Consider the following 55,897-nt stretch of genomic DNA (forward strand, 5'->3'; position numbering starts at 1 on the left):
AGGAGAAGCTGGACGGGCGGCCGGTGATGGCCGACGGCGGCTACCGCGGCAACCCCGAGGTGATCATGCCGTACCGCAAGCCCGCCGACGGCACCGATCTGCCGGACTGGAAGGAAGCCCTCAACGCCGAACACCGCACCGTCCGAGCGGGGGTCGAACACGCCCTGGCCAGGATGAAGTGCTTCAAGATCCTGCGCGACTACCGCCGAGCCGCCCACACATTGGCCGACGCCGCTTCCGGCATCGCCAACCTCCACAACATCATCCTCGCCGGCTGACCGCCGACCCCGTCCCAGGCAACGCCTTCACCCGGTTACGAGACGTCCCTTAGTAGCTCCCGTTCAGCCCCCGCGCGGTTGGCTATCAAATCGGCTTTGGCAGCATCAGCCTGCACATGCGTCCATCGGCGCGGCAGTGCATCGACCAGATGCGCCTCAGCTAATCTTGACGCCTCGCTTACTAGTTCGCCCACGGGAGCATACTAGGCAGATTCGCCTCTCCTGCGCCAGCGGCCGCGCGAGAAGAAGAGATTGCGACTCCATTTGATGCGAGAACGTCGCTGGTTCCTGCCCTTTTTCTCCAAGGTGCGGAGGAGGATTCTCCGTAGCCCCTCTGTCATGCGTGACAAAGCCCAGCCGGGATCTTGAATCCATGAAGGGAGGCCAAGGAGTTCGGCGATCAGGTGGGGAATCGACTCTTGTCGGACCCATATTGGGCTGCGCAATGGCTGACGCTCTTTAACCCTAATCCATCTCAGGCCCGATGCATCAGTGAAGCGTACCGAGATGCCAAAGTTTGAAAGCTGTGATTTGATATTCATGAAGAAGCGTGGGTTGACGGTTTGTGTGAATATCCATTTCCCCTTGATAGAGCCGCCGGGTAGAAGTGTCTGCGAGTTTGCAGGCATCTCTACTTCGCCAACAAACGCTGTAGAGTTGAACCCTCTGGGTGGCTCGATATCAACAGTAGGGTCGAAGATTGGACCCTGGCTCCGGTTCAGAACCGTCCATTCAAAGGAGACCTCCTTGGTTTCTGGATCCCGGGCTACTTTTTCCAAGCGGGTAATGATCAGGCGCGCCTGCGCAGCTTGGGCGTCTTCTTGCTCCTCCCGACGTACACGCCTCTCATGACGTAGCAGCAATGCAGTGAACAACACCGCCAGGGTTGACATCACCAGGCTGGCGATGCTTCCCCACGCCTGCATCCAGTCTGTGACTTTTGGGGACTCCGCGAGCAGCACGACATCAGGCTAGAGATGTCGTGCCACTGTGAGAACTTTCTGTACGAGATTAAGGCGGCCCGCCTCGCGGGCCGCACGCGCCGCCGACCAGGGGCCGAACCGGAGGGTCGCCGCTCGGGGACCCCGCCGCCCAGGCGCAAGCGCCGACGGCACCCCGGCGGTTCCAGCCCCGCCGGCGGCGCGACATACGAGGAAGCCCCGGGCCGCCTTCAAGGCAGCACGGGGCATAAAGACAGAGGCAGTCAAACCAAGATCTCGGCCGGGACAAGCCCAAATAGGCGGGCTAACCGTGCGGACGCGGTTACTTGAGTACGATCACTCTCGGGCCAGGGGTATGCCAATCCATGTCGCGTAATGCGTGTGGCGGAATCTGTCCTGTGGACGAAAAAGCGATGATGAGAGGAAGGTTGAGACCCTCCAAGCCTGCGGCTGCTAGTTCCTGCGACGCGATATCGGCCGCACGGCTAATAGAACGCCCAGCGTCAGGCGTGTCGAATAGAGATTCCTGGCTCCCAGACGGATATCCATGGATCATGATGACAACCGGAACGATTTTCGTCTGGAACTCCTTCGGGCTTAGGTTCTTAACCTGCATCGCCCAGACTATGGCATCCCGAACCCGATTCCGCGTGTTCCTGTTGCCGGTGCCTAGAAACTTGATATCTACTGCTAGGTCGGGAAGGCTTCGCCTTCTCGATGTGACAACGAAGTCCGCAAAGTAGTTGCCGAAGCGAACGTTTGGGACAATATCCACCATTCGGCCGTACGCGGATTCGAAAGCTTCTACAGCTAGTTTTACCCCGGTTTCCGCTAGCTGATGAAGGTACTCCCCGGACCTGTAGCCTTGGGTCGGCGGTGGGAGAGCGACGTTAGATCCTTCTGTCTGGTCTGCTGGCGCTGCATGGGAATCTTGAGTCGTAGCCTCAGTGCCCTTCAGCTGTATGCCCTCCTCGGAACTGACGACTTCGGCGGCCTCCTCTTCGCGTTGCTCCTGGACTTCCTCAGGACTTCCTTGGTGCTCCCGTAACAAGAGCAAGGTCTCTTGATATGTCTTCTCTCGGTCGGCTTCTAGTTTGGCGAGTTCGGCAATCTCCCGGTTGTCGGTGCGGTTCTGCTGCTTTTTCCATGCCACTGCGCCCCAGCCAACCAGACCCAGGCCGGCGAAGATGAGGAAGCCGGAGATGTAGGGCCAAGATTGCAATAGAAAAGTCATCTGTTCTTGCTGAAGCCGCACGGCGGAGCGGGACTCAGGCGGAAGTGCCTGGAGTTGGGCCTGAGTGGTCCCTAAGACGGCCTGATTACGTAAAAGCAATACAGGAAATCCGAAGCCGACCCCAACCGTAAGACCTCCGGCGCTCACAAGAAACTTGTGGAAGTCGGTGAACTGGAGAGTCGGGAGCACCAGGCTACTTTAAGTGACGTTCGCCGTCGGCGCGAGGGTGCTGGGGTGCTGGGGTGGCGTCGGCGTCCATACGGCTTAGGAAGCAAAGCCTGGGCCTCCGGCGGGGCGCTCGGGCACTCCGGGATGGTTGGCGCCAACCCGGCAGCCTCCGTCCGGGCAAAGCCGAGTGGGTGGGCCTGCCCGGTCAAGGTCGTTCAGACGGTGGTGTGCTCCACCTTGACCGGGCAGGCCCACCCACTCCACGGTGTGCGGACGAAGGCCGACGGGATGGCTAGAGGGGCGCAGCTGGGGAGGAAGACCAAGATCATCAGGCACATATCCGGCACAACTGCGACCGGCAAGCCGTGTCAAACGTCGGAAGGGCTTGGCGGCGACTGTGCAGGTCGTGCCGCAGAAGTGCCCGACTCGTGTTGATCTCCGCGCGCGGAAGGTGTATGGGGTTCAAATCCCCTCAGCTCCACCCAGTTCAAAGGCCGTTTCCCGTCGTGGGAGACGGCCTTTTTGGATCTTGTACAGCAGCGAAGTGCAGCAGTCGTCGCCCCGCAGGGTCGATCTGGCTGGCCGCGAGCTAATCCGGCAGCGGCGTGGGATGCATCGTCAGGTAGATCAGCCCCTGCTGCTCGTGAAGGGTGCAGCTCAGTTCGTAGGGCTCCGCAGCGCCGATGCGGAAGATGAGGGTGACCCGATCCCGCACGAAACTCTGTGTGCCGGTGGGCTCCCCAAACACGCCGGTGATCTCCTGTCGGTGCTGCCCTGCCCGCAGGGGGAGCCTCAGCGCGTCGATCATGTTCTGGACCGTTGCCTCCGGCAGGGCGACGAGGTCGATCGCCACCGAACGCGTTACCTCGGGAGCCGACTCAAGACGAAGCCACTCCGTGAAGCCCGACGCCTCCCCGACCCAGCAACGGTCCAAGTACTCCCAGCCGCGAAGCTGCTCTAGGTGCTCTGCCGCTATGAAGTCGGCGAAGCGAAGTCGACCGAAGGCGTCATGCGAGATCCCCAACGGCTCCACTCTGACACTCCTTCAGTTGATCGAGATCGGGCGACAGTACCGCAGCTCACAGGAACTGGTCGCCGAGCCGGGTGAGGGCCGTCTCGGTCGCCTCGGAGGGCGACCTGGGCGTAGATGTTCATGGTCACGGCGATCTGGCTGTGCCGGAGGATCCGCATCATGACCCGGGGGTGGACGTCGAGAGCCACCAGCAGGGTGGCGCAGGTGCGCCGGGTGGTGTGAAGCCGGTGTCTTGGAAGATCCTCAACGGGCACCAGGCACCGCGATTCCGCCGCCGAGCAGGCACTTCAGACAGAACAGGTCAGCCGAGAACGATCTTCCAAACTGGCGGTCTGGCGCTGCCATGGTGCGCCCGTGGCGGATCCCGTGACCGTTGCCGTTCTACTTCGCCCGCTCCTGGGTCGACGCCTGCTTGCGGCAACCGAGGCGCGGCACTGGTTCGACGACAGGCCAGTGATGGGAATTGTCGGCCTGCTGCATTTCTGGCTGCACTTCGAGGGAGCGCCCGCCATCATGGCCCACGGCTGCGGTGAGCTGCTGAAGCTCACAGAGGAAAAGCCCTGCTCGTCGTACGGCATGCAGGGCTGGAACGCTGTACGGTCCGACCGTGTCAAGCCCAGCGCTGAGTGCCCCTACCGCGCCTTCACTGGCAGCCGCTTTCCCCGCCTACCTCCAGCGAGACGTACAGGCCGTCTTGAAGCTTCTGCCCCCGTCCAGCCTAGAACCGGCGTTGCCGTTCCGCGTCACCGTCGACGGGCAGCCGGTCATCATCCCGTACCGCATGTACCACGCCGAACCTCAAGCCCGTGTGGAGGGTGTCCTGTCACCGACCCAGTCGGCGATCCTCAACTGCCTCTATACGCGTCACCACGACGGTCGGGTGCGGCAGCGACGGCTTGCGCACGTTCTGAGGTTGAACGAGCCGTGGGTGGTCCCTTTTGTGGTCCGGCTGGTCGGAGAGTATGTCCTGGAGATCGTGCTCGACATCCGCCGTGAACTTGTCGAGATCCATGATCCCCGGACCCCACAGCACGCCGTCTACGGACAGGTCCTCGCCGCGAACCCGTCGTTCGTCGCCATCACAGCTCAGCGCGTGGCAAGCTACTGGGCCTGCTACCGGCATCTGTACTCCGACCGCCGCTACTACCCCGGATCCACACTCATTGAGTCCATGCGAGCCGCGGCCAGGTACTACAGCGCCCCCACGAGGACGCGGCATCCTCATGTCTAGACAACCCGCCCACGTAGTCCACCTCCCACCCAACGTCCGCCAGGCCGTGACGATCGCGTGGGTGGTCACCCGCCGCCGTGGGCTTGGGCGATCGCTGCCGCACCGCTGTGCGGCTTGCCACCGGAGTACGTCGTCCAGGCGCGCGGTGAGCCGACGCTACGCGGATCCGCCCCCGGCCCGAGCGGGCGGTGGCGGTGAGGCGTACGACGCCGGACCGCCGCAGGCGGATCGAGCTGGTGACGTCGGGGGCCTGAGATCTGCTGCTCAGGCTCCTGACGTCTCGGCCGAGGCCAGTCTCCTGCTGGCGGTAGCGCTCATCTGCATCACCGGGCTCGGTCGGTCGGGCCGCCAGCCTTGCCGGAGCGCTGCCCGGATGGTTTCCGCAACCTCGGTCGGACGAACCGCCCTCCCGGAGGAAACGATCCAGTTGTCCGGTCGCGGGAAGTCGGTCGTGACGACAAGTACCGAGCCCGGATCCTGCTCCAGCTCAACGGCATAGGTCAACGCCGTCTCGGCCAGTCCCTGGCTGTACGTGGGCTTCGGGCGGATCCGCCAGCGATAGGTGATGTCGTCGACCGAGATGAGGCGGCTGCCCTTCTTCGGAATGGCCATTGAATTTCTCCGCTCAGGTAATTTCCGGACGTTGCCGAAAGGGCGTAGAGGTCGACCAGGAAGGCTGCGTGCCCGTAGTGGGACTCGAACAGGTCATGCCGGGCGAGGTCGTCAACGGAGGAAATCGGCCGGACTCCCTGGCAATGGGCTAGCTCATCCGCCGTACGCGCTTCCAGCCAGTACCTGGGGAGTACGCTCGGCGCGACACCGTGGGTCACCTCCTTCGACAGCGGCTCTCATCCTCACTCAAGCGATCGCCCGAACGCCACGGACTATTCACGGACTGATCTTGTATGCGAGTGACTGAGCGTGAACCGTCGCGGCAGTTCAGAGGGCTGCACGCGGACTGAGTCGTACTCGGCACCGAAGTCCGAGGTGCGGGCGTCGGTGAGGACGTCGAGAGCGAGGTCGGGTAGCTGGTCACCGAGTCGGTATGCCAGTCCCACCGCAGCCGTAACCCGGACGGCCGCAGCGTTTGCGGACAGCATCTCCCGGAGGCAGGCGTCGATCCGCTCGGAGCCGGCCGGACAGTGGGCGAGGGACAGGTTGGCGCTGGCCCGGGTGGCGGCGCGGGCCTCGTCATCCGGGACTGCGATGAGTCCGGCCAACGCGGCCTCGTCGGGTGGGAACCAGGCGAGTAGTTCGGCGGCGTACCCGGCCAGCTGCGGGTCCGGATCGGTGAGCCAGCGGACGTACCGGTCGGTGTGCCTGGCTCCAGCATGGAAGGCGTCGGCCTCCCAGCGGACCGCTACGTTGTCAGCCAGTTCCGCGGCTTCCTCGTGCTCGAACAGGTCTTCGGCCTCCAGATGCTGCGCCACCAGCGCCGTCTGTTCGTCGGTGATCCCCTCGGCGGCGGCGAAGGTCTGCTGCGGATCGAATGGCAGCTTGTCGTCGCGCCGGTCGCCGAGCCCACCGACCGGTACGTCGACGGCCGGGCCGTGGGCGTGGTGCAGCGATTCCCACGGGACCTCGTCGAGCCCGGCCAGCGGGTCGGTCAGTGACATTATGGGTGGAGTCGAGGGGACTTGAACCCCTGACCCCCTCAACGCGAACTGGCTGCATCGTGGTCTGACTCGGCGGGCGCGGCCTTTGGTAGCTGGAGTACCGGATGCGACGTAAGACCGAGCTAGCGAGCCGGGTTGCTCAGCCTTGTGGCTCGATGCTGGCGAGCAGGTCGGTGACTCGGGTCTTGATGTCGTCGCGGATCTGGCGGACGACGTCGAGGGGTTGGCCGGCGGGGTCGGTGAGCTTCCAGTCCTCGTAGCGCTTGCCGGGGAAGACGGGGCAGGCGTCGCCGCAGCCCATGGTGATGATGACGTCGCTGGCTTCGGCCGTGTCCCAGGTGAGTTGGGCCGGGGTCTGGTCGATGATGTCGATGCCGACCTCCCGCATGGCGTCGACGGCGACGGGGTTGATCTGGTCGGCGGGTGCGCTGCCAGCGGAGCGGACCTCGATGGTGTCTCCGGCGAGGTGGCGCAGCCAGGCGGCGGCCATCTGGGAGCGGCCGGCGTTGTGGACGCAGACGAACAGGACGCTGGGCTTGTCGCTCATCGGTGATGTTCTTCCTGTCAGATGAAGATCGGGCTGCGGCGTTCGATGAGGGTGACGTCGCGCCAGGTTCCGTGGTGGCGGCCGACGCGTTCGCGGGTGCCGACGGTGCGGAAGCCGCAGGCGGTATGTAGGGCGAGGCTGGCGGTGTTCTCGGGGAAGACGCCGGATTGGATGGTCCAGATGCCGGCCTGCTCGGTGGAGGCAATCAGGGCGTCGAGCAGGAGACGGCCGATTCCATGGCTGCGGGCGTCGGGGTGGACGTAGACGGAGTGCTCGACCACCCCGGCGTAGACGCACCGGTCGGACACGGCGGAGCAGGCGACCCAGCCGAGGACCCGGCCGGTGGGGTCGACGGCCACCCAGCGGTGACCGGGTAGCCGGCTGGCGGTGAACTGTTCCCAGGTGGGCGGTTCGGTTTCGAAGGTGGCATTGCCGGTGGCGATGCCGAGCCGGTAGATATCCAGCACGGCGTCGGCGTGCTGGTTGCCCATGGCGGCGATGGTGATGCCGGTGGTGCTGGCGGGGGAGGTCATCGGTTCTCCTGGACGAGGTGCGGCACGACGACGGCGTCGGCGGAGTCGGCGGCGTGGGGGTACCAGGCGGCGAGGGCGGCGACGGCGACCAGGCCGCCAACGAGCTGGGCGGCGACGAAGCCGGGCACCGAGGCCGGGGCGATTCCGGCGAAGGTGTCGGTGAAGGCCCGGCCGATGGTGACAGCGGGGTTGGCGAACGAAGTCGACGAGGTGAACCAGTAGGCCGCGCCGATGTAGGCGCCCACGGCGGCAGGGGCGGCGGAGGTGCGGGCCGAGCGGGCGAGGGCGAAGACCAGGACGACCAGGCCGGCGGTGGCGACCACCTCGGCCAGCCACAAGTTCCCCCCGGTCCGCTCGGTGCGGGACCAGGCCACGGCCGGCAGGTCGAACATCAGGCCGGCCAGCACCGCCCCGGTGATGGCTCCGCCGGTCTGGGCGGTGGTGTAGGCGGCGAGGTCGCGGGCGGCCAGGCCGGTGCCGGCGCGGCGGCCGAGCCACCAGTCGACGGCAGAGACAACCGGGTTGAAGTGCGCCCCGGACACCGGCCCGAACATGAGGATCAGCGCGCCCAGGGCGAGGGCGGTGGCAATCGCGTTTTCCAGGAGCTGGAGCCCGATGTCGGTGGGAGAGAGCCGGGCGGCGGCGATCCCGGAGCCGACGACCGCGGTGACCAGCAGTGCCGTACCGGTGAACTCAGCCGATGCCCGACGAGCCAGGGTGAGGGTCACGCGGTGGCCTGCGCGGATGTGGTGGAGATGTCCAACAGCGCGCCGAGTTGCCGAAACGCTTCCGGGCGGACCCGGTACCAGACCCAGGTGCCGCGTCGGTCGGAGTCGACCAGGCCGGCCTCGCGCAGCACCTTGAGGTGGTGGGAGATGGTCGGCCCGGACAGGTCGAACGCCGGGGTCAGGTCGCAGACGCAGATCTCCGGCACCGAGGCGATCATCGACATCAGCCGCAGCCGGATCGGGTCGCCCAGGGCCTTGAACATCGGCGCGACCACCGCCGCTTGGTCGGCATCCAGGGGGCGGACGGCGATCGGGGAGCAGCAGGCCACGGCTTGGAGGTCCACCACCGGCAGCGCTTGTTTCGACATGCCTCTAGGTTGACAGATCTCGAAACAGGGTGCAACGTAGGTCCTGCTTCGAAAATCATCTAGGCAAGGACGAAGCGATGCTCAAGCTGTTCTCCCGTCGCCGCACCACCCACGTCCAGGGCGTGACGCTCTGCGAGTCGTGCGGGCAGGTCTGCACTGCGGACTGCCATGCCGACGCCCGCTACGAGCGCACCCGCACCACCGCTCTCACCAGCCACCACATCCGCTAACCCGTCAGGAGGAGGAAACCATGTCCCGTATCCAGCTCGCCCTGCGCGTGTCCGACCTCGAAGGCTCCGTCGCCTTCTACTCGAAGCTGTTCGACAGCGAGCCGGCCAAGCGTCGCCCCGGCTACGCCAACTTCGCCATCGAGAACCCTCCCTTGAAGCTCGTGCTGCTCGAAGGCGAGCCCGACCAGCCGACCGTGATGGACCACCTGGGCGTCGAGGTGTTCAGCACCGACGAGGTCAACGCCGCCACCAACCGCCTCACCGACGCGGGCCTGATCACCCTCGAAGAGAACAGCACGGAATGCTGCTACGCCCTCCAGGACAAGGTCTGGGTACGCGGCCCCGGCAACGAGCCCTGGGAGGTCTACACCGTCAAAGCCGACTCCGACCAACTGGAGAAGGCCACCGAGAGCGCCTGTTGCACCCCGAATGCCGAGAAGGAGCCGGCTGTCGCTGGGGCCGCGCCGAGTTGCTGCTGACCGATGGCATGTGCGCGCCTGGCGGCGACTGGCTGTCAGGCGCGCACATCCGCCGTTCGTGATCGAGCGGGGCAGGACTCACTCCGGTCCTTGTCGGCCGGGCCGGTGGCCTGCTCCAGGCCGTCAGCCGCCGGACGGCGACGACCAATAACGACCGGAGACAACCACGTTTGCCCAGCTCACCGGCCGTGATGCAGATACCGACCAGTCGATGCGGCTAGGGCTTACCTGTAGTTGGTGAACTGGTGGCAGCCGATCAGGGCGCGTAGCTGGGGTCGGCGACGGTCGCGGCGATGCGGGTGAGCCAGTGCAGGTCGTTGGCTCGAGATTCTGGACTGGCCTCGGGGTTGAGGATGCTACGTAGAAATACGGCGACGTCGTCGAGGTGCCGCTCGCTGCGGTAGTAGCTCAGCATCGTCTGGTCCGGTTCTAGCGGCCCATAGCCTCGGCGGAAGAGTTCGGCGCGGCGCGCGTTGATCGGGTGGTCGCCGAAGTCTTGGCTGTGGATGAACATCAGGTCCCGCTCGCGCGGCGCGAGGATCGGCGCATCCCAGTCCACGACGTGCAGTGGACCGTCGCCGTCAGCGATCAGGTTGCCGGGGTGGATGTCGGCGTGGCAGATCACGTGTTGGGCTTGCGTCACGCGGGAGGCCAGGTCGTCGACCGCCTCCGACAACCGATGCAGCGCGCCACCGTACCGGTCCCAGAAAGCGCCGAGGGCCTCGCTCGCCGCAGCCTGCTCGCCAAGGATTTGCAGCCGCTCGCCGGCGCTTGATCGGTAGGTCTCGACCGGCAGGACGGCTGCGATGTCGGCGCTCGGCGTAACCGCATGCAGGCGACCCAGGAACTCGCCGTACTCGAGCCACTGGCGGTCGGTGAGGCCGCGGCCCCACAGGCTGCCGCCCTCGTGGAACGGGTAGAGCAGCAGCTGGTATTCCCCGAACCCGTGACTGGCTCCGCCGTCTGGAAGGTCGATCGGTGCTACGACCTGCCTGACGCCTTGGGCTCTGAGGAACCCGGGCAGCAGGACGGCGGCTCGGGTGAACTCGCCGCGGCGCAGCTTCAGGAAATAGCGCCCACCGTCGGACGTGTCAACCCGGTACGCCCATGCATCCCCGTCGAGCCCGACCGGCATGAACACGAGATCGGCGACGTCCACGGCCCAGGCGGCGGCCACCTCGGCCGCCAGAAGCCGGTCGTCAACGCCAGGCTTGTCGATCACCGACGGAGCGTTGCAGTTCGCAGGCCGGCCGGCAAGGGATTTGCCACCTGTAGGCGGAGTCAGCAGCGAGCCAGCAAACAGGCCCCCATACGACGGCGAGGGACGGGAAGGAGCGACTGGGGCCCGTGCCTGAACACGATGCCAGGCGGGGACGGCCTTTTAGATCCTGTAGAGCGGCTTGCCGAACTGATCGCGAGCTGGTCAGGCAGTCCGTGTTCCGCTTCGACGTCTGGGCCGGACTGCGACTGGCACGTAGGGATCATCCTGCTCTAGCCGTGCTGTCGACGAGCCGCAGCGTGAACGCCGAGTCATGGCGGGCGGGTATGCGGGCGGCGACTTTACCCAGCTCAGCGCCGTTCTCACTACGCGGGAAGCGGCCTCTGGGTTCGGTACGGTAGCGGCGGGCCAGGCACGCTCCGTTGCCGCTGACGCCCGAAGGGTGGAGGAAGTAGGTATGTCGGTCTACGACGTCATCGTCGTGGGGCTCGGTGGGATGGGCAGCAGCGCCGCCTACCATCTGGCCGCGCGGGGGCAGCGCGTGCTCGGTCTGGAGAGGTTCGGGCGGGCGCACGACCGCGGGTCGAGCCACGGCGGCTCGCGCATCATCCGGCAGTCGTACTTCGAGGACCCGGCCTACGTACCGCTCCTGCTCCGGGCGTACGAACTGTGGGAGAAGCTGGAACACGACGCCGGGCGGGAGATCATCTCGCTCACCGGCGGGGTGTTCGTCGGCCGACCGGAGAGCCTCGCGTTCGCCGGCAGCCTGCGTGCGTCGCGCGAGTGGAACCTGCCGCACGAGATCCTCGACGCGGGTGAGCTGCGCCGCCGCTTCCCGACGTTCAGCCCCCGGGACGACGAGCTGGCGCTCTTCGAGGCCAAGGCGGGCTTCGTGCGCCCCGAGGCGACCGTCACCGCTCACCTCGACCTCGCTGCCCGGCACGGCGCCGACCTGCGCTACGGCGAGCCGGTGGCGCGCTGGCAGGCGCTGCCCGAGGGCGGCGTACGCGTGACGACCGAGAAGGGTTCCTACACCGCCGGCCGGCTCGTCGTCTGCCCGGGTGCCTGGGCGCCCGAACTCCTCGCCGACCTCGGTGTGCCGTTGACGGTCGAGCGGCAGATCATGTACTGGTTCCAGCCGGAGACCGGGGTCGGCCCCTTCGAGCCCGGGCGGCATCCCATCTACATCCACGAGAACGCCGCAGGCACGCAGGTGTACGGCTTCCCGGCCATCGACGGGCCCGACGGCGGCGCCAAGGTGGCCTTCTTTCGTGGCGGTGCGGTCTGCACGCCGGACACCATCGACCGGCAGGTGCACCCGGAGGAGGTGCAGGACATGCGGCAACATCTCGCCGGAGTCCTGCCGACCCTTCCCGGCCGGTTCCTGCGGGCCGCGACCTGCATGTACACCAACACGCCGGACCAGCACTTCGTGATCGCGACGCACCCGCGGCACCCGCAGGTCACCGTCGCGTGCGGGTTCTCCGGGCACGGCTTCAAGTTCGTCCCGGTCGTCGGGGAGATCCTCGCCGATCTGGCGACGAGCGGCGCGACCGCACACCCCATCGGGCTCTTCGATCCGCGACGCGACTTCTCCGGATAGCCCCCGACACGGAGCACCGCCCCCGGCGCGCGGCCGGGGGCGTGGCGACGTGCCGGGTCAGGTGGTGAAGTTGTCCCGCGCGTCCCGAGCGTCCTCCTGAACGTGCTCGCCGGGCTGGTTGCCCCGTATCTCGTCCCGCTTCGCCACCTGCTCCGCCTGTGCCCGCTCGCCCTGTGCCATGTCGCCCATCCGCGCCCTGGCGGCGCCGGCGACCCGCTCGACCTTGTCCTTCGCCCTCTCCAAGCTCATGTCGCCTCCCTGTCGCTTCGGCGGACCAGGGTGCTGTCCGCGCCTCCCGACCCTGCGTCCCCGCCCGTCCCCCGGTGAAAACCCTGATCAGCGGCTCGGGCCGGTCACCGAGGCGGTTGAGTGCCGGCTGAGTGTCTTCGGCTGGAACGGGCCTTCTCCGACGCCGGCGCCGCTGCGCGCGGGTCCGCGTTCGTGCAGGCCGGCGCGCGAATCCTTGCCCGGCCGGAACCAGGGGCCGGTCAGGGACCGACCGGGGTTGGTCCCGATGTCCCCGCGCCGCCCGCGTCGGAATGCTGGATACAGACGGCTGGCAGGTCGTCTGCGTCCATTTCGTCACAGAGGGGCTACCGTGACCGCCCGAAGACCCACAAGCAGTCGCAACACCACCGAGCGGAGGGCGGCCGGCCTGACCTTCCGGTCGCTGCGTACCTTCTTCCTCGCCACGTTCGGCCTGTCCTGGGGTGCGGGCATGCTGTACGTGCTGTTTCAGGCGAAGGTCGAGGCCATTTTCGGGCCCATGGGCTACACCAACCCGGTCTTCGTTTTCATGGTCTACGCACCCGGCATCGTGGGCGTGTTCATGGTGTGGCGCCATTACGGCGTGTCGGGCCTGGGCGCCTTCTTCCGTCGCTTCGCGTCGTGGCGGATGTCGCGGTCGTGGTGGCTGGTGCTGATCGTCGGCATGCCTGCGGTGTTCTATGCCGGAGCCGCGATCGAGGGCAACCTCGCCGACCCGTTCCCCCTCTCGCCGTGGCACGCCGTGCTGCCGGCCCTGCTGGCGATGTTCTTCATCGGCCCCATCGAGGAGCTCGGCTGGCGGGGCGTGGCGCTGCCGCTGCTCCAGCGGCGCTTCTCGCCGCTGTGGGCCGGGCTCCTGCTCGGCCTGGTGGTGGCGGTCTGGCACACGCCGTCGTTCCTGGTGAGCGGGACGAAACAGTCGGCGTGGGCGTTCTGGCCGTTCTTCTTCGGGGTCGTGGCGATCAGCGTCATCCTCACGCCGATGTTCAACGCCGCACGAGGGAGCCTGCTTGTGCCGTTCCTGTTCCACGCGCAGATGAACAACCCGGTCTGGCCCGACGCCCAGCCGTGGGACATGTGGCTGTTCGTCGTGGCGGCCGTTCTGGTGGCCGCGGTGAGCCGCAAGGCCATGCTGAACCGCGGTGCGGCGGTGACCACGATCCTCGCCGGGGGCGACGACCCGGGCGACGCCGGGAACGACGCCGCGCCGGTGGACCGGTCACCCGGGACGGCGGCCGGCCGGCGCGCCGGGTGATGGTCCATGTCGTCCGGTGAACCCACCGAATCCCACGTGTCCCGCTCGCTGTCATCGGGCGAGCAGGACACGTGGGAGGGGGTCGTCGGTCAGGCGTAGTAGTTGACGCTGACCGGCCAGGTGCCGGTCCACGGCGTCCAGCCCTGGAGCGTGGCGGGGATGCCCACGCGGGTGCTGCAGTTGATGACCTGGAAGTGCAGGTGCGGCGCGGTGGACGCGCCGGTGCTGCCCGACCAGCCGATGACCCGGCCCTGCGGGACCCAGGTGCCGGCGTTGTAGATCGCCCGGTTCAGGTGCGCGTAGTGGGTGCACTGGCCGTTCGAGTGCCGGATGATCACCTCGATGCCGTTCTGCCAGTACGGCGACCAGTTCGACATGATGATGGTGCCCGCCTGGGAGGCGGAGACCTCGTAGTTCGCCGGCAGCCCGAAGTCCCAGGCGTACTCGTTGTACGCGCCGACGTGCGAGTACGTGCCCTCCGGCCCCTGCGTGACCAGGTAGGACTCGCCGGCCGGGTACGGCAGCTCGTAGTAGTAGTTCGCGGCCGAGGCCGGGGTGGCCCCGACGACCACGGCCCCGGCGACCAGCAGCATCGCGCTCACGGTCGCGCCGATCCGGCGCAGGACCGTCTTCCCTCTGTTCACTGTGGATCCCTCTTCGGTGTGCCAGCAGAGATTCAGCACCGTCATCGTCGACCGCACCGGTGGGAACTGAACAGCACGCCGGGGGGCGGTTCAACGAACCGGGTGGACGACAGGGGTGGGATCAGGGGTCGCCGCGACTGCGGGTGACGAAGACGAGGCATCGCGTCGAGATGAACCCCGCCCGGCGTCCCGACGGCCGGCGCTCGTGCGGGCGGTCACTACGCTGCCGCCCGTGGATCGATTGATGAGCGTTTTCCTGTTCGCCGGCTGCGGGGCGTTCGCCGTCCTCCTCGGGGTCGGGCTCACCGCGCTGGTCGTGACGACCCACCGTCAGGAGCGGGAACGGCGGGACCGGTGGCGGCAGTGGGCCGCCCGGTACGGCTGGACGTACGCCGAGAGACCGCAGGTCGCCTGGACCGACCGGGTGCCGGGCCGCAGCCGCCGGGGCGTGCGGTTCGCGCTGGCCGGGATGCTGCACGGTCGCCCGGTGGGGGTGGCCGAGTACGCGTACACGGAGACGCAGACCTCGACCGGCGCGGACGGTAACCAGACGACCACCTCGCAGACCCACACGTACGTCGTCTGTTCGGTGTGGCTGCGGCGGCAGTTCCCGCCGCTGGCGGTCGCGCCGCGCCACGTCTTCTCGAAGCTGGGCCGCGCGCTGTTCGGCAGCGACAGCTATGCCACCGGGCACGAGGAGTTCGACCGGCAGTGGCGGGTGGGCGCGGCAGCCCCGGGTCAGCAGGCCCTGGTCGGGCCGACCCTGATCGGCGCGCACCTGGCGGGGGCGGTGCCGGCCTGGAGCGTGCGCGGCGCGGAGCTGATCACCTACCGGCGCGGCCGGCTGGCCGACCCGGCCCTGGTGCCGTCCCTGGTGACTCCGCTGATCACGGTCGCCGACCTGCTGGAGCAGGGCCGCTGACCGCGCACCGGCATGCCGGCGGGGAACGGTCCGGGACAGCGCGGGAGGCCGGCCCCCGAGGGGACCGGCCTCCCGTCAGCAGGTGCGGACTACGGCTTCCAGGAGCCGGCGCTCTCGAACCTGTGCTTGTACTCCAGCGCGCCGTTCTTGTCGCGGACGTCGAACACCACGGTGCCCGTGCGCTTGCTGCCCTCGCGCAGGTTGTTGCCGGAGCTCAGCGTGTCGCCGCAGCCGGAGAGCGCGCTGGCCAGGCCGTTGGTCGTGGTGCCGTCCGAGGCCACCCACTCGAAGTAGAACGGGTTGATCGAGCCCTTGCCCTTGGTCACCGTGGCGGTGACGTGGGCGATCAGGTACATGCCCTTGTCCGGGTCCGGAGCGTACTCCCGGCAGCCCTTGGTGGCGGTGGTGAACCGGGTGACCGTGACCTCCAGGGTCCCCTCGTCGTCGGAGAGGACCAGCGTGTCGCCGGGCTTCATGTTGTAGGTCTCGTCGTCCTTGCCCGGGGCGGCGCTGGTGGCGGGCGCCCCGCCCGGCGCGGCGTTGGTGGTCGCCGGGGTGGGCAGGGCCTTCTCCAGGTCGTCCTTCGCCTTGTCGGCGCCGGCGACGACCGCCGCGATGCCGCCGACGCAGCAGAGCAGGGTCAGCACGACCGCCACGATCGCGATGATCAGGACGGTCTTCTTCTTGTTGTTCGGCGGCGCGACCGGCTGCGGCGGGCCGAGCGGGTAGCCGGGCGCGCCGGACGTCACCTGCGGGTACGGCGTGCCGGAGATCGGCGGCTGCGGCATCCCGGACGTCTGCTGGTGCGGTGGGGCCCACGGCTCGCCCGGCGTCCCGGACACCGGCGGCTGCGGCGCGCCGGAGACCGGCGGCTGCGCCCACGGCTCGCCGGGCACGCCCGACACCGGGGGCTGCGGGGCGCCGGAGACCGGCGGCTGGGGCGCGGCCCACGGGTCGTTGGCCGGCTGCTGCGGCACGGGCGGGAGCGGGGACCACGGGTCGCCCGCGGGCTGGGGGCCGCCAGAGACCGGCGGCTGGGGCGGGTAACCGCCCTGGTTGGCGGGGAACTGCGGTGCCGGCGGGTACGGCTGCTGCTCCGGGCTCGGCTGGTAGGGATCCTGCGGCCCGTATGGGGGCTGGGGGTGACTCACCGTACTCCTAGGCACCTGACGACGACGGCAAACGCGGCTGACGCTACCGTGCGCGGACAACGGAACATCTTCGCGTCTCCGGCGGCCCGGCGTCGTCCCCTGAACGGGTCACGTGCCGGATCGAAGGGGCCAGGAGGCCGGTGGCGGGTCAGCGGGGCAGCAGCACGGCGGCGGTGCGCACCAGGGCGTCGTCGACGCTGAACCGGCCGGTGACCAGGGCCGGCGGGTCGGCCACCGGGGCGGCGTCGATCCGGGCCGGCGTGATGCGGGCGGTGAACGTGCCGGCGTCGGGGTCGAGCTCCACCAGGGCGTCGTGGAAGTCCAGCCAGGTGCCGACGACCGGATGCCACACCTTGTAGATCGTCTCCTTGGCGCTGAACACCACCGCCGGCCAGGAGGTCCCCGCCGGCAGGCGGGCGAACCGGTCCTCCTCCTCGGGCAGGCAGATCAGCCGGCGTACGCCAGAGTTGAGCTCCTTGTGCCGCTCGGCGTCGATGCCGACCGACCGGACCTCGGCGCCGCGGGCCGCGACGGCCGCGCAGTAGTCCCGGGTGTGGGTGATGGCGCCGACCACGCCCGCCGGCCAGACCGGCGACCGGTCGGCCGCCGCCGGCACCGGGACCGGGGGCACGCCGAGTGCCGCCATCGCGCGGCGGGCGCACACCCGCCCGGCGGTGAAGTCGCGGCGACGGCTCTCCACCGCCCGGTCGCTGAGGCACGCCCGCTCGGCCGGCAGCAGCTCGCCCGTCCAGTCCGCCGGCCCGGCCACCGCCACGGCCACCGACGGCGGCAGCAGGTCACGCATCGCCGCCCCCCGAGAGGTACGCCCGCACGCGCGCCCGCTCGGCGTCGAGCCCGCCGGCCGGCACCGGTGGCGACTCCGGCCACAGGTCCACCACCGGCTCGCCGTCGCGGGCCTCCCAGGTGCCCACCACCCGCCCCCGGTGCACCACCACCGGCGAGATCCAGCCGGCGGCCCGACTGACGGAGGCGCGTCGGTCGGCCGGGACGATCGTGGTGTCCTTCGTGCCCGGCCCGAGCACCCACTGGTCGAAGGCGGGCAGCAGGCGTACGGCGTCGTCGGGGCGGGCGGCGGCGATCTCGTCCACGTCGACTGCCCGGGCGTACGCGGGCCGCTCGTCAACGGTCACCGGCACCAGCTCGCCCGCGTCGACGAGCCGGGCGAACCAGCCGCGCAGCGCGGCCCGCTTCGAGCCGCCCCGGCTCAGCCACTGGTCGAAGGTCTCCGCGCTCGCCGGCCCGTACGCGCCCAGCCAGGCCGGCAACACCCGGGACGCGGCCTCCTCGGGGTCGGGCAGGCCGGGCCAGTCGGGCAGCAGTGTCTCCGGCCGGGTGAAGGTGACCCGGTTGCCCTCGGTCGGCCCCTGCACCAGCAGGCCCTGCCAGGCCAGCGGCTTGAGCACGGCCCCCCACCCGGATTCGAGGTGCGCGGCGACCGTCCGGTCGCCGGTGCGTTCCACGATCTCGGCGGTGAGCTGCTCCCGGGTCAGCGTCCGGCCGTCGAGCGCGGCGGCGGCCGACTCGGCGATCGCCGCGAGCTGGTCCACGGTCACGAAGGTGCGCTGCCACGAGCCCTTCTCCCAGAACCGGCCGGCGGCCAGCAGGGACAGGCAGGCGGGCGCGTCCTCGACGCGCAGCACGTGCAGGGTGCCGCGCATCGCCCAGGTGCGCAGCAGCCGACGCCCCGCGAGCGCGGCCGCGACCGCCCCGGGCCGGGGATCGGCCTGCCGGGCGGCGACGGCCTGCTCGGCGGCGGAGGCGACCTGCGCCTGCACGCCGACGAGGCGGCCGACCACGTCGACCGGGTCCACGCCCGCCGGCCGGTGCAGCAGGTGCCGGCCGGCCCGCCAGGCCAGCACCTGGTCCACGGTCAGCGTCGCGATGGCCATGGTTGGTGAACGTACCGCAACCGCGTAACGCCGTAGCGTTCGGTGGCGCTGATGGGGCGTCGCAGGGGGGACGGCTCTCATCCATTGTCGACTCTGGTCCGCCGGGGGCGGGCCGCCACGTGAACCGGAGAGGGAGTGCGATGACCGGTGGTGTGGAAGGCTCAACGTCCCCCGTGGACGATCACGCGCCGGTGCCGCCGGGCTGGACCTGCGGCACCTGCGGCGCCGACTGGCCGTGCACCGTCAAGCGCGCCCGGTTGCTGGAGGAGTACCGGGTCGACCGCGCCATGCTCAGCGTCTACCTGGGTTCCTGCCTCGCGGCCGCCACCCAGGACCTGACGCCGGCGTTCGGGACCACCCTCCAGGACCGGTTCATGGGCTGGCTGCCCCGGCAGCACCGGCGCGAGTGACGGCGCGGCCGATCAGCTCCCACCGGACGCCGGGGCCCACCCGTCCACCGTGCTCCGCACCAGGTCATGGCCCAGGTCGAGGCGGATGCCGTCCGGGTTGGTCAGCTCGGCGTCGGCGTACCACGACCGGTCGGCTTCGGGATGCGGTCCCACGAGTCCGACCCGCCCGGCGCCGAAGGCGGTGACGACGGCGGCGGGCGCGCCGGTGTCGTAGGTGGCGAGCACGATGCCCGGCGCCCCGGGTCGCAGCTCGAGCGTCGGCCCGTCCTGGAAGAACATGTGCCGGGACCTGCCGCGCCACCGGACGGGGACCACCGCGTCGTCGGCGCTGTCGACGCTCGCCCCGGCCGTCCTGATGTACTGGTCGACCTTCCCGTCGAGCAGCCCGAAGCCGGGGCGGGTGGCGGCGAGGTACGCCCCCAGGCAGAAACCGAGGTAGTGGCCGCCGTCGCGGACGAAGCCACGGATGTCCTCGGCGTGGTCCCGCAGCCTGCGCCAGGCCGGGCCGACGTTGCCGCCGCCGGGTTGGGCGTAGACCGTCGCTTCGCCCAGCGTGCTCCGCGAGATCTGCCGCTGCTCGCCGGGGCCGCAGTATTCGGTGCGGAACCCGCCGGGTGCGCTGCGCAGGAGGGCGGCCACGGCCTCGGCGCAGCCGGAACAGGCGGCCGGCCCCCGGTAGACCAGTGCCAGCGGCCGGTTGCCTTCCCCGGTGACCGCCGACACGCCGGCCCACCCGAGGGCGGCCAGGGTGCCGGCGGCGCCGGCACCGACGACGAGGCGTCGCCGGCTGATCCGCCGCGTCTCTCCCCGCAGCAGGCCCGAGCTGGTCCGTCCCATGTCGCACCCCTGCCGTTCAGCCGCGCCGCCAGGCGGTCGCGTGCCGGTCGGCGGAGGGCGGCGCCGGTCGTGCGTACATCGACATGCCGGCCCGACCTCGTGATGCTCGGCCTGGCCGGGTGACCAGTCGACCGGCGCCGCGCGAGAGCAGCGTCACGAGCCCTTCCAGCGGGCCACGGCCCGCAGTGGCCCACCAGGCGGTCGCGACCAGCACGACGACCAGGACCTGCGCGAGGTATCCGGCCGTGGGCTCGAGAGTGTCGAGTTCGGAATTGATGAACACGATGTGCGCGGTGTAGAGCGTCAGCGTCATGCTGCCGGCCGCCGCGAGGGGCACCAGCAGCACGGAGGTCGCCCGCCGTGCGAGCTGGCCGAGGAGCAGCAGGGCGGCGAGCACGGCGATCGCGCTTCCGATCGTGCCGAGCAGGTCGAGCGGGGTGCTGGTGTGCGGCGCGTCGACCGCGAGCCACCACCACGTCGAGGTGGGCGTGCTGCCGTCCCCGCCGAGCGCGAGGAGTCCGCTCGTCTCGGCCACGGTCAACCCGCTCTTCGGCTGCGTGAACCAGATCTGCTGCAGACCCTCGTATCGGTTCAGCAGGACCCACGACGCCACCGGCGCCGCCGCGGCCAGCGCGACCCCGGTGTAGAGCAGGCCGAGGAGCACCGACATCCGGGTGAGGGTCAGCCGCCCGACCACCAGCCCGGCGCAGAGGTACGCCAGCCACGTCACCGCGGGGAACTCCCCCGTCATCGACAGCTCGGTGAGCAGCGCGCCGGGAGCGTCGACGAGCTGCGCGAACGCCGGGTTGTCGTAGGTCGGTCCCGGCAGCTGCGGCAGCAGGAGCTGGCGGAGCACGGGACTGCCGGCGGCCACGGCCAGGCAGGTGACCGCCACCAACCAGGTCGGCAGGAACACCAGCGGGATGGCCAGCACGAACATCACCGCGTAGTACGGCAGGATCACCGACGCCAGGGACGCGTCGGCGTAGCCCAGTGCCAACCCGATCGCGCCGATGGCCAGGGCCCGGACGACGAGCGCCGCCACCGGGCCCGCGCCGTCGGCCAGGCGGACCCGCCGTCGACCGGTCATGAACGCGATGCCGACCCCGGCCAGCACCGCGAACAGGGCGGCCGCCCGGCCGCCGAAGATGGTGAACGACCAGGTCGGTCGGCCCAGGGCGTCGGACTGGTACAACGAGTGCACGGCGATCATCCCGAACAGCGCGACGCCACGCGCGGCGTCCACGCCGAGCAGTCGGGAGCGCCCGGCCGTCGCGGGCGGAGCGTCGCCGGCCCGGTCCAGGGCGGCGCGGCTGAGGTAAACGGTCTGTGTCATGGCCTCATCACGGTGTCGATCAGGTCGCAGCCGAGATCCGTGCCGAGCCGGTCGGCGATCGGCAACCCGGCGTCGACGTACCAGTCGTCGGTGGCTTCGGGGTGGGGGCCGACGACCCCGACCCGGCCCGCGCCGAAGGGGGCGACCATCGCGGCGACGGTGCCGTTCGGGTAGGTCGCGAGGACGTCGGCCTCGGCCTTCGGGCGCAGCCAGAAGTACGGGCCGTCCTGGAAGAAGAGCGTCCGCCGCCGGCCGCGCCAGGAGACCTGGACGACGGTGTTCCGCTCCGAGTCGACCGTGGCGGCGGACGAGGCGATGTACTGGTCGGTGTCCCCGGGCAGGAGGCCGAAGCCGGGGGTGGCCCCCGCGAGGTAGCCGCCGAGGCAGATGCCGAGGTACCTGCCGCCGGAGTGGACGAACTGCCTGATCTCGTCGCGGTGGCGCTTCAGGTGGCGGTAGCCGCGGTTGAGGGTGCCGCCCCCGGGTTGGGCGTAGAGCGTCGCCCCGGCCAGGGCCCGCCGGGTCAGCGGCAGGTCGTCCGCGTCCGGGCCGACGTAGCGGACGTCGAAGCCCCAGCGGCTGGACTTGAGCAGCGCTGCCACCGCCTCCGGGCAGCCGGGCAGCGTCGCCGGCCCCCGGTAGACCAGCGCCACCGGCGGCTCCGGCGACCCGGGCAGTGGCGAGCGGACCGTCAGGCCACGGCCGGCGAGTGCCCGCCCGCCGGCGGCGAGCAGCCGACCGACGTTTCCCATCGCCATCACGGCCTCGTCGGCAGCGGGGCGTCGAGGGTCAGCGCGGTGCAGCGGACCCCGCCTCCGCCCTTGGCGAGCTCGGTCGTGTCGAGTTCGACGACCCGCAGGCCGCGCTCGCGCAGCGCGGTTGCCAGCCGCGGCGCCCCCCTGGTCATGGTCACGGTGGTGCCGTCACTGATCAGGTTGAGCGCGAAGCGCGCCGCCTCCTCGACGCAGACCTCGATCAGGTCCATGCCGAGGTCGCGCAGCCGCTGGCGGCTCGGCTCGTCGAGGGCCTCCGGGCAGTAGGCGAGCGTTCGCCCCGGCTCGACGACTCCGACCGCCAGGTCGAGGTCGTACCACTGGTGGCTCACCGTCCGCAGCGGCACGATCTCGTAGCCCAGCTCCCCCGCGAGCACGGCATGCATCCGCCGGTCGGTCCGCTGGCCGTAGCCGGCGAGCAACAGGTCGCCGCAGGCCAGGGCGTCGCCCTGCCCGCTGAACGGGTACGGCGCCTCCAGGACCTCGAAGTCGTGGTCGATCAGCCACCCCTGGAAGTACGGCAGCTCCGCCTTGCGCTCGGGTGGTGGTGCTCCCAGCACGGCCCGACGGCCCCGCACCAGGGCGGCGTTCGCGGTGAAGACCATGTCCGGGCACTCCGGCGCCGACGTCACGTACTCGATGCGGCGCCCTGCCGCCCGGTGCGCGGCGACGATGCGCTCGTGTTCGAGGATCGCCACCGCGTGATCGGGCTGGATCTCGGTGTGCATGTACGGGTTGATCTCGTAGTCGACGCGGAAGTGGGCCGCGTCGGAAACCAGCAGTGCCTTGTTCATCGAGCGTTCTTCCCTTTCGGTGAGCGGATGGTGGACGGGCTGCGGCGCGGTGCGAGCCGCAGCCGTACGGCGCGGCATCAGGCCGCCCGTTGGCTGGTGGTGTCGTGGGTGAGCACGCCCTGGGCGGGGATCCCGCGCCATCGGGTCCCGGCGACCAGGTGTTCGCCCTTCATCAGCAGCGAGAGCGAGCCCAACATGACGTCGTCGCCGACGACCGCGTCGTAGAGCACGATGGCGCGGGTGCCGATCGTGGCGCCGGCGCCGACCGTGACGACGGACATCTTCATCACCCGGTCCTCGAACAGGTGGGTCTGCAGCGACACCTCGGTGCCCACGGTCGCGTCGTCGCCGATCTCGACGAGGTCGAACTCGGTGAGGTACGTCGTGCCGATCCAGGTGCGTCTGCCGACGCGGACCCCGAACCAGCGCAGCAGCGGCGGCAGGAACGGCGTGCCGACCAGGAGCCCGATGCCGGCGGGAACCGCCGCGGCCTCGTAGAGGCCGGTGACGAACTCGGTGCGCCGGACGAAGCCGCTCCACAGCGGTTCCACCCGGGGCCGGTAGGTGCCGACGACGTTGCGCTTGGTCGCCGCGCAGAAGGCGATCACCGCGACGCTCGACGTCATCGCGACGAACGGCGACACCAGCGCCGGCACGAGCAGGTCCCGACCGTTGGCGAGTTGGGACAGCGCCAGGAGGTAGAGGTAGAAGCTGGCGCCGAGCACCGATGCGGGCAGGGTCGCGCGGAAGAACTCGACGAACAGCCGGCGGGCCACCACGGGGCGCGGCGGGCGGTACGTCACCTCCTCGGAGAAGGAGCCGCTGCTCTGGCGCGCCGGCAGGTGCATCGCCGGTGAACCCAACCAGGACGTGCCCTCCGGGACGCCGTCGTCGGGCGGCAGCGTGCCGACGCCGATCAGGGACCCCTCGCCCAGCACCGTGCCGGCCGGTACGAACGCGGCGTTTCCGACGAAGGCTCGGCTGCCGACCGTGGTGGGCAGGAACGCCATGCGGCCGTTGGCGAACGTCGCGGCGCCGAGGCTGGCCATGTCGGCGACGAAGCTCTCCGATCCCAGGGTGAGCAGGTCCGGGTCCAGGTGCGCGGCGGTGGAGACCTCGGCGCCGCGGCCGACCCGGGCACCGAGCAGTCGCAGCCAGGGCCCGGTGTAGAGGGTCGCGTAGAGCGAGTTGGTGAACATGAGGCTCGACTCGAGCAGCTTGTCGGCGATCCACTTGCGCACGCCGAGCATCGAGTGGATGCGGTGGTGAATGCCGACCGGCACCCGCGGCAGCACGAGACGCTTGCCGACGGCGACCAACACGCAGACGGTGAGCACGTAGACGATCCCGGCCGGTAGGGTCGCGACCAGGCCGGCGAGCAGACCACGGGTCAGCAGCACCCACCACACCAGCGCCACGCTGGGCAGGACCATCGCGATCGCCCCGAGTTCCAGCCCGACCAGGCCGACCAGCGCGGCGGCGATGTGGTGCACGCGCCAGCCACGCCGCAGGCGGCGGTAGCTGAGCAGCGATTCCACGGTGGGAGCGAGCCGGGGGGTCGGTGCCGGCGGCGAGCCCGCCCAACGCTCCCCGGGTGGCACCGTCTCGCCGTGGACGAGGACGGACTGTTCGCCGAGGCCGGCGTCCACCCCGACCGAGGCGCCGGGCTCGAGGACCGCGTTCGCGCCGACGAAGGCGTCCGCCCCGATCGTGACCGGCCCGACGACGACCCAGCCGTCCTCCGCCCGCCACGGCCGCAGCGAGACGCCGTACCCGACCGAGGCGTCCCGCCCGACGGAGATCAGGGTCGGCAGGCTGATCGCGCTGGTCGCGATCATGGTCCGGCGGCCGATCCGGGCACCGAGCAGCCGCAGGTAGGTCGCCATCAGCGGAGAACCGCTGAGCACGGGCAGCGGCCCGACCGCCAGCAGCGTGTTCAGCGCCCAGAGCCGGACGTAGGTGGGGCCCCACAGGCGGTACCGGCCGGGCCGGATGCCCGCGGCCAACGGCCGGGCCAGCAGCACCGGCAGCACCCACCGCACGCCGAGGTAGCTGAGCAGGATCGCGACCATCAGCTCCACGAGGACGCGGACCGACACGAAACCGTCGTTGCGGGTGTAGACGTAGGAGACGGGGAGCGTGACCGCCAGCAGCAGCAGGTAGATCACCGCCGCCTGACCCGACCCGGCCAGCGCGATCCGCCGGCTGCTGTGCCGCACCGGGGCGGGGCGGGGCGGAGCGCTGGGCGCGACGGTCCGATCGGCGGCGCCGAGATGAGCCGCCATGCCTCGTACGGTCGGGTGGGCGTACAGGTCGCGGACCGCCGGGCTCACGCCGACCTTGCGGGCGCGCAGCAGCGACACCACCCGCGCCGCCAGCAGCGAATGCCCTCCGAGGTCGGCGAAGAAGTCCGCCTCGACCGACAGCGCCTCGGACTCGATGCCGAACGCCTCCGCCCACGCCGCGCGTACCTGCTCCTCCAGTTCGCCCTCGGCGGCCACGACGGGGCCGGTGGCGAGGGCGAGCCGGCGGTTCGGCGGGGGCAGCCGCTTCCGGTCGACCTTTCCGCTGGGCATGGTCGGCAGCGCGGTGACGACGTCCAGGAAGGACGGCACCATGTAATTGGGCAGCCGGGTCTGCAGGGTCCGGCACAGCCGGGCGATCAGCTCCGCGTGCCCGCCCTCGTCACCCTCGTGTGCGACGAGGTAGGCGGCCAGCTCGTGGGGGGCGTCCGGGGCGTCGGCGACCGGGACCAGCGCCGCCACGGCCTCGGCCACCCCCGGGTCCTCCAGCAGCACGCTCTCGATCTCACCGAGGTCCACCCGATGGCCACGGATCTTGACCTCGGAGTCCGCCCGGCCCAGGTATTCGATCTCGCCGTCCTCGGTGATCCGCCCGAGGTCCCCGGTGCGGTACAGCCGACCGCCGGGCGGCGCCAGGGCGTGCGCGATGAACCGGTCGGCGGTCAGGTCCGGCCGCCCCACGTACCCGCGCGCCACCCCCGGGCCGCCGATGCAGATCTCACCCACCTCGCCGTCGGCGACCGGCTGCCGCTGCTCGTCCAGCAGCACCACGGAGTAGGTCGGCAGGGGCCGCCCGATGGTGACCGGTCGCCCGGGGAGCAGCTCGCCCCAGGTCGCGGTGACCGTGGCCTCGGTCGGCCCGTAGGTGTTGAGGATTCGCCGGCCGGGCCGGCTCCACCGCTCGACCAGCTGCCCCGGGCAGGCCTCCCCGCCGACGAGCAGGTTGCGGATCCGGGGCAGGTCGCGCGGAACGGTGGCCAGCAGGGTGGGCACGCAGTAGAGGACGGTGACGCGTGCCTCGTCCAGGAAGTCCGCCAGCTCCGCGCCGAGGCGACGTGAGTCGTTCGGACCGGCCACCAGGGTGGCGCCGACCGACCACGTCGGCCAGATCTCCTCGATCGCGAAGTCGAACGCAATCGTCATGCCCTGGTAGACCCGGTCCGTCGGGCGCACGTCGTACACGCCGGGCACCACGTCGAGGAAGTTGCAGATGCTCGACTGCGCGACGTCGACGCCCTTGGGCCGACCGCTCGACCCGGAGGTGTAGATCACGTAGGCGCCCGGGTCCTGGCTCCCGTCGCCGCCGATTTCCGGCCGGTCGCCGGGCGCGGCGGCGAGTTCGGCAGCGCACTCGTCGACGACGAGGGCCGGCCGGTCGCCCACCCGGTCGGCGAGCGCCGTGGACGTCAACACCAGGTCGACGGCGGAATCCTCGGCGATGTAGGCGACCCGGTCGGCCGGGGACTCGGGGTCGATCGGCACGAACGCCGCGCCGGCCTTCCCCACGCCCAGCAACGCCACGTACGTCTCGACGGAGCGCCGCAGCAGGATGGCCACCCGCGAGCCGTCGCCGACACCGAGCGTGCGCAGGTGGTGGGCCAGCCGGTTGGCGCGCTCGTCCAGCTCGCGGTAGGTCAACCGCGCATCGCCGCACTCGAGCGCGATGGCCGACGGGTTCCGGTCGCACGCGGACTCGAACACGTGGTGCAGGCGCCGCGTACGCCTGACGCCGCCCTCGTCCCACGGCTTCCGCACGGCATCGACGACCAGCGAGCCGATCGCGACGCGCGCCTCCGCGTCCGGAAGACGCTCCGGCGCCGGGGGAGACGTGGGCGTACCGGTGAGACCTACCTGTTCCACGGAACCGCGAACCTCCTGCGTCGATTACGAGCAAGCAACCGGTGCCGTGCGGTGGACGCCTGTGCGGACCCCGTCATCACCGGACCGGTGGCAGGGATGTCCGACAGAAGCCCTCCGCAGGGCAGGTGCGATGGACAGCGATATCGCCGTGAAGCCCGCGAGGCGTCACGGAAGTGCCAAATCGTCGTGACGGGTGTCGGCTGGACCGCCGACCGCCGCCGGGATCAGTCGGCGCTTGCGCCTGCTACCGGCCGGGGCTGATCGGTCGCGTGCAGGTGTGGCTGGGCGTCCACACACCGAGGGCCGCGGGTCGGGAGCGCCGGTCCCGACCGGACAGTGGTCGCGACGACCGAGAGGTGCGTCAGGGGGCCTGCCGTGGCGCGGACGCCGCTGCGCCGGGCCGGTCGATGTCGCCGCCGGGTGGCGTCGACGAGGTCCGGGTCGGCGCCGGAGCGGGCGGCGCCGGAAAGTCCCTTGAGGACGGCGGGTGACCCACCGTCGTGAATGTAAACGACCACTCGGACGAGAGTAGGGAGGCAATTAGAGCTTTATGTCGGGTTATGCGGTGTTGCGTGACTCGCGGTCTCCAGAAGGTGAACATCCGGATGAACGGGCTGTCCGACGACGCCGACGACGATCGACGCAGGGGGTCGAATATGGAATGACGAGGCATGAATCGCGCGCCGGCCAGGGGCGGCCGGCCGGGGAAGTTCGATCGGCTGCCGGCTTGCGATGGCCGTCGATCCGCACCGTTTGTGCAGGATGACGGACCGTAAGATGTCGGATGTAAACCATCCGTTCGGTGTCGCGTAGGTCGGAAATCTGACCGAAGTCGACCCGTTGTGCCAGTGGTGTGGGGTGGTTAAGCTCTTCATGCGCGCCCCAATCGCCCGCTTCCCCCGTGGCAGGCGATCGGGGCGCGCTTCTACGTCGACGGGCCCGCACGCCACGCGTGCGGGCCCGTTCTCGCGCGCCCGCCGCGCCCCCGGGGCCCCGGAGCCGCGGCGGGACGCGCGTCTTCGGTCAGATCCAGCGGCCGTCCAGCCACATCCGCGCCGACCACTCGGCGTACGGGAGCAGCTTGCCGACGAAGATCGGATGGAAGTACGCGAAGCAGAGCGCGACCAGCAGCACGTACGCCCCGGCGATCACCCCGCCCACGAGCCGGCGGTCCTGGCCGGCGTCGAGCGGCGCGACGGTGCCGCCTCCGGTCGGGCCGGCGGGTGTGACGATCGCACCGAGCACGTAGACCACCGCCAGCACCAGGAACGGCAGCACCGGCGCGGTGTAGAAGGAGAACATCGTCCGGCCGTCCAGCGCGAACCAGAACCAGGGCAGCAGGCCGGCCGCCACGACGAGCAGGATCGCGCCGGCCCGCCAGTCCCGCCGGGCCAGGCCTAGCCACGCCAGCGCCACCAGGGCGGGCAGGAACGACCACCAGAGCAGGGGCGTGCCGAGCAGCAGGACCTCCGAGGCGCAGCTCGGCGCGCCGCAGGCCCCGTTGCCCGACCAGTAGAAGGCGACCGGTCGGCCCAGCAGCAGCCACTGCCACGGCCACGACTGGTACTTGTGCCCCTCGTCCAGAGTCCGGTGGAAGCCGTACGCCGCCTTGTGGTACTCGACGAGGTTGTGCAGCGCGCCGATGACCGGGGTGTCGCTCAGCGGCGCGTTCGGGTACCGCTCCGCGAGCCGGTAGTAGCCGTCGTCGCCGAGCAGCCAGCCGGACCAGGTGGCGAGGTAGGTGACCACCATCAGCACCCCGGCCAGCACCAGCCAGGGCAGCTCGTCGAGGAGGGTGTCCCGCCACGGCCGACGGGCACCCGCGGAGCGGCGGACCCCGACCTCCCAGAGGATCACCAGCAGCGCGAACACGGGCAGGAAGTAGAGCGCGCTCCACTTCACCGCGCAGGCACCGCCGAACAGCACCCCGGCGGCCAGCCGCCACCACGGCCAGTTCCGCCAGCCGCCCGCCGGCCGCCCGGCCCGCCCCGGCCGGCCCGGGTCGAGGCCCGCCTCCAGCGCCCGGGCCCACCGGCGGCGCCGGGCGTCCCGGTCCAGCACCAGGGCGCCGAACGTGGCCAGCACGAAGAACAGCAGGAAGATGTCGAGCAGCGCCGTGCGGGACAGCACCAGATGGAAGCCGTCCAGCGCGAGCAGCAGGCCGGCCGCGCAGCCGAGCGCGGTCGAGCGGAACATCCGCCGGCCGATGCGGACCAACATCAGCACCGACAGGGTGCCGACGACCGCCGCCGAGAACCGCCAGCCGAACTCCGGGGTGGTGGTCATCAGGTGCCCCGGCACGGAGATGCCGTGCTCGGCGTCCGAGTAGCCGAAGGCCCACTCGCCGAGCCCGATCAGCCACTTGCCGAGCGGCGGGTGGACCACGTACGAGGGGCCGTTGTCCTGGTAGTTCCACTCGACGCCCTTGTCGACCAGGGCCCAGCCCTCGCGGGCGTAGTAGATCTCGTCGAAGATCTTCCCGGGCGGATGGCTCAGGCCGACGAACCGCAGGATCGCCGCGATCGCGACGATCACGCCGGTGGCCAGCCAGGAGCGCCCGTCCAGCCGGGCCTCCACGGTCGCCAGCCGGCGCCGGACGATGCCGGGAACGGCGCCGCCGGGAGCCGGGGACGATCCTTCCGGTGGCGATCCCGTCGTGGGATCGGGTCCCGCCTGGTCCGCGCTCTGTGCTGTCGACGCACTCGTCACCCGGCGATCGTAGGCTGCCAAGGTGCCCGGTGGCGCCCGTCGTCTCCGATACCGGCACCCCTGTCGATGAAGGAGCCGTTCCCGTGGGTGAAATGTCCGACACCGGGCGCCTGATCCTCCTCGGCGCGCCGCTCGGCAACCCGGCCGACGCCTCGGCCCGCTTCCGTGAGGTGCTCGCCGCCGCCGACGTGGTGGCCGCCGAGGACACCCGCCGGCTCACCCGCCTGGCCCGCGACCTGGACGTCACCGTGGCGGGGCGGATCGTCTCCTACTTCGAGGGCAACGAGGAGCGGCGCACCCCCGAGCTGGCCGACGTATTGACCGCCGGCTACGTGGTCGCCCTGGTCACCGACGGCGGCATGCCGAGCGTCTCCGACCCCGGCTACCGGCTGGTGCGGGCCGCCCTGGACGCCGGCGTGCCGGTCACCGCCGCGCCCGGCCCGAGCGCCGTCACCACCGCGCTGGCGCTGTCCGGGCTGCCCTGCGACCGGTTCTGCTTCGAGGGCTTCCTGCCGCGCACCCCCGGCGCCCGCCGGTCCCGGCTGCGGGCGCTCGCCGCCGAGGAACGGACGTTGGTCTTCTTCGAGGCGCCGCACCGGATCGCGGGCGCGCTCGCCGACCTGGCCGCCGCGTTCGGCGCCGACCGGCCCGCCGCGCTGTGCCGCGAGCTGACCAAGACGTACGAGGAGATCGTCCGCCGCCCGCTCGGCGAGCTGGCCGACTGGGCCGCCGCGGGGGAGCCCCGCGGCGAGATCACCCTCGTGGTGGCGGGCGCGCCCGAGACGGCCCCGGAACGCCCCGACGACGACACCCTGCGGGCCGCCGTCGCCGCCCGGGAGGCCGCTGGCCTGTCCCGGCGGGACGCGATCACCGAGGTCGCCACGGAGTACGGCCTGCGCCGGCGCGACGTCTACGGCGTCGTGCACGCCTGAGCCCCGGCCGGCACCACGCCGGCTGCTCGGGTGTGTCCTCGGGCCCGGCGCTCGGCCCGCCCCGGCTGTGCACTCCGGCCCGGCGCTTGGCTGCTCGGCGCACCGTGGGCCTCGCCGGGGCGCTCGGGGCACCATCGGGGTTCACCAGGCGGCGACGAGGAAACCGGCGGTGATCACCAGCGGGCCGGCCAGCGCGCCGGCCACCGCCCAGCGGCGGGCGCGAGGATCGGTGAACCGGGTCGAACCCGTCCACCGGGCGATCCCGGCGGCGCAGCCCAGCACCACCAGCAGGCCGAGCAGCCAGCGCAGGTGCGCGGCCCGGCCGGTGTCCGCGTACGCGGTGCCGCCCTGCGGGCCCGTCATCCGGGCCGGCAGCGTCGTGCCGGTCGCGGTGCGCTCCGCGGTCACCCCGCTCACCCGCACGCCGTGCGCGGTCCACGTCTCGTCGGCGGAGACGAAGTTGCCCCGGCAGCGCTGCGTGAGCCCACCGCCGGTGCAGTCGGCGATCACCACCGTGCCCCGGGTGGCGTGCCCCACCGCCAGCCAGAACGGGCCGGCGCTGACCCAGGCGAAGAACGCCGCCACCAGGCTCAACGCCAGCAGCGCGGCCAACCCCGGCAGCGGATCGGGCGGACGCGGGGTGCGCCGGAACCGTCGCCGCGCGGCATCCTCCCGGGTGGACCGCTGCCGCTCGTGCGGCGACTCCTCCCGGATCGGCGTGCCGTCCCAGTGCACCAACTCGATCGGCGGCCAGTACGCCGCGTCGCCGCCGTCGGTCCCTTCCCCGGCCCCGCCCTCGCCGTCCGGCGTACGCCCGCCGTCGTCCCGGTCAGGCGTACCGTCGGCCAGGGATCGGCCCCGGCGGGGCCAGCGGTTCGGCTGCCGGACCGGGGCCCGGCGGGGCAGGGCGTCAACCGGCGCCCCGGTCGTGGGCTCCACCTCGACGGCGGGCGCGGGAGGCGGCGAGGCCGCGACCGCGCCGGCGGGCGGTTGCGGCGGCGGCTCCGGCGGCGGCTCCGGCGGCGCGGCGGCCGGAACCACCCGCGGGTGCGGCGCGAGGGTGCCGCGCGCCGCCCTTGTCCCGCCGCCGTCCGCCGGGCCGGAGGGACGGTCGTCACGATCCCGGGCCGCTCGTCTGCTAGTCACGGCGTTCATTGCACCCCGCAACCCGCACGCGAACGGGCAGCTCAGGCCGCGTGTCGGCGACAAATCGGACAAATAGCGGACCCGATCCGGCCGGTCCGCCGACCCGCGAGCCCTATTGATTCGCGATCACCCGAAGCGGGTCACTAGGCTTGCTGGCCATGAGTCACGTTCTCGCGGCGGTTGCCTGGCCGTATGCCAACGGCCCGCGCCACATCGGCCACGTCTCCGGTTTCGGCGTTCCCTCCGACGTCTTCAGCCGGTACATGCGGATGGCCGGCCACGACGTGCTCATGGTGTCGGGCACCGACGAGCACGGCACCCCCATCCAGGTGCAGGCGGACGCCGACGGCGTCACCCCGCGCGAGCTGGCCGACCGCTACAACCGGGTGATCGTCGAGGACCTGCACGGCCTCGGGCTCTCCTACGACCTGTTCACCCGCACCACCACCCGCAACCACTACGCGGTGGTGCAGGAGCTGTTCGAGGGGATGTACCGCAACGGGTACATCGTCCCGAAGACCACCATGGGCGCGATCTCCCCGTCCACCGGCCGGACCCTGCCCGACCGCTACATCGAGGGCACCTGCCCGATCTGCGGCTACGACAGCGCCCGCGGCGACCAGTGTGACAACTGCGGCAACCAGCTCGACCCGATCGACCTGATCGACCCGAAGTCGCGGATCAACGGGGAGACCCCGAAGTTCGTCGAGACCGAGCACTTCTTCCTGGACCTGCCCGCCCTGGCCGACGTGCTGCGGCGGTGGCTGGACACCCGCGAGGGCTGGCGGCCCAACGTGCTGCGCTTCTCGCGGAACCTGCTCGACGACCTCCAGCCCCGGGCCATCACCCGGGACCTGGAGTGGGGCGTGCCGATCCCGCTCGACGGCTGGCGGGACCGCCCCGACAAGCGCATCTACGTCTGGTTCGACGCGGTGATTGGCTACCTCTCCGCCTCGATCGAGTGGGCCCGCCGCTCCGGCGACCCCGAGGCGTGGCGCAGGTGGTGGTCCGCCGACGCCGAAGGCAAGGACGCCCGCGCCTACTACTTCATGGGCAAGGACAACATCGTCTTCCACTCGGTGATCTGGCCGGCGCTGCTCTCCGGCTACTCCGGCGAGGGTGACCGCGACGGCCAGCCGGGCGAGCTGGGCCGGCTCAACCTGCCCACCGAGGTGGTCTCCAGCGAGTACCTGACCATGGAGGGGCGCAAGTTCTCCTCCTCCCGGCGGGTCGTCATCTACGTCCGGGACTTCCTGGAGCGGTACGACGCCGACGCGCTGCGCTACTTCATCGCCGCCGCCGGCCCGGAGAGCAACGACACCGACTTCACCTGGGCCGAATTCCTCCGCCGCAACAACGACGAGCTGGTCGCCGGCTGGGGCAACCTGGTCAACCGCTCCATCTCGATGGCGGCGAAGAACTTCGGCGCGATCCCGCCCGTCGACCCGGCCGGGCTCACCGAGGCCGACGAGGCGCTGCTCGCGGTCGCCCGGGCCGGCTTCGCGACGGTCGGCGACCTGATCGCCCGGCACCGGCAGAAGCAGGCCATCGGCGAGGCGATGCGGGTGGTCGCCGAGGCCAACAAGTACCTCTCCGAGCAGGCCCCGTGGAAGCTCAAGGGCGAGGCCGACAAGCCCCGGATGGGCACCATCCTGCACGTCGCCCTCCAGGTGGTCAGCGACGCCAACACGCTGCTCACCCCGTTCCTGCCGCACTCCGCGCAGAAGGTGCACGAGCTGCTCGGCGGCACCGGCGTGCACGCCCCGATGCCGGTCATCGAGGAGGTCGACGACCTCGACGGCGGGCCCGCGTACCCGGTGCTGACCGGTGACTACTCGGTCGGCGCGCGCTGGGAGCCCGTGCCGCTGGAGGTGGGCCGGGCGTTGGCCGCACCGAAGCCGGTCTTCCGCAAGCTCGACCCGTCGATCGTCGACGAGGAGCTGGCCCGCCTGGCCGGCTGATCCCCGAGCGTGCCGACGGGCGCGACCCGAGGAGGTCGCGCCCGTCGTCGTCCGTGCCAGGCCGTGCGGCTGTGCTTCCCGGGCGGGGCGGTCAGGCCCGCGCCATCGCCGGCGCGCCGATGAAGTCCATGATGCTGCGGTTCACCTCGGGCGCGTTCGTCCAGGGGATGCCGTGCGGCGCGCCCTTCAGGGTGACCAACTGGCTGCCGGCCAGCATCGGTTGCAGCCGCTGACCGGTCTTCGGGTACGGCAGCACCGCGTCGGAGTCACCCTGCACGATCAGCACCGGCACGTCGATGCGGGACACGTCGCCCCGGAAGTCGGTCTGCCAGGCGTCCACGCTGTCGTGGGTGCCCTTCGCCGAGGCCCGGGCGCCGATCTCCCAGTGCGCCCGGAACGCCTCCTCGCTGACCAGCCTGCCCCTGTTCTCCTGATAGTTGAAGAACGCCTCGCAGAAGGTGGTGAGGTACGCGAAGCGGTCGTCGAGGATGGCCTGCTGGAAGCCCTGGAAGAGGCTCTTCTCGACCCCCTCCGGGTTGTCCGAGGTCTTCAGCAGGAACGGCGCGAGCGGGGCCAACAGCACCGCCCGGTCGACCCGCTGCGAGCCGTACACGCCCAGGTAGCGGGTCACCTCGCCGGTGCCCATCGAGTGGCCGACCAGGATCGCGTCGCGCAGGTCCAGCTCGGTCATCAGCACGTCCAGGTCGGCGGCGAACGTGTCGTAGTCGTACCCGAACGCCGGTTGGGCGGAAGCGCCGAAACCCCGCCGGTCGTACGTGATCGTCCGGTATCCGGCGGCCAGCAGCGGCCCGGTCTGCTTCTCCCAGGTCGCCCCGTTGAACGGGAAGCCGTGGATCAGCACGATCGGCTGACCGGAGCCGTGGTCCTCGTAGTACAGGTCGATGGGGGCCGAGTTCTCCGTCCCCACGGTGATGAAAGGCATGCGCGTCTCCTGGTCACATGACGGCTGGACGCGTGCGGGTTCCCGCCCCGTCCCCGGTTATGCCGGCGAGATCCGGCACGCGTCGGGTCAGAGCCGGTACGGCAGGTCCACCACCCGGTCCTCGGTGACCTCGGCGGCCGGCGCCCACGCCTCGTAGACGCCCCGCTCCTGGCACTGCGCCCCGGTCTCCGCCACCGCGTCCGGATCCGGTCGGCGCAGCCGCAGGCGGAGCCAGCCGGTTTCCTCCCGCAGCACCAGGCAGGGCACGCCCCGCCAGTCGGCCAGCCGCAGCCGGCGGGCCGCCCACTCGACCGGGTACCGGGCGGCGCGGGTCATCGCCAGCACCCGGAACCCGCCGGGCAGGTCGGCCACCGCCTCGTAGTCACCGCCGGCGTAGCCGCCGACCAGCCGGGTGGAGTGGGGCGCCTCGCCCGTCGGCACGTACTCCTGGTCGGGGGAGAGCCCCGGCACCGCCGCGAGCAGGTGCCGCCACTGCGGGCCGACCATCCGCAGCCAGCCGCGCTGCTCGGCCTGGTAGCTGTAGAGCACCACCTCCACGCCGTCGGCCGGGTAGGCGAGCAGGGTGGCGTTCGCCGGCATCGGCAGGTCCGCGAAGTCCCGCGTGACGAACTCCGGGACGAGCTGACCGTTGCTCGGCACGAACCCCGTGCCGAGGACCGCCGCGCCGAGCCGGTCGCGGGGCGCCAGCGCCGTCAGGCCGCGGTGCGCCGCGCCGACCGGCACGTCGTAGTCGCCCGGGTCGGCGGCCCGCCAGCGCAGCGCGTACGTCACGTCCGCGCCGTCCCGGGCGTCCGCGCCGTCGGTGCGCAGCACCGTCGTCGCCGCCGGGGTACGCAGGTGCGCCACGTCGTGCTCCCGGTAGCAGAAGCCGTGCGGCAGCCACCCGCGCACGTAACCGGCGAGCTGCCGGGCGGAGAGCACCTTCACCATCCGGGTGCCGCGCCGGACCACCGCCGAGGCGCGCACCGCCGCCAGCGTCGGGTCGCCGGCCGCCGTCGGCTGCTGGCTGAGCTGCTGCACGTACGACCAGCCCCGCTCCCGGTGCAGCGGCACCAGCAGCGGCGCCTCCGGCTCCTCGACCGGCTCGGTCACCGGATGCACGTCGCTGACCTCGGTGGCGTGCACGAACCTGCGCCACGGGCGGGTCGTGCCGGGCCGGGACCACTCGAAGCCGGGTGCCTCGGCCGCGCTGGACAACTCGTACGCCGCGCCCCGGGCGATCTCCTCCGCCGGGTACACCGCGCCCCCGTACGTGACGAAAAGGCCGTTTCCGCTGGTCTGAGGGGTGACGGTCACCCCGCTGACGCTAGGCCCGACATGTGCCGAGTCGGTGAACGGCCGGTGGCGTCCCCGCGACGCGGGCCGCCGACGGTGTGTGATGCTGGCCTGCGATGAGCGAGCCCACCGAAACCCGCAAGCAGCGCGCCGCCCGCCGGGCCGGGGAGTTCCCGCCCGCCCCCGAGCCGCTGCCCCGCCCCGTGCTGGACAGCCACACCCACCTCGACATCACCGTCAGCGAGGCCGGTGTGCCCCCGCACGGCGCGACGGGCGAGCCGGGGGCGCGGGCAGCTGCCGACTCGAGCGACGGCCCCGCCGCGGACCCCGTCGCCGCGGTCGTCGCCGTCGCCGCCTCCGTGGGCGTCGACCGGCTGGTGCAGGTCGGGGTGGACGTGGCGTCGTCCCGTTGGGGCGCCGACGTCGCCGACGCCCATCCGGCCGTGCTGGCCACCGTGGCGCTGCACCCGAACGAGGCGCCCCGCCTGGCCGACCTCGACGAGGCGCTGCGCGAGATCGAGGCGCTCGCCGCCCGCGACCGGGTACGCGGCATCGGCGAGACCGGGATGGACTTCTTCCGCACCGGCGAGGAGGGGCGGGCCGTGCAGGAGGAGAGCTTCCGCGCGCACATCGCCATCGCCAAGCGGTACGGCAAGGCACTGGTCATCCACGACCGGGACGCGCACGCCGACGTGCTGCGGATCCTCGACGACGAGGGCGCGCCCGACACAGTGGTGCTGCACTGCTTCTCCGGCGACGCCGACTTCGCCGCCGAGTGCGTCCGCCGCGGCCACCTGCTCAGCTTCGCCGGCACCGTCACCTTCGGCAGCGCCGGGGCGCTGCGCGAGGCCGCCGCGCTGACCCCGCTCGACCAGATCCTGGTGGAGACCGACGCGCCGTACCTGACCCCGATGCCGCACCGCGGCCGGCCCAACGCGTCGTACCTGATCCCGCTGACCGTCCGGGCGCTGGCCGAGACGACCGGCGCGGACCTGGACGACCTCTGCGCCGCCATCTCCGCCACCGGCGACCGCGTCTTCGGCCCGTGGTGACCGGCAGGTCCCCCGCCACGGGCCCCCTCCGCACGCCCGTGCCGGCCCGCATAGGCTACGGGGCGTGACCGGTCTCCTCGGCCCGGCGGAGATCCGGGAACTGGCCGCCCGGCTGGGCGTCGCCCCCACCAAGAGGCTCGGCCAGAACTTCGTGCACGACCCCAACACGGTGCGGCGCATCGTCACCGCCGCCGGGCTGACCCCGGACGACGTGGCGCTGGAGGTCGGCCCCGGCCTCGGCTCGCTCACCCTGGCCCTGCTCCCCGCCGCCGCCCACGTGCACGCCGTGGAGATCGATTCGACGCTGGCCGGCGCGCTGCCGGAGACCGCCGCCCGGCACGCCGGCCCGGACGCCGCCCGGCTCACCGTGCACCACGCCGACGCGCTGCGCGTACGCGCCGCCGACCTGGCCGACCCGGCACCGACCGCGCTGGTGGCGAACCTGCCCTACAACGTGGCCGTGCCGGTGGTGCTGCACCTGCTCGCCGAGCTGCCCAGCCTGCGGCACGGCCTGGTGATGGTGCAGAAGGAGGTCGCCGACCGGCTCGTCGCCGGTCCCGGCTCCAAGGTGTACGGCGTCCCGTCGGTCAAGCTCGCCTGGTACTCCCGCGCCCGCGCCGCCGGGAAGGTCCCGCCGAACGTGTTCTGGCCGGTGCCGAACGTCGACTCCGGACTGGTCGCCTTCACCCGCCGCGAGCCGCCCCGCGACGACGTACCCCGGGAACGGGTCTTCGCCGTGGTGGACGCGGCGTTCGCGCAGCGCCGCAAGACCCTGCGCGCCGCGCTGGCCGGCTGGGCCGGCGGCGCGGACCGGGCCGCCGCCGCGCTCGTCGCCGCCGGCGTCGATCCCGGCGCGCGCGGCGAGTCACTCTCCGTCGAGCAGTTCGCCGCCATCGCCGCGTCGGCCCCGGCCGCCCCGTCCGCCGCACAGTAGGCTGACGCCGTGCCCGCCCCGGGCCATCCGCACGTGTACGCGTACGACCTGGTCGACGGCCGGTGCGTGCCGGCCGCCGACGCCGCCGAGGAGCTGATCGTGGAGAAGCCGTTCGACATCCGCCTGCGCCTGCGGGACACCGCCCCGTGACCGAGGCCTGGGGACCGGACGACGAGGACGAGCAGCGGCGGCGCGGCGCCAGCGGACCGGTGCGGGTCCGGGTGCCCGCCAAGGTCAACCTGCATCTCGGGGTGGGGCCGCTGCGCCGCGACGGCTACCACGAGCTGAACACCGTCTACCACGCCATCTCCATCCACGACGAGCTGACCGCCCGCCGGGGCGACACGCTCACCCTCACCATGGAGGGCGAGGGCGCCGGCGAGCTGGCCCTGGACGACTCCAACCTGGTCATCCGGGCGGCCCACGCCCTCGCCGGGTACGCCGGGGTGACGCCGCACGCCCGGCTGCACCTGCGCAAGCAGATCCCGCTGGCCGGCGGGCTGGCCGGGGGCAGCGCCGACGCCGCCGCCGCACTGGTCGCCTGCGACGCGCTCTGGGGCACCGGGCTGTCCCGCGACGAGCTGGCCGGGATCGCCGCCGACCTGGGCTCCGACGTGCCGTTCCTGATCCACGGCGGCACGGCGCTCGGCACCGGCCGGGGAGAGGCGGTCAGCCCCGTGCTGGCCCGCCCCACGTCCTGGCACTGGGTGGTCGCCGTCGCCGACGGCGGCCTCTCCACCCCGGCCGCCTACCGCGAACTGGACCGGCTCCGCGACGCCGGCACCGCCGGTGCGCCGCTGGGCAGCACCGACGCGCTGCTCGCGGCGCTGCGCCAGCGGGACCCACGGGTGCTCGCCGCGACCCTCGGCAACGACCTCCAGGATGCCGCCCTGGCCATGCGCCCGTCGCTGGCGGCGACGCTGAAGGCCGGCGAGGCGGCCGGCGCGCTCGCCGGCATCGTCTCCGGCTCGGGGCCGACCTGCGTCTTCCTCGCCGTGGACGCCGCCGACGCCGAGCGGATCGCCGCCGAGCTGGCGTCGGCCGGGGTGTGCCGCGAGGCCCGGACCGCCCACGGCCCGGTCGCCGGCGCCCGCATCGTCTGACCGCCGACGCTCCGGCGCCCGCTGACCTGGAACAAGCCGGCCGCCCCGCCGGTTGACCCGCGGCGGGCCCGGCTCCGGCCGGGGCGGGCCCCGGCGCCCGCGTACCCTGGGAGGCTCAGGCGTCCCAGGTGCCGACCGGCACGGGGACGCCTTGATCATGGGAGGTGAGGTCGTGGCCAACATCGTCAACCTGGACCGGGTGTCCAAGGGCTACGGCGCCGCCGGGCCGCTGCTCACCGACGTCTCGCTCGGCCTCGACGACGCCGACCGGATCGGCGTGGTCGGCCTCAACGGCGCCGGCAAGTCCACCCTGCTGCGGCTGCTCACCAAGCAGGAGGAACCGGACGACGGGCGGGTCACCCACCGCCGTGACCTGCGGGTCGCCTGGCTGCCGCAGAGCCTGACGCTCGCCCCCGACGCCACCGTCCGGGACGTGGTGCTCGGCACGGCCTGGCTCGGCGAGAGCATGGGCGCCGAGCACGAGTGGGCCGGCGACGCCGGCGTCCGCGCCATCCTCGACGGCCTCGGCATGCCCCATCTCGGGCTCGACCAGCCGGTCGGCCCGATGTCCGGCGGCGAGCGGCGGCGCGTGGCGCTGGCCGCGCTGCTGGTCCGCGAGTCCGACCTGCTCATCCTCGACGAGCCCACCAACCACCTCGACGTCGGCGGCGTCGACTGGCTGGCCCGCCACCTCGTCGGCCGCAAGGGCGCGCTCGTCGTGGTCACCCACGACCGGTGGTTCCTCGACGCCGTCTGCACCACCACCTGGGAGGTCGCCGACCAGACCGTCCGGGCGTACGAGGGCGGCTTCGCCGCCTGGACCCTCGCCCGCGCGGAGCGCGAGCGGGTCGCCGCGGCCACCGAGGCCCGCCGGCAGAACCTGCTCCGCAAGGAGATCGCGTGGCTGCGCCGCGGCCCGCCCGCCCGCACCTCCAAGCCGCGGTTCCGCATCGATGCGGCCAACGCGCTCATCGCCGACGTCCCGCCGCCGCGCGACACCATGTCGCTGCAACGGCTCGCCACCGCCCGGCTCGGCAAGCAGGTGTACGACCTGGAGCAGGTGACCCTGCACGCCGGCCCGAAGGAGATCCTGCGCGACGTCACCTGGCAGGTCGGGCCCGGCGACCGCATCGCGATCCTCGGCCGCAACGGCGCCGGCAAGACCACCCTGCTGCGGATGCTGGCCGGTGTCACCCGCCCCGACGGCGGGCGCCTCGCCACGGGCTCGACCGTCCGGCCGGCCTTCCTCTCCCAGGAGCTGGCCGAGCTGCCCGGTCACCTGCGGGTCCTCGAAGCCGTCGAGGAGGTCGCCCGCCGGGTGCAACTCGGTGACCGGGAGGTCTCCGCCGCCCAGCTCGCCGAGGTGTTCGGCTTCGACGACCGGCGGCTATGGACCCCGGTCAGCGACCTCTCCGGCGGCGAGCGCCGCCGGTTGCAGATGCTCCGGCTGCTCGCCGGGGAGCCCAACGTGCTCCTGTTCGACGAGCCCACCAACGACCTCGACACCGACACCCTCGCCGCGCTGGAGGACCTGCTCGACTCCTGGCCCGGCACCATCGTCGTGGCCAGCCACGACCGCTACCTCATCGAGCGGGTCACGGACGTCGCGTACGGGATGTTCGGCGACGGGCGGCTGGTGCACCTGCCCGGTGGCGTCGACGAGTATCTCGCCCGGGCCGCCGGCCGACCCGGACCGGCCCCGACCGAGCCGGCCGCCGCGGTCAGCTCCGACGCGCCGGCCGAGGTCGGCATGTCCGCCGCCGAGGCACGCCAGGCCCGCAAGGAACTGGCCCGGCTGGAACGGCAGATCGCCAAGCTGGAGCAGAAGGAGGCCGCCCTGCTCGACCAGCTCGCCGCGCACGCCACCGACTACGCCAAGGTCGCGGAACTCGACGCGCAACTCAAGGAGCTGCGGGCCGAGCGGGAGCGGACCGAGGAGACCTGGCTGGCCCTGGCGGACGAGATCCCGGCGATCTGAGCCGGCCCTCGTCGTGGCGTCGCACGCGGGAGGCCCCCCGTGTGCGGCGTCACACCGCCACGTGCGGGACAATCGTCCGCGACCCCTCACCCGAACGGCGTTGGAGACACAGACATGGCCCACACCCCCGTCAACCACCCCGCGCGGCCGGTCTACCGGGCGATCGGCGGGCTGACCGGTCTGTACCTGGTGGCCTTCGGCGTGCTCGGCATCATCGCGAGCGCCGGCAACGAGGTCCTCGCCCAGGATGACACCCAGGTCCTCGGCCAGGGCACGAACCTCGGCTTCTCGCTGCTCACCGCCCTGCTCGGGGCGGCGGTGCTGGCCGGCACCGTGATCGGTCGCAACATCGACGTCATGATCAACCAGTGGCTGGCGTACACCATCATGGTGATCAGCCTCGCCGGTCTCGCCTTCATCCAGACCGAGGCCAACATCTTCAACTTCAGCATCATCACCGTCATCGTGCTGATGGTGGTCAGCCTGGTCCTGCTGACGGCCGGCATGTACGGCAAGGTCGGCACCGACGAGGAGCAGGAGGCCTGGCAGAAGGCCCGCCTCGTGCTCTGAGTCGTCGCTGGTTGCTCTCCGGGTTGTCGCCGGAGCCCGACCCGCTCCGGGCGGTCAGGCCTGATCCCTCCGCCGGTCGGGCTCCGGCGAAACCTGTCAGGGTCCCGCTCCAGCCCGGCCCTGCGGCCCGGTGGGGGTGGGACCTTTTGGTTTGCCTCCGCCGGGCGAGGCCTTCGGGCGTTTTGACGGACATCGGCCTTCTGTCCGGGTGACAATCGGGTGATTGTCACTACTCGGGCGGAGGGGTCATGGTCCACTTTCCGGTAAACCACCCGGCGCGGCCGATCTACCGGGTCCTCGCCGGGCTGGTCGGGCTCTACATCCTGGTCTTCGGGGTCTGGGGCACCGTCCAGACGCTGGGCGAACCACTCTTCGACCGGGGCGACACCTGGGTCCTCGGGCTCCGCACCAACCTGGCGTTCTCGCTGGTCTCGGTGATCTTCGGAATCGTGCTGATCATCGGCGCCTCCCGGCGCGGCAACCTCGGCCACTACATGAACCTGACCGCCGGAGTCGTCTTCCTGGTGACCAGCATCCTCATGATGGCCGTGCTCCAGACCGAGGCCAACTTCCTCAACTTCTCGATGTCCACCGTCATCGTGTCGATGTTCTTCGGCCTCCTCCTGCTCGGCACCGGCCTGTACGACAAGGTCGGCACCGACGAGCACGCCGCGGAGGAGCGGCGTCACCGCCACCACCCCGTCTCCGAGGCGCACACCCGCTGACCGCGGCGGACTCAGCGCCCCCGCACCGTGATCAGGCCCGGCTTGGCCTCCAGGTGCGACAGCCCGTTCCAGGCCAGGTTGACCAGGTGCGCCGCCACCGTCTCCTTCCGCGGCTTGCGCACCTCCAGCCACCAGCGGCCCGTCAGCGCCACCATGCCCACCAGCGCCTGCGAGTAGAGCTCGGCCAGCTTCGGGTCGTACCCGCGGCCGGAGAACTCCGCGCCCAGGATGTGCTCCACCTGGTGCGCCACGTCGTTCATCACGCTGCTGAAGTTGCCCGTCGCCGACAGCACCGGAGACTCGCGCACCAGCACCCGGAAGCCGCTGGTCTCCTCCTCGATGTACGTCAGCAGGGCCATCGCCGCCTGCTCCAGCAGCTCCCGCGGGTGGCCGGCGGTCAGGGCCGTGGTGATCCGGTCCAGCAGGGCCCGGACCTCCCGGTCCACCACCACCGCGTAGAGCCCCTCCTTGCCGCCGAAGTGCTCGTAGACCACCGGCTTGGAGACCTTCGCGCGGGCCGCCACCTCCTCTATCGAGGTGGCGTCGAAACCGCGCTCGGCGAAGATCTGCCGGGCGATCGAGATCAACTGCTCGCGGCGCTGGGCGGCCGACATGCGTACCCGTGAGGAGGGCTTGCCGGCGGGACCCGCTCGCCGCCGGCCGGTGCTGCCGTCGCTGCCAGGGGCATCCGCCATGTCGTCACTCCGCTGGCGCTCGGTGACGCCCTGTCGTGGGATGGTGCCGCCGGTGTGCTGGCTCATCTGGTCGCCCCACCGGCGGCCGGTCGGGTGGCGCTACGCCGCCCGACCGTATCCCCGCCGGGCCCGGCTCCCATGGTGCCGGGCCGTCCGTCGTTGCCCCCGCTGTGCTCGGTCACCCGGCCATACTGCCAGGTAGCCTTCGTCGGCACCGCCCGGTTTACCGCTCGCTGACCGGCTTGACGAGCTTCGCCGCGATGCGTTCGGGCTTCGGCCACCGCACGTCCCAGGCCGCGCCGACCTTCTCGAACAACCAGATCACCCGCGCCGAGATGTCCACCTGACCCCGCAGCACGCCGTGTCGGGCGCTGGTCGGGTCGGCGTGGTGCAGGTTGTGCCAGCTCTCGCCGAGCGACAGGATCGCCAGCGGCCAGAAGTTCGACGCCCGGTCGCCCTGGCGCATCGCGAACGGCCGCTCCCCGTAGACGTGGCACACCGAGTTGATCGACCAGGTCACGTGGTGCAGCAGCGCGATGCGGACGAGGCCGCCCCAGAAGAGGGCGGTCAGCGCGCCCTGCCACGACCAGGTGAGCAGGCCGCCCATCAGCGCGGGCCCCAGCACCGAGACGGTCACCAGCAGCGGGAAGAGCCGGTCCACCCGGTTGATGTCGCGGTCGGCGAGCAGGTCCGGGGCGAACCGCTTCCGGTTGGACAACTCCCGGCCGAAGAGCCAGCCGACGTGCGCGTGGAACAGGCCCTTGACCAGGCCACGGACGCTCTCCCCGAACCGCCACGGCGAGTGCGGGTCGCCGTCGAGGTCGGAGAAGGCGTGATGGCGCCGGTGGTCGGCCACCCACTGGATGATCTCGCCCTGCACCGCCAGCGAGCCCGAGACCGCCAGCGCCACCCGCAGCCACCGCCTCGCCTTGAACGAGCCGTGCGTGAAGTACCGGTGGTAGCCGACGGTGATGCCCAGCCCCGAGATCACGTACCAGACCGCGGCCACGGCCACGTCGGTCCAGCTCAGCCAGCCGCCCCAGGCGACCGGTACGGCGGCGACGAGGGCCAGGAAGGGGACCACCACGAACGCCCAGAGGGCGACGAGGATGCCTCGGGACTGGCTGCCCTGGGTAAGGGGTTTGGGGCCGCTGGCGGCGGGCTCGAGGAGTGTGGTGGACATGGCACCTCGCAGAGGGACGGGAGATCACGAAGTTACGCCTACGTCACCGTAACTTAGGTTCCCGGCGAGCGCAGCGGACAGCGTCGGGCATGAATGCCCAGCAGTGTCGTACGCACGTTCTAACGTGCTGCTCGTGACAGATTCGCTCGCCGCCGAGGTGCGTCGGCTGCGTACCGTCGAGCAGCTCTCCGTCCGCGAGATCCGGGCGCGCACCGGCCTTGGCCGTGACCGGGTGCACGAGTTGCTCCGGGGCGTCCCGCCGCCGGAGCGGACACGCCGGCCGCGCGCCAAGGACGACCTCAGGTCCGCGGCCGCGGAGCTGCGCGCCGAGGGGCGGTCGGTCAATGACATCGCCCGGCAGCTCGGCGTGGCCAAGTCCACCGCGTACCAGTGGGTCAGGCACCTGCCGCTGGACGCGGACGAGGCGGTCGCCGAGCGGCGGCGGGCGCATTCGGCGCTGATGACCGAGGCGCGATGGGCGGCGCACCGCGAGGCCCGGGACGCCGCCCAGGCCGCGGAGCGGGGGCGGGCGGCGGGCGTGGTGGGGTCCCTCGGCGAACGGGATCTGCTCCTCCTCGGCGCGGCGATCTACTGGTGCGAGGGGACCAAGTCGAAGCCGTGGCGGCGGGACGACCGCCTCCAGTTCGTCAACAGCGATCCGGGCCTGCTCGTGCTCTTCCTGCGCTTCCTTGAGGTGTGCGGGGTCGGCCGAGACGTCCCCGGCTATCGCGTCAGCATCCACGAGACGGCCGACGCCGAGGCTGCCGTGACCTGGTGGGCGCGGGAACTCGATCTGCCGGTCGAGCGCTTCCAGCCCGCCAGTCTCAAGAAACACAAGGCGGCGACGGTGCGCCGCAACGTCGGTGATGACTATCGTGGCTGTCTGGTGATCACGGTGCCGCGCAGTCGCGAGCTCTACTGGCGGATCGAAGGTATGATCGCCGAGCTGTTCCGGATCGCGGGCGGTAGCAACAGAAATTGACGGCTCGTGCAGCTTGACATTCAATGGGGTGTGGGGTAACGGCAACCCGCAGGCCTTTGGAGCCTTGAGCTCCTGGTTCGAATCCAGGCACCCCAGCTCAAACCGCATCTACCGGCATTCGTGCGGCCGTGCCAGACGCCGGCCCACTGTCTGGTTAGCATGGCCGCGAGAGTGTCCGCCGTCCCGACGGGAGCCCGCGTCGTGTCCCAGCCCCACCTCCGCACCGTTGTCGTGCTCGCCGCCGGGGAGGGCAAGCGGATGAAGTCGGCGCTGCCCAAGGTGCTGCACCCGCTGCTCGGTCGTACCCTCGTCGGCCACGTGCTCGCCGCGGCCGCGCCACTGGCCGCCGACCGCACGGTGGTCGTGGTGGGTCACGGCGCCGACCAGGTCCGCGCGCACCTGGCGGAGATCGCCCCCCAGGCCACGCCGGTGCTCCAGGCCGAGCAGCTCGGCACCGGGCACGCCGTCCGGATCGCCCTGGACGCCGCGCCGGACGCGACGGGCACCGTGGTCGTGATCAACGGCGACGTGCCGCTGCTCCGCCCGGAGACGGTGGCCGCGCTCGTCGAGGCGCACGAGGGCGCGGGCGCGGCGGCGACCGTGCTCGCCGCGGAGGTGCCCGACCCGACCGGCCTGGGCCGGATCGTGCGGGACGCCGACGGGCGGCTGGAGCAGATCGTCGAGGAGCGGGACGCCACCCCGGCGCAGCGCGCGATCCGGGAGATCAACGCCGGCATCTACGCGTTCGACGCGGCCCGGCTGCGCGACGCGCTCGGCAAGCTGTCGACCGACAACGACCAGGGCGAGGAGTACCTGACGGACGTCTTCGGCCTGCTGGTCTCGGCCGGCGAGCCGGTGGCGGTGCACGTCGCTGCCGACCATGTCGAGACGCTGGGCTGCAACGACCGGGTCGAGTTGGCCGTGCTGCGCCGCCTGCTGCGCGACCGGGTCAACGAGGCCTGGATGCGGACCGGGGTCAGCCTGCTCGACCCGGACACCACGTGGATCGACGTGACGGTCGCCCTGGACCGGGACGCGGTGGTCGACCAGAACACCCAGCTGCGCGGCGGCACGGTGGTCGGCACCGGCGCGGTCGTGGGGCCGGACGTGACGCTGATCGACACCGTGGTCGGCCCGGGCGCCACCGTGCTGCGCAGCCACGCGGTGGGCGCCGAGGTCGGTCCGGGCGCCACCGTCGGGCCGTACGCGTACCTGCGGCCGGACGCCCGGCTGGCGGAGAAGGCCAAGGTGGGCACGTTCGTCGAGGTGAAGAACTCCGAGGTGGGCGCGGGCGCCAAGGTGCCGCACCTGTCGTACGTGGGGGACGCGACGATCGGCGCGAAGGCCAACATCGGCGCGGCGACGATCTTCGTGAACTACGACGGGGTGAACAAGCACCGCACGACGGTCGGCGAGGCTGCCTTCATCGGCTGCGACACCAGCCTGATCGCGCCGGTCGAGGTGGGCGCGGGGGCGTACGTGGCGGCGGGCAGCGCGATCACCCAGGACGTGCCGCCCGGCGCGCTCGGGGTGACCCGGGCGCCGCAGCGCAGCATCGACGGTTGGGTGGCCCGCAAGCGGGCCGGCACGGTCTCCGCCGAGGCGGCACAGCGGGCCGGCGGTGCTGGTCGGGCCGACGAGGATGCGTCGGCGCGCGCTTTCGGGGCAAGTGAAGGTGAGGCAATCCACGGGGATGCCGAGGCGGTCAACCCGGCGTCCGGCGCGGGGGATACTGCAACCGAATAGTCCCCGGCCCACCACCACCGTGCCGGGTACCACCGACCAACGGGAGCAGACGGGCCCATGGGCAGCATCGTCGCCGAAAACCGCAAGAGCCTGATGCTTTTTTCCGGACGTGGCTTTCCGGAGTTGGCCAAGGAGATCGGTGAGGTGCTCGGCGTCGCGCCGACGCCGGCCGACGCGTACGAGTTCGCCAACGGCGAGATCTTCGTACGGTTCAAGGACTCGGTGCGTGGTTCGGACGCCTTCGTGGTGCAGTCCGTGACGCACGGGGTCAACACCTGGGTCATGGAGACCCTGATCATGATCGACGCGCTGAAGCGCGGTTCGGCCAAGCGGATCACCGTGGTCCTGCCGTTCTACCCGTACGCCCGGCAGGACAAGAAGCATCGCGGCCGGGAGCCGATCTCGGCGCGTCTGATCGCCGACCTGTTGAAGACGGCCGGGGCCAACCGCATCCTCACCGTCGACCTGCACACCGCGCAGATCCAGGGCTTCTTCGACGGCCCGGTCGACCACCTGTTCGCGATGGACATCCTGGCCGAGTACGTCCAGCACAAGTACGCGGGCCGCCCGATGACGGTGGTCGCGCCGGACTCGGGCCGGGTGCGGGTGGCGGAGCGGTGGACCGACCGGTTGGGCGGCTGCCCGCTGGCCTTCATCCACAAGACCCGGGACCCGTTGAAGCCGAACCAGGTGGTGGCGAACCGCGTGGTCGGCGAGGTCGAGGGGCGGGTCTGCCTGATCGTCGACGACATGATCGACACGGGCGGCACGATCTGCAAGGCGGCGGACATCCTCCGGGAGTCCGGCGCCGCCGACGTGATCGTCGCCTCCACCCACGCCCTGCTCTCCGACCCGGCGACCGAGCGGCTGAAGAACAGCCCGATCAGCGAGGTCGTGGTGACCAACACGCTGCCGCTGCCGCCGGAGAAGCAGCTCGACAAGCTCACCGTGCTGTCGATCGCGCCGCTGCTGGCGCGGGCGATCCGCGAGGTGTTCGACGACGGCTCGGTGACCACCCTCTTCGGTGGCCTGAGCTGACCACCCGACGCGCGTGAGCCGGGCGGGGGCGGTGCCCCGGCCCGGCGTCCGCGTCGCCCTGCGGGCCGGCGGGAACGGTGATATGGGGACTGCCGGAAAGCGCGGAATCAGCTCGGGTAGACTGGTGCGGTTGCCACGGCGAGGGTGCCCGGCGGGCCGCTGACAAGCGCCGCACGGAGGCACCGTCATCGACGCGGTGCTCCGGGCAGTCGTTCTCGACGCATGAGCCCCAGCGAGCCCCTCGCCCCAGCACCGCCAGTCGACAAGCCGCCGCAGCGAAGCATCAGGAGTTTCCCCGTGTCCGAGGTAAAGATCAGCGCCGAGCCCCGTACCGAGTTCGGCAAGGGTGGTGCCCGTCGTACCCGCCGGGCCGGCAAGGTGCCCGCCGTGCTGTACGGCCACGGCGAGAAGCCCAAGCACATCGCGCTGCCGGCCCGTGAGTTCGCGGCCGCGATCCGCAAGGGCGGCGCCAACCAGCTCTTCGCGATCGAGGTCAGCGACGGCACCCAGGTGCTGGCGCTGCCGAAGGCGATCCAGCGTGACCCGATCAAGGACACCTTCGAGCACGTGGACCTGCTGCTGGTCCGCCGGGGCGAGAAGGTCACCGTCGAGGTCCCGGTCCAGCTGACCGGTGAGGCCGCGAAGGACACGCTGATCGTGCACGACCACGACACCCTCTCGGTGACCGCCGACGCCACCAAGGTGCCGGACCATCTGGAGGCGTCGATCGAGGGCCTGGAGGCGGGCACCCAGATCACCGCCGGTGACGTGGAGCTGCCGGCCGGCGTCGAGCTGGTCGCCGACCCGGAGCTGCCGGTCGCCGCCGTGACCGCCGCGCCGACCGCCGAGCAGCTCGAGGCCACCCTCCCCGAGGTCGAGGAGGCCGCCGAGGAGGCCGAGGCCGAGGTCGGCGAGGAGACCGCCGAGGGCGCCGAGGCTCCGGCCGCCGAGGGCGAGGAGACCGCCGAGGCGAAGACCGAGGCCTGATCGGTCCGCATCGTTGCCACAGGCGTCCCCGCGCGGTCGGGGGCGCCTGTCGGCGTATCGGTGCCCGGGCAGGTGGGTGAGGGTGAGCAGCGGGAGGGGCGGGGCGTGACGGACGAGGCGGGGCCGTGGCTGGTGGTCGGCCTGGGCAACCCCGGTCGGGAGTACGCCGGCAACCGGCACAACGTCGGCTTCATGGTGGCCGACCTGCTGGCGGGTCGGCTCGGCGCGAGGTTCGGCCGGCACAAGCGGGCGGTGGCGGAGGTCGCCGAGGGGCGGCTCGGGCTCGGTGGGCCGAAGCTGGTGCTGGTCAAGCCGCTGACCTACATGAACCTCTCCGGCGGGCCGGTGGCCGGCCTGGCCCAGTTCCACAAGGTGCCGCCTGGCCAGGTGATCGCCGTGCACGACGAGCTGGACATCGGCTACGGCCAGGTGCGGGTGAAGTGCGGCGGCGGCGAGGGCGGGCACAACGGCCTGCGGTCGATGTCGAAGTCGCTGGGCACGAAGGAGTACGTCCGGGTGCGGTTCGGCATCGGCCGGCCGCCGGGACGGCAGGATCCGGCGGACTACGTACTGTCGGATTTCAGTGCGGCCGAGCGTAAGGAACTGGAGTTCCTGGTGGACCGGGCGGCGGACGTGGTGGAGTCGGTGATCACCAGGGGCGTGGAGCCGACGCAGAATCTCTACCACGGGGTGTGAGCGCCGGATCGCCCGCGGTGAGCCGGTAGTCTTCGCCTTTCGGCGTGGCGCACCGGCGACGCGGCTCGGCGTGCCGGCGCGGAGCGTGGCGAGGCGACGGGAGCGGGAATCATGGGCAGTCCTCCGATGATCGACGGCGCGTTCGCCCGGTGGCTGGCGGCGCGGGCCAGTGTGGCGCTGGTCCGCCTGCGGTCCGAGATGGGTTTCGCCGACGCGGGGGCGTTGAAGGCCGCGGGCGACAAGGTCTCGCACGACCTGATCCGCACCGAGTTGGCGAAGTGGCGGCCGGGCGACGCGGTCCTCTCCGAGGAGGACGAGGGGTCGCGGCTGGCCTGGGCGGCGGAGGTGAACGCCGGGGCGGTGTCCCGGCTGACCGCCGACCGGGTGTGGATCGTCGACCCGCTGGACGGCACCCGGGAGTTCGCCGAGGAGGGGCGTTCGGACTGGGCGGTGCATGTGGCGCTCTGGTCGCGGGCCGCGCCGACGCCGCACGGCCTGGTCGCGGGCGCGGTCGCGCTGCCGGCGCAGCAGCGGTTGCTGGGCACCGACTATCCGCCGGCGTACCCGCCGATGATGGTGGAGGCGGCGACCGCGCCCGGCGGGCGGACGATCCGCCTGGCGGCGAGCCGGAGCCGGCCGCCGGTGTTCCTGACCGACCTGGCGGAGGACGTCGGGGCGCACCTGGTGCCGATGGGCTCGGCCGGGGCGAAGATCGCCGCGGTGGTGACCGGTGAGGTGGACGCCTACATCCACGCGGGCGGGCAGTACGAGTGGGATTCGGCGGCGCCGGTGGCTGTGGCGACGGCCACCGGACTGCACGCTTCCCGGATCGACGGTTCTGCGCTGAAATACAACGAGGCGGATCCGCGTCTGCCGGACCTGCTGGTCTGTCGCAAGGATCTCGCCAGTCGGTTGCTTGCAGCGCTGCAGCGTCATTCCGGGTAGCCTGAGCGGCACTTCTTGGCATACCCGACCGGAAAGGTCTGGAATCAGATGAGCGGATTCGACCGAAGCGAGCCCGTGTCATGACCGCCCCCGCCGCCTACCAGGTGTCCCACCTCGACGCGCTGGAGGCCGAGAGCATCTTCGTGATGCGCGAGGTGGTCGCCGAGATGGAGCGGCCGGTGCTGCTCTTCTCCGGCGGCAAGGACTCGATCGTCATGCTCCGGCTGGCCCAGAAGGCGTTCGCCCCGGCCAACATCCCGTTCCCGGTGATGCACGTGGACACCGGCCACAACTTCCCGGAGGTCCTCGAATACCGGGACCAGCGGGTCGCGGAGCTGGGGCTGCAACTGGTGGTGGCGAGCGTGCCGGAGGCCCTGGCCAGCGGCCTGGTCCGCGAGTCGGCCGACGGGATGCGCAACCGGATCCAGACCCCGGTGCTGCTGGAGGCGGTGGAGAAGCACCGCTTCGACGCGCTCTTCGGCGGCGCCCGCCGCGACGAGGAGAAGGCCCGCGCCAAGGAGCGGGTGTTCAGCTTCCGCGACGAGTTCGGCCAGTGGGACCCGAAGAACCAGCGTCCCGAGCTGTGGGCGCTCTACAACGGCCGCCACCACCCGGGCGAGTCGATCCGGGTCTTCCCGCTGTCCAACTGGACCGAGCTGGACGTGTGGCACTACATCGCCCGCGAGCGGATCGCCCTGCCGTCGATCTACTACGCGCACGAGCGCGAGGTGATCGAGCGGGACGGGATGCTCTACGCGGTCAATGAGTTCTTCCGCCCCCGGGCGGGCGAGGAGCGGTTCAAGGCGCGGGTGCGCTACCGGACGGTGGGCGACGCGTCCTGCACCGCGGCCGTCCGCTCCGACGCCGACACCGTGGAGAAGGTCATCGAGGAGGTCGCCGCCACCCGGATCACCGAGCGTGGCGCGACCCGCGGCGACGACCGGGTCAGCGAGGCCGCCATGGAGGACCGCAAGCGGGAGGGCTACTTCTGATGACCACCGAGACCGTCGCGCAGGCGACCACCGAGACGGCCGGTCGCCCCATGGACCTGCTGCGCTTCGCGACCGCCGGCAGCGTGGACGACGGCAAGTCGACCCTGATCGGGCGACTGCTGTACGACACCAAGTCGCTCTTCACCGACCAGCTCGCCGCCGTGGAGGCGGTCAGCGCGGCGCGGGGCGACGAGTACACCAACCTGGCGCTGCTCACCGACGGACTGCGGGCCGAGCGGGAGCAGGGCATCACCATCGACGTGGCGTACCGCTACTTCGCCACGCCGCGGCGGAAGTTCATCATCGCCGACACCCCCGGGCACATCCAGTACACCCGCAACATGGTCACCGGGGCGTCGACGGCCGACCTGGCGCTGATCCTGGTGGACGCCCGCAAGGGCCTGGTCGAGCAGTCCCGCCGGCACGCGTTCCTCTGCTCGCTGCTGCGGGTGCCGCACCTGGTCCTCTGCGTCAACAAGATGGACCTGGTCGACTACTCGCAGGAGGTCTTCGAGCGGATCGCGGACGAGTTCACGGCGTTCGCCGCGAAGCTCGACGCCCCCGACCTGACCGTGGTGCCGATCTCCGCGCTCAAGGGCGACAACATCGTCAGCCGGTCGGAGAACATGCCCTGGTACGAGGGGCCGTCGCTGCTGCACCACCTGGAGCGGGTGCACATCGCCAGCGACCGCAACCTGGTCGACGTCCGGTTCCCCGTGCAGTACGTGATCCGGCCGCAGTCCACCACCGTGACCGACTACCGGGGCTACGCCGGTCAGGTCGCCTCCGGCGTGCTCAAGCCGGGTGACGAGGTGATGGTGCTGCCGTCCGGCTTCACCAGCCGGATCTCCGCCGTGGAGACCGCCGACGGGCCGGTCGCGGAGGCGTTCCCGCCGATGTCGGTGACCGTACGCCTCGAGGACGAGATCGACATTTCGCGGGGCGACATGATCTGCCGGCCGAACAACGCCCCGGCGGTGGCCCAGGACATCGAGGCGATGGTCTGCTGGCTGGACGAGACCCGCCCGCTCCAGGTCGGCGGCAGGTACGCCGTCAAGCACACGACCCGCTCGGCGCGGGCCATCGTGCGCGGCCTGCACTACCGGCTGGACATCAACTCGCTGCACCGGGACGACTCGGCCGGCGAGCTGAGGCTCAACGAGATCGGCCGGGTGCGGCTGCGCACCACCGTGCCGCTGCTCGCGGACGAGTACCGGCGCAACCGCACCACCGGCGGGTTCGTCATCATCGACGAGACCACCAACCGTACGGTCGGCGCGGGGATGATCGTCGAGGCGCAGTGAGCCTCATCGGCGGGCGGGCGCCGACGCCCGCCCGTCGTCCGCCGCGCTGACCACGCCGGCCGCCGGGTCGGCCGTGCCCTCCGTCGGGCTGGCCGTGCCGGCGACCGTGGCCCGCGCGGTCGCGCGGGCCACGAGGCGCGTCCAGATCCGATAGCCGATCCAGCGGACCACCGGGACGGCCCGGCGCGTGAGCTGCCGCCAGGCGCGGAAGGCGAAGACAGCGCCGGCCGGCATCATCAGCAGCGCGGCCAGCCCGCCGGCAGGGGTGTCCCTCGCCGGGGCGAGGCCGCTGACCACCAGCCCGCCGAGTGCCGTCGCGGTGAGCGCCAGGCAGAGCAGGACGGACGTCGAGCCGAGCTGGCGGCGCAGTTGGAGGCGGAGCGCCGGCGGCTGCCGCCGCCACACCGGCAGGGCCGACCCGGCGACGACCGCCAGGAGCGCCAGGGCGGCGGCGAGCCGCCCGGCCCGCCCGCCGTCGACCAGCGCGAAGAGCGCCCAGTGGCCGATGCCGGCCAGCGCCGCCGCGTCGAACAGGCGCCAGCACAGGGCCACCGCGACGGCCTCGTGCGCCGCGGCGGCCCCCCGCGCGTGCGGGTTGGCGGCCAGGGCGTCGGTGAACCCCCGGGCGGCCCGGCCGACCCGGTCCCGCGACGCGTCCATCCGCGCCAGCAGGGCCAGGGCCGGCTCGTACGCCGGGTCCAGGACGAGGGCCTGCCGGCAGGCCTCCCGGGCCGCCCGGAGCCGGCCCATCCGCAGGTGGATCCGGGCGTCCAGCAGGTGGATGTCGGGGATGTCGTGGCGGATCTCCCGCGCGGTGTCGGCGTGCCGGCGGGCGACCACGACGCGGGTGGGGTTGCCGAGGGTCAGCAGTGCCTCCGCGAGCAGCGCGTGGGCCTCCCAGGACCGCGGCGCCAACTCCAGGGCGCGTCGGGCGGCGGCCGCCGCGTGGCCGGGGTGCCCGGCCGCCAGCAGGATCCGGGCCTTCTCCGCGAGCAGGTGCTCTTGGGCGCGGGCGACGCCGAGGGCCTGGTCCACCAGGCGCATGGCCTCCGCCAGCTGGCCAGTCGACCGGTGACAGCGGGCCAGGTGGAGCAGCAACCCGGCGTGCTGGGGTTGCTCGGCCAGCGCGCCGCGCAGCACCTGAGCCGCCTCGGCGTGCCGTCCGACGCGGCTCAGCGCCTGGGCGCGCTCCTGCGCGACCGTTCCGGCATCGCTCACGTCGCCTCCCGTGGGTGACAGCCTGAGCACCCCGATGAAGTTCGGCGGCGGCGTTCCGGCACGATCCGGTCGATGCCACACCCTACCGACCGTCCTGACCGGATGGTCGAGCCGCGCAGTCAGTCCAGCCGGGTCGCTCCCGCCCCGGGCAGGACGGTGACGTGGCCGGGCGCGGCGAAGCCGCGTTCGGCGTACGCGGTCGTGACGGCGGCGGCGACCGTGTCGGCGCGCTCCGCGTCGACCAGGGCGAGGACGCAGCCGCCGAAGCCGCCGCCGGTCATCCGTGCCCCCAGGGCACCGGCCGACAGGGCCGCCTCGACCGCCGTGTCGACCTCCGGCACCGTGATCTCGAAGTCGTCGCGCATCGAGGCGTGCGAGGCGGTCAGCAGCGGGCCGATCTCGCGTACCTTGCCGGCGCGCAGCAGGGCGACGGTGTCGAGCACCCGCTGGTCCTCGGTCACCACGTGCCGCACCCGGCGGCGGGTCTCGGCGTCGTCGAGCCGGGCCAGCGCGTCGGCCAGCCCGTCGGTGGGTACGTCCCGCAGCGCCGCGACGCCGAGCAGCCCGGCCGCCGCCTCGCAGGACCTGCGGCGGGCGGCGTACTCGCCGTCGGCGTGCCGGTGCGGGGCCCGGCTGTCGACCACCAGCACGGCTAGGCCGGCCGCGTCCAGGTCGAACGGGATGTGCTCGACGGACTCGTCGCGGCAGTCCAGGAAGAGCGCGTGCCCGGCGCGGCAGCGGATCACCGCCGACTGGTCCATGATCCCGGTCGGCGCGCCGACGTAGCCGTTCTCGGCGCGCTGGGCCAGCCGGGGCTGCCGGTCGGCGGGCAGGTCCAGCCCGCCCAGGTCGACCAGGGCGGCCAGCACGGCGGCCTCCAGCGCCGCCGAGGAGGAGAGCCCCGAGCCCAGCGGCACGTCGGAGGCGATCGCCAGCCGGGCGCCGGGCACGGCGTGCCCCGCCTCCCGCAGCGCCCAGACCACCCCGGCCACGTACGCGCCCCAGCCGGTGACCCGGCCCGGCCCGGCGACCTCGTCGGCGTCGAAGGCGATCGTCTCGCCGGACAGCTCGGACCAGACCGTCCAGCACTCGCCGGGCTGCGGCGCGGCGGCGACGACCGTGCGCAGCGGCAGGGCGAAGGGCAGCACGAAGCCGTCGTTGTAGTCGGTGTGCTCGCCGATCAGGTTGGCCCGGCCGGGCGCCGCCCAGCGGCCGGCGGGCGGCTCGGCGTACGCCGAACGGAAGCCGGCGGCGGCGCGCGCCGCGACGTCGTCGGTCACCGCGGCGCCACGAGGTGGGTGCGGTAGAAGGCCCAGGCGTCGCCCACCATGTCGTGCAGGGTCGGCTTCTGCGGCACCCAACCCAGCTCCTCGCGGGCCAGCGCGGACGAGGCGACCAGCTCGGCGGGGTCGCCCTCGCGGCGCGGGGCCACCTCGACGGGCACCGGGTGCCCGGTGACCTCGCGGACCACGTCGACGACCTGGCGGTTGGTGAAGCCGTTGCCGTTGCCCAGGTTGTAGATCCGGTGCTGGCCGGCGGTCGCCGCGTCGAGCGCGAGCAGGTGGGCGCGGGCCAGGTCGGCGACGTGGATGTAGTCGCGCACGCAGGTGCCGTCGACGGTGGGGTAGTCGTCGCCGAAGAGCTGGAGCTTCTCCCGGCGCCCGGCGGCCACCTCCAGCGCGATCGGGATCAGGTGGGTCTCCGGGTCGTGCCGCTCGCCGAGCGCGACGTCGCCGTCGAGGTGCGCCCCGGCCACGTTGAAGTAGCGCAGCGACACGGCGGCCAGGCCGTGCGCGACCGCCTCGGAGGTGAGCGCCATGTCGACGGCGAGCTTGGTGGCTCCGTAGGTGTTGGTGGGGGCCTTGACCGCGCTCTCCGGGATCGGCAGCTCGGTGGGGTTGCCGTAGACGGCGGCGGTGGAGGAGAAGACCAGCCGGGGCACGCGTGCGGCCCGGACGGCGTCGATCAGGGCGAGCGAGCCGACGGTGTTGGTGTGCCAGTAGAGCTCCGGCTTCACCATCGACTCGCCGGCGGCGATGAGGGCGGCGAAGTGCAGCACCCCGTCGAAGCCCGCCTCCGGGGTGAGCACCCG

The 55,897-nt window shown here is 71.8% G+C and carries 53 protein-coding genes, 1 tRNA gene and 2 pseudogenes (1 of these 56 cut by a window edge); 26 read left to right on the forward strand and 30 right to left on the reverse strand.

From position 1 onward, the window contains the following. Positions 1 to 278, forward strand: a 278-nt coding sequence (locus tag ACZ6Q9_RS09120) for a transposase family protein (protein ID WP_393450287.1), incomplete at its 5' end; no start/stop codon positions are given. A 203-nt stretch (positions 279 to 481) separates the two neighbouring features. On the opposite strand, the gene ACZ6Q9_RS09125 is transcribed toward ACZ6Q9_RS09120, so the two are convergent. From ACZ6Q9_RS09125 to ACZ6Q9_RS09140, 4 genes and pseudogenes are all read right to left on the reverse strand, one after another. Further along, complete coding sequence (locus ACZ6Q9_RS09125; RefSeq protein WP_396829062.1) at positions 482 to 1,240, reverse strand: hypothetical protein; 759 nt, start codon at positions 1,238 to 1,240, stop codon at positions 482 to 484. Between the two features lie 301 nt (positions 1,241 to 1,541). Next, positions 1,542 to 2,642 carry a hypothetical protein gene (locus ACZ6Q9_RS09130; protein ID WP_396829061.1) on the reverse strand — a complete coding sequence of 367 codons (1,101 nt, stop codon included), beginning with the start codon at positions 2,640 to 2,642 and terminating at the stop codon, positions 1,542 to 1,544. Between the two features lie 568 nt (positions 2,643 to 3,210). Further along, positions 3,211 to 3,654, reverse strand: coding sequence for a hypothetical protein (locus tag ACZ6Q9_RS09135; protein ID WP_396829060.1), 444 nt, complete (start codon positions 3,652 to 3,654; stop codon positions 3,211 to 3,213). A gap of 46 nt (positions 3,655 to 3,700) precedes the next feature. Continuing rightward, a pseudogene (locus ACZ6Q9_RS09140) lies at positions 3,701 to 3,875 on the reverse strand (site-specific integrase); the annotation flags it as partial. A 509-nt stretch (positions 3,876 to 4,384) separates the two neighbouring features. Here ACZ6Q9_RS09140 and ACZ6Q9_RS09145 point away from each other — a divergent pair. Beyond that, positions 4,385 to 4,885 (forward strand): hypothetical protein, encoded by a 501-nt coding sequence (locus tag ACZ6Q9_RS09145; RefSeq protein WP_466021396.1) that lies wholly within the window; start codon positions 4,385 to 4,387, stop codon positions 4,883 to 4,885. 264 nt (positions 4,886 to 5,149) lie between these two features. On the opposite strand, the gene ACZ6Q9_RS09150 is transcribed toward ACZ6Q9_RS09145, so the two are convergent. The 6 genes and pseudogenes from ACZ6Q9_RS09150 to ACZ6Q9_RS09175 form a co-directional block, all read right to left on the reverse strand. Continuing rightward, positions 5,150 to 5,497 (reverse strand): hypothetical protein, encoded by a 348-nt coding sequence (locus ACZ6Q9_RS09150; protein ID WP_396829058.1) that lies wholly within the window; start codon positions 5,495 to 5,497, stop codon positions 5,150 to 5,152. A 272-nt stretch (positions 5,498 to 5,769) separates the two neighbouring features. Then, positions 5,770 to 6,501, reverse strand: a complete 732-nt coding sequence (locus ACZ6Q9_RS09155; RefSeq protein ID WP_396829057.1) for a hypothetical protein — start codon at positions 6,499 to 6,501, stop codon at positions 5,770 to 5,772. A 139-nt stretch (positions 6,502 to 6,640) separates the two neighbouring features. After that, entirely contained in the window at positions 6,641 to 7,048 is a 408-nt protein-coding gene (locus tag ACZ6Q9_RS09160; protein ID WP_393258259.1) for an arsenate reductase ArsC, read from the reverse strand. A gap of 17 nt (positions 7,049 to 7,065) precedes the next feature. Further along, positions 7,066 to 7,581 (reverse strand): GNAT family N-acetyltransferase, encoded by a 516-nt coding sequence (locus ACZ6Q9_RS09165; protein ID WP_396829056.1) that lies wholly within the window; start codon positions 7,579 to 7,581, stop codon positions 7,066 to 7,068. Between the two features lie 20 nt (positions 7,582 to 7,601). Beyond that, a pseudogene (locus ACZ6Q9_RS09170) lies at positions 7,602 to 8,309 on the reverse strand (aquaporin); the annotation flags it as partial. Next, positions 8,306 to 8,677, reverse strand: coding sequence for an ArsR/SmtB family transcription factor (locus ACZ6Q9_RS09175; protein ID WP_393258264.1), 372 nt, complete (start codon positions 8,675 to 8,677; stop codon positions 8,306 to 8,308). The pseudogene ACZ6Q9_RS09170 and the gene ACZ6Q9_RS09175, both read right to left, overlap by 4 nt. A 77-nt stretch (positions 8,678 to 8,754) precedes the next feature. Here ACZ6Q9_RS09175 and ACZ6Q9_RS09180 point away from each other — a divergent pair, with 77 nt between their 5' ends. After that, the gene (locus tag ACZ6Q9_RS09180) at positions 8,755 to 8,907 is read left to right on the forward strand and encodes a hypothetical protein (protein WP_396829055.1); all 153 of its coding nucleotides are present in this window, start codon (positions 8,755 to 8,757) and stop codon (positions 8,905 to 8,907) included. A 20-nt stretch (positions 8,908 to 8,927) separates the two neighbouring features. After that, positions 8,928 to 9,386: an ArsI/CadI family heavy metal resistance metalloenzyme gene (locus ACZ6Q9_RS09185; RefSeq protein WP_393258269.1), complete on the forward strand. Its 459-nt coding sequence runs from the start codon at positions 8,928 to 8,930 to the stop codon at positions 9,384 to 9,386. Positions 9,387 to 9,642: 256 nt separating this feature from the next. Here ACZ6Q9_RS09185 and ACZ6Q9_RS09190 read toward each other — a convergent pair whose 3' ends face one another. Beyond that, positions 9,643 to 10,608 (reverse strand): phosphotransferase enzyme family protein, encoded by a 966-nt coding sequence (locus ACZ6Q9_RS09190; protein ID WP_396829054.1) that lies wholly within the window; start codon positions 10,606 to 10,608, stop codon positions 9,643 to 9,645. 454 nt (positions 10,609 to 11,062) lie between these two features. Here ACZ6Q9_RS09190 and solA point away from each other — a divergent pair, with 454 nt between their 5' ends. After that, a complete protein-coding gene (solA, locus tag ACZ6Q9_RS09195; RefSeq protein WP_396829053.1) occupies positions 11,063 to 12,208 on the forward strand; it encodes an N-methyl-L-tryptophan oxidase in 1,146 nt (381 codons plus the stop codon). A gap of 57 nt (positions 12,209 to 12,265) precedes the next feature. On the opposite strand, the gene ACZ6Q9_RS09200 is transcribed toward solA, so the two are convergent. Next, complete coding sequence (locus tag ACZ6Q9_RS09200; RefSeq protein WP_357694091.1) at positions 12,266 to 12,457, reverse strand: general stress protein CsbD; 192 nt, start codon at positions 12,455 to 12,457, stop codon at positions 12,266 to 12,268. 349 nt (positions 12,458 to 12,806) lie between these two features. Between ACZ6Q9_RS09200 and ACZ6Q9_RS09205 the strand changes: the two genes are divergently transcribed. Further along, on the forward strand, positions 12,807 to 13,730 hold the full coding sequence (locus ACZ6Q9_RS09205; RefSeq protein ID WP_396829052.1) for a CPBP family intramembrane glutamic endopeptidase: 924 nt from the start codon (positions 12,807 to 12,809) through the stop codon (positions 13,728 to 13,730). A gap of 89 nt (positions 13,731 to 13,819) precedes the next feature. Here the strand turns inward: ACZ6Q9_RS09205 and ACZ6Q9_RS09210 are convergent, their stop codons facing one another. Continuing rightward, entirely contained in the window at positions 13,820 to 14,374 is a 555-nt protein-coding gene (locus ACZ6Q9_RS09210; RefSeq protein ID WP_393258280.1) for a M23 family metallopeptidase, read from the reverse strand. Between the two features lie 244 nt (positions 14,375 to 14,618). Between ACZ6Q9_RS09210 and ACZ6Q9_RS09215 the strand changes: the two genes are divergently transcribed. Then, positions 14,619 to 15,296, forward strand: coding sequence for a hypothetical protein (locus tag ACZ6Q9_RS09215; protein ID WP_357457216.1), 678 nt, complete (start codon positions 14,619 to 14,621; stop codon positions 15,294 to 15,296). Positions 15,297 to 15,385: 89 nt separating this feature from the next. Here the strand turns inward: ACZ6Q9_RS09215 and ACZ6Q9_RS09220 are convergent, their stop codons facing one another. From ACZ6Q9_RS09220 to ACZ6Q9_RS09230, 3 genes are all read right to left on the reverse strand, one after another. Then, a complete protein-coding gene (locus tag ACZ6Q9_RS09220; RefSeq protein ID WP_396829051.1) occupies positions 15,386 to 16,447 on the reverse strand; it encodes a DUF4352 domain-containing protein in 1,062 nt (353 codons plus the stop codon). Between the two features lie 148 nt (positions 16,448 to 16,595). Next, a complete protein-coding gene (locus tag ACZ6Q9_RS09225) occupies positions 16,596 to 17,252 on the reverse strand; it encodes a 4'-phosphopantetheinyl transferase (protein ID WP_396829050.1) in 657 nt (218 codons plus the stop codon). After that, positions 17,245 to 18,357, reverse strand: coding sequence for a DNA glycosylase AlkZ-like family protein (locus ACZ6Q9_RS09230; protein ID WP_396829049.1), 1,113 nt, complete (start codon positions 18,355 to 18,357; stop codon positions 17,245 to 17,247). Before ACZ6Q9_RS09230 ends, ACZ6Q9_RS09225 begins: the two co-directional genes overlap by 8 nt. 173 nt (positions 18,358 to 18,530) lie before the next feature. On the opposite strand from ACZ6Q9_RS09230, the gene ACZ6Q9_RS09235 reads away from it, so the two are divergent. Next, positions 18,531 to 18,767: a hypothetical protein gene (locus ACZ6Q9_RS09235; RefSeq protein ID WP_396829048.1), complete on the forward strand. Its 237-nt coding sequence runs from the start codon at positions 18,531 to 18,533 to the stop codon at positions 18,765 to 18,767. Between the two features lie 12 nt (positions 18,768 to 18,779). Here ACZ6Q9_RS09235 and ACZ6Q9_RS09240 read toward each other — a convergent pair whose 3' ends face one another. The 6 genes from ACZ6Q9_RS09240 to ACZ6Q9_RS09265 form a co-directional block, all read right to left on the reverse strand. Then, a complete protein-coding gene (locus ACZ6Q9_RS09240; protein WP_396829047.1) occupies positions 18,780 to 19,604 on the reverse strand; it encodes a BPL-N domain-containing protein in 825 nt (274 codons plus the stop codon). A gap of 16 nt (positions 19,605 to 19,620) precedes the next feature. Further along, complete coding sequence (locus tag ACZ6Q9_RS09245; protein ID WP_396829046.1) at positions 19,621 to 20,940, reverse strand: heparan-alpha-glucosaminide N-acetyltransferase domain-containing protein; 1,320 nt, start codon at positions 20,938 to 20,940, stop codon at positions 19,621 to 19,623. Next, the gene (locus ACZ6Q9_RS09250; protein WP_396829045.1) at positions 20,937 to 21,698 is read right to left on the reverse strand and encodes a BPL-N domain-containing protein; all 762 of its coding nucleotides are present in this window, start codon (positions 21,696 to 21,698) and stop codon (positions 20,937 to 20,939) included. Before ACZ6Q9_RS09250 ends, ACZ6Q9_RS09245 begins: the two co-directional genes overlap by 4 nt. Continuing rightward, positions 21,698 to 22,507: a dimethylarginine dimethylaminohydrolase family protein gene (locus ACZ6Q9_RS09255; protein ID WP_393258301.1), complete on the reverse strand. Its 810-nt coding sequence runs from the start codon at positions 22,505 to 22,507 to the stop codon at positions 21,698 to 21,700. The genes ACZ6Q9_RS09250 and ACZ6Q9_RS09255 overlap by 1 nt, the downstream gene beginning before the upstream one ends. A gap of 77 nt (positions 22,508 to 22,584) precedes the next feature. Next, positions 22,585 to 26,670 carry a Pls/PosA family non-ribosomal peptide synthetase gene (locus ACZ6Q9_RS09260; protein ID WP_396829044.1) on the reverse strand — a complete coding sequence of 1,362 codons (4,086 nt, stop codon included), beginning with the start codon at positions 26,668 to 26,670 and terminating at the stop codon, positions 22,585 to 22,587. 1,023 nt (positions 26,671 to 27,693) lie between these two features. Further along, positions 27,694 to 29,379, reverse strand: coding sequence for a dolichyl-phosphate-mannose--protein mannosyltransferase (locus ACZ6Q9_RS09265; RefSeq protein WP_396829043.1), 1,686 nt, complete (start codon positions 29,377 to 29,379; stop codon positions 27,694 to 27,696). Between the two features lie 92 nt (positions 29,380 to 29,471). Here ACZ6Q9_RS09265 and rsmI point away from each other — a divergent pair, with 92 nt between their 5' ends. Further along, on the forward strand, positions 29,472 to 30,311 hold the full coding sequence (gene rsmI, locus ACZ6Q9_RS09270) for a 16S rRNA (cytidine(1402)-2'-O)-methyltransferase (RefSeq protein WP_393453667.1): 840 nt from the start codon (positions 29,472 to 29,474) through the stop codon (positions 30,309 to 30,311). A gap of 141 nt (positions 30,312 to 30,452) precedes the next feature. Here the strand turns inward: rsmI and ACZ6Q9_RS09275 are convergent, their stop codons facing one another. Next, positions 30,453 to 31,466, reverse strand: a complete 1,014-nt coding sequence (locus tag ACZ6Q9_RS09275; protein WP_396829042.1) for a hypothetical protein — start codon at positions 31,464 to 31,466, stop codon at positions 30,453 to 30,455. A gap of 149 nt (positions 31,467 to 31,615) precedes the next feature. Between ACZ6Q9_RS09275 and metG the strand changes: the two genes are divergently transcribed. Continuing rightward, positions 31,616 to 33,418 (forward strand): methionine--tRNA ligase, encoded by a 1,803-nt coding sequence (metG, locus tag ACZ6Q9_RS09280; protein ID WP_393452915.1) that lies wholly within the window; start codon positions 31,616 to 31,618, stop codon positions 33,416 to 33,418. A 91-nt stretch (positions 33,419 to 33,509) separates the two neighbouring features. On the opposite strand, the gene ACZ6Q9_RS09285 is transcribed toward metG, so the two are convergent. Then, positions 33,510 to 34,361 carry an alpha/beta fold hydrolase gene (locus tag ACZ6Q9_RS09285; protein ID WP_393258316.1) on the reverse strand — a complete coding sequence of 284 codons (852 nt, stop codon included), beginning with the start codon at positions 34,359 to 34,361 and terminating at the stop codon, positions 33,510 to 33,512. A gap of 87 nt (positions 34,362 to 34,448) precedes the next feature. Continuing rightward, positions 34,449 to 35,678, reverse strand: a complete 1,230-nt coding sequence (locus ACZ6Q9_RS09290; protein ID WP_396829041.1) for a hypothetical protein — start codon at positions 35,676 to 35,678, stop codon at positions 34,449 to 34,451. 95 nt (positions 35,679 to 35,773) lie between these two features. On the opposite strand from ACZ6Q9_RS09290, the gene ACZ6Q9_RS09295 reads away from it, so the two are divergent. The 7 genes from ACZ6Q9_RS09295 to ACZ6Q9_RS09325 all read left to right on the forward strand — a co-directional run bounded on the left by ACZ6Q9_RS09295 (position 35,774) and on the right by ACZ6Q9_RS09325 (position 42,019). Further along, positions 35,774 to 36,709, forward strand: a complete 936-nt coding sequence (locus ACZ6Q9_RS09295; protein WP_396829040.1) for a TatD family hydrolase — start codon at positions 35,774 to 35,776, stop codon at positions 36,707 to 36,709. 64 nt (positions 36,710 to 36,773) lie between these two features. Then, positions 36,774 to 37,643: a 16S rRNA (adenine(1518)-N(6)/adenine(1519)-N(6))-dimethyltransferase RsmA gene (rsmA, locus tag ACZ6Q9_RS09300; RefSeq protein ID WP_396829039.1), complete on the forward strand. Its 870-nt coding sequence runs from the start codon at positions 36,774 to 36,776 to the stop codon at positions 37,641 to 37,643. A gap of 9 nt (positions 37,644 to 37,652) precedes the next feature. Further along, positions 37,653 to 37,793 carry a hypothetical protein gene (locus ACZ6Q9_RS09305; RefSeq protein ID WP_350701394.1) on the forward strand — a complete coding sequence of 47 codons (141 nt, stop codon included), beginning with the start codon at positions 37,653 to 37,655 and terminating at the stop codon, positions 37,791 to 37,793. After that, positions 37,790 to 38,746, forward strand: coding sequence for a 4-(cytidine 5'-diphospho)-2-C-methyl-D-erythritol kinase (locus ACZ6Q9_RS09310; protein WP_396829038.1), 957 nt, complete (start codon positions 37,790 to 37,792; stop codon positions 38,744 to 38,746). Before ACZ6Q9_RS09305 ends, ACZ6Q9_RS09310 begins: the two co-directional genes overlap by 4 nt. Before the next feature lie 172 nt (positions 38,747 to 38,918). Beyond that, positions 38,919 to 40,724, forward strand: a complete 1,806-nt coding sequence (locus ACZ6Q9_RS09315) for an ABC-F family ATP-binding cassette domain-containing protein (protein ID WP_393452909.1) — start codon at positions 38,919 to 38,921, stop codon at positions 40,722 to 40,724. A 114-nt stretch (positions 40,725 to 40,838) separates the two neighbouring features. Next, the gene (locus ACZ6Q9_RS09320) at positions 40,839 to 41,294 is read left to right on the forward strand and encodes a DUF4383 domain-containing protein (RefSeq protein WP_393452906.1); all 456 of its coding nucleotides are present in this window, start codon (positions 40,839 to 40,841) and stop codon (positions 41,292 to 41,294) included. A gap of 248 nt (positions 41,295 to 41,542) precedes the next feature. Continuing rightward, positions 41,543 to 42,019, forward strand: a complete 477-nt coding sequence (locus tag ACZ6Q9_RS09325; protein WP_357694138.1) for a DUF4383 domain-containing protein — start codon at positions 41,543 to 41,545, stop codon at positions 42,017 to 42,019. A gap of 11 nt (positions 42,020 to 42,030) precedes the next feature. Here the strand turns inward: ACZ6Q9_RS09325 and ACZ6Q9_RS09330 are convergent, their stop codons facing one another. Together ACZ6Q9_RS09330 and ACZ6Q9_RS09335 are read right to left on the reverse strand one after the other, a co-directional pair. Next, positions 42,031 to 42,714 (reverse strand): TetR family transcriptional regulator, encoded by a 684-nt coding sequence (locus ACZ6Q9_RS09330; RefSeq protein WP_393259194.1) that lies wholly within the window; start codon positions 42,712 to 42,714, stop codon positions 42,031 to 42,033. Between the two features lie 223 nt (positions 42,715 to 42,937). Beyond that, positions 42,938 to 43,897: an acyl-CoA desaturase gene (locus ACZ6Q9_RS09335; protein ID WP_393452903.1), complete on the reverse strand. Its 960-nt coding sequence runs from the start codon at positions 43,895 to 43,897 to the stop codon at positions 42,938 to 42,940. A gap of 133 nt (positions 43,898 to 44,030) precedes the next feature. Between ACZ6Q9_RS09335 and ACZ6Q9_RS09340 the strand changes: the two genes are divergently transcribed. The 9 genes from ACZ6Q9_RS09340 (at position 44,031) to cysN (ending at position 52,587) form a co-directional block, all read left to right on the forward strand. Next, complete coding sequence (locus ACZ6Q9_RS09340; RefSeq protein WP_393452900.1) at positions 44,031 to 44,879, forward strand: helix-turn-helix domain-containing protein; 849 nt, start codon at positions 44,031 to 44,033, stop codon at positions 44,877 to 44,879. A gap of 24 nt (positions 44,880 to 44,903) precedes the next feature. Then, positions 44,904 to 44,975 (forward strand) — tRNA-Gln (locus tag ACZ6Q9_RS09345). Between the two features lie 63 nt (positions 44,976 to 45,038). Further along, on the forward strand, positions 45,039 to 46,625 hold the full coding sequence (gene glmU, locus ACZ6Q9_RS09350) for a bifunctional UDP-N-acetylglucosamine diphosphorylase/glucosamine-1-phosphate N-acetyltransferase GlmU (RefSeq protein ID WP_466021397.1): 1,587 nt from the start codon (positions 45,039 to 45,041) through the stop codon (positions 46,623 to 46,625). A gap of 57 nt (positions 46,626 to 46,682) precedes the next feature. After that, on the forward strand, positions 46,683 to 47,663 hold the full coding sequence (locus ACZ6Q9_RS09355) for a ribose-phosphate diphosphokinase (protein WP_357694146.1): 981 nt from the start codon (positions 46,683 to 46,685) through the stop codon (positions 47,661 to 47,663). 297 nt (positions 47,664 to 47,960) lie between these two features. Beyond that, positions 47,961 to 48,650 carry a 50S ribosomal protein L25/general stress protein Ctc gene (locus ACZ6Q9_RS09360; protein ID WP_357694148.1) on the forward strand — a complete coding sequence of 230 codons (690 nt, stop codon included), beginning with the start codon at positions 47,961 to 47,963 and terminating at the stop codon, positions 48,648 to 48,650. Between the two features lie 105 nt (positions 48,651 to 48,755). After that, on the forward strand, positions 48,756 to 49,346 hold the full coding sequence (gene pth, locus ACZ6Q9_RS09365) for an aminoacyl-tRNA hydrolase (RefSeq protein WP_393258346.1): 591 nt from the start codon (positions 48,756 to 48,758) through the stop codon (positions 49,344 to 49,346). A 111-nt stretch (positions 49,347 to 49,457) separates the two neighbouring features. Beyond that, the gene (locus ACZ6Q9_RS09370; protein ID WP_393258348.1) at positions 49,458 to 50,291 is read left to right on the forward strand and encodes an inositol monophosphatase family protein; all 834 of its coding nucleotides are present in this window, start codon (positions 49,458 to 49,460) and stop codon (positions 50,289 to 50,291) included. An 80-nt stretch (positions 50,292 to 50,371) separates the two neighbouring features. Continuing rightward, the gene (gene cysD / locus ACZ6Q9_RS09375; RefSeq protein WP_357694153.1) at positions 50,372 to 51,283 is read left to right on the forward strand and encodes a sulfate adenylyltransferase subunit CysD; all 912 of its coding nucleotides are present in this window, start codon (positions 50,372 to 50,374) and stop codon (positions 51,281 to 51,283) included. Next, complete coding sequence (gene cysN, locus ACZ6Q9_RS09380) at positions 51,283 to 52,587, forward strand: sulfate adenylyltransferase subunit CysN (protein ID WP_393258350.1); 1,305 nt, start codon at positions 51,283 to 51,285, stop codon at positions 52,585 to 52,587. Before cysD ends, cysN begins: the two co-directional genes overlap by 1 nt. 3 nt (positions 52,588 to 52,590) lie before the next feature. Here the strand turns inward: cysN and ACZ6Q9_RS09385 are convergent, their stop codons facing one another. The 3 genes from ACZ6Q9_RS09385 to galE form a co-directional block, all read right to left on the reverse strand. Beyond that, positions 52,591 to 53,805: a tetratricopeptide repeat protein gene (locus tag ACZ6Q9_RS09385; RefSeq protein WP_396829036.1), complete on the reverse strand. Its 1,215-nt coding sequence runs from the start codon at positions 53,803 to 53,805 to the stop codon at positions 52,591 to 52,593. Between the two features lie 119 nt (positions 53,806 to 53,924). After that, complete coding sequence (gene galK, locus ACZ6Q9_RS09390; protein WP_396829035.1) at positions 53,925 to 55,085, reverse strand: galactokinase; 1,161 nt, start codon at positions 55,083 to 55,085, stop codon at positions 53,925 to 53,927. Beyond that, positions 55,082 to 55,897, reverse strand: partial view of a UDP-glucose 4-epimerase GalE gene (galE, locus tag ACZ6Q9_RS09395; protein WP_393258358.1) — the 3' portion only. 207 nt of this gene lie beyond the right edge of the window; the window shows 816 of its 1,023 coding nt (coding positions 208-1,023); its start codon lies off the right edge, out of view; the stop codon is at positions 55,082 to 55,084. Before galE ends, galK begins: the two co-directional genes overlap by 4 nt.

The organism is Micromonospora sp. NPDC049139, from assembly GCF_055586845.1.

Coding starts and splice junctions, on each gene's coding strand:
- ACZ6Q9_RS09150 (WP_396829058.1), bottom strand. CDS start 5,497: ATGGCCATTCCGAAGAAGGGCAGCCGCCTCATCTCGGTCGACGACATC.
- ACZ6Q9_RS09155 (WP_396829057.1), bottom strand. CDS start 6,501: ATGTCACTGACCGACCCGCTGGCCGGGCTCGACGAGGTCCCGTGGGAA.
- ACZ6Q9_RS09160 (WP_393258259.1), bottom strand. CDS start 7,048: ATGAGCGACAAGCCCAGCGTCCTGTTCGTCTGCGTCCACAACGCCGGC.
- ACZ6Q9_RS09165 (WP_396829056.1), bottom strand. CDS start 7,581: ATGACCTCCCCCGCCAGCACCACCGGCATCACCATCGCCGCCATGGGC.
- ACZ6Q9_RS09175 (WP_393258264.1), bottom strand. CDS start 8,677: ATGTCGAAACAAGCGCTGCCGGTGGTGGACCTCCAAGCCGTGGCCTGC.
- ACZ6Q9_RS09180 (WP_396829055.1), top strand. CDS start 8,755: ATGCTCAAGCTGTTCTCCCGTCGCCGCACCACCCACGTCCAGGGCGTG.
- ACZ6Q9_RS09185 (WP_393258269.1), top strand. CDS start 8,928: ATGTCCCGTATCCAGCTCGCCCTGCGCGTGTCCGACCTCGAAGGCTCC.
- solA (WP_396829053.1), top strand. CDS start 11,063: ATGTCGGTCTACGACGTCATCGTCGTGGGGCTCGGTGGGATGGGCAGC.
- ACZ6Q9_RS09200 (WP_357694091.1), bottom strand. CDS start 12,457: ATGAGCTTGGAGAGGGCGAAGGACAAGGTCGAGCGGGTCGCCGGCGCC.
- ACZ6Q9_RS09215 (WP_357457216.1), top strand. CDS start 14,619: ATGAGCGTTTTCCTGTTCGCCGGCTGCGGGGCGTTCGCCGTCCTCCTC.
- ACZ6Q9_RS09225 (WP_396829050.1), bottom strand. CDS start 17,252: ATGCGTGACCTGCTGCCGCCGTCGGTGGCCGTGGCGGTGGCCGGGCCG.
- ACZ6Q9_RS09230 (WP_396829049.1), bottom strand. CDS start 18,357: ATGGCCATCGCGACGCTGACCGTGGACCAGGTGCTGGCCTGGCGGGCC.
- ACZ6Q9_RS09240 (WP_396829047.1), bottom strand. CDS start 19,604: ATGGGACGGACCAGCTCGGGCCTGCTGCGGGGAGAGACGCGGCGGATC.
- ACZ6Q9_RS09245 (WP_396829046.1), bottom strand. CDS start 20,940: ATGACACAGACCGTTTACCTCAGCCGCGCCGCCCTGGACCGGGCCGGC.
- ACZ6Q9_RS09250 (WP_396829045.1), bottom strand. CDS start 21,698: ATGGCGATGGGAAACGTCGGTCGGCTGCTCGCCGCCGGCGGGCGGGCA.
- ACZ6Q9_RS09255 (WP_393258301.1), bottom strand. CDS start 22,507: ATGAACAAGGCACTGCTGGTTTCCGACGCGGCCCACTTCCGCGTCGAC.
- rsmI (WP_393453667.1), top strand. CDS start 29,472: ATGTCCGACACCGGGCGCCTGATCCTCCTCGGCGCGCCGCTCGGCAAC.
- ACZ6Q9_RS09275 (WP_396829042.1), bottom strand. CDS start 31,466: ATGAACGCCGTGACTAGCAGACGAGCGGCCCGGGATCGTGACGACCGT.
- metG (WP_393452915.1), top strand. CDS start 31,616: ATGAGTCACGTTCTCGCGGCGGTTGCCTGGCCGTATGCCAACGGCCCG.
- ACZ6Q9_RS09285 (WP_393258316.1), bottom strand. CDS start 34,361: ATGCCTTTCATCACCGTGGGGACGGAGAACTCGGCCCCCATCGACCTG.
- ACZ6Q9_RS09295 (WP_396829040.1), top strand. CDS start 35,774: ATGAGCGAGCCCACCGAAACCCGCAAGCAGCGCGCCGCCCGCCGGGCC.
- ACZ6Q9_RS09320 (WP_393452906.1), top strand. CDS start 40,839: ATGGCCCACACCCCCGTCAACCACCCCGCGCGGCCGGTCTACCGGGCG.
- ACZ6Q9_RS09325 (WP_357694138.1), top strand. CDS start 41,543: ATGGTCCACTTTCCGGTAAACCACCCGGCGCGGCCGATCTACCGGGTC.
- ACZ6Q9_RS09330 (WP_393259194.1), bottom strand. CDS start 42,714: ATGGCGGATGCCCCTGGCAGCGACGGCAGCACCGGCCGGCGGCGAGCG.
- ACZ6Q9_RS09335 (WP_393452903.1), bottom strand. CDS start 43,897: ATGTCCACCACACTCCTCGAGCCCGCCGCCAGCGGCCCCAAACCCCTT.
- glmU (WP_466021397.1), top strand. CDS start 45,039: ATGGCCGCGAGAGTGTCCGCCGTCCCGACGGGAGCCCGCGTCGTGTCC.
- ACZ6Q9_RS09355 (WP_357694146.1), top strand. CDS start 46,683: ATGGGCAGCATCGTCGCCGAAAACCGCAAGAGCCTGATGCTTTTTTCC.
- ACZ6Q9_RS09370 (WP_393258348.1), top strand. CDS start 49,458: ATGGGCAGTCCTCCGATGATCGACGGCGCGTTCGCCCGGTGGCTGGCG.
- cysD (WP_357694153.1), top strand. CDS start 50,372: ATGACCGCCCCCGCCGCCTACCAGGTGTCCCACCTCGACGCGCTGGAG.
- cysN (WP_393258350.1), top strand. CDS start 51,283: ATGACCACCGAGACCGTCGCGCAGGCGACCACCGAGACGGCCGGTCGC.